Annotated in this window: 60 protein-coding genes, 1 tRNA gene and 1 pseudogene (1 of these 62 only partly in view); 40 read left to right on the top strand and 22 right to left on the bottom strand. The window is 61.1% G+C overall.

The annotated features are described in order from the left end of the window. Positions 1-74, top strand: partial view of an inositol 2-dehydrogenase gene (iolG, locus tag AC1DUP_RS01120; protein WP_477831868.1) — the 3' portion only. It extends 919 nt beyond the left edge of the window; 74 of the gene's 993 nt are visible here — the last part of the coding sequence; the start codon falls outside the window, past its left edge; the stop codon is at positions 72-74. A gap of 251 nt (positions 75-325) precedes the next feature. Here iolG and AC1DUP_RS01115 read toward each other — a convergent pair whose 3' ends face one another. Beyond that, on the bottom strand, positions 326-1,549 hold the full coding sequence (locus AC1DUP_RS01115; RefSeq protein ID WP_113298952.1) for an ROK family transcriptional regulator: 1,224 nt from the start codon (positions 1,547-1,549) through the stop codon (positions 326-328). A gap of 226 nt (positions 1,550-1,775) precedes the next feature. Between AC1DUP_RS01115 and xylF the strand changes: the two genes are divergently transcribed. From xylF to AC1DUP_RS01095, 4 genes are all read left to right on the top strand, one after another. After that, on the top strand, positions 1,776-2,816 hold the full coding sequence (xylF, locus tag AC1DUP_RS01110) for a D-xylose ABC transporter substrate-binding protein (protein ID WP_113298951.1): 1,041 nt from the start codon (positions 1,776-1,778) through the stop codon (positions 2,814-2,816). Positions 2,817-3,072: 256 nt separating this feature from the next. Beyond that, the gene (locus tag AC1DUP_RS01105; RefSeq protein WP_115034260.1) at positions 3,073-4,383 is read left to right on the top strand and encodes a sugar ABC transporter permease; all 1,311 of its coding nucleotides are present in this window, start codon (positions 3,073-3,075) and stop codon (positions 4,381-4,383) included. Between the two features lie 14 nt (positions 4,384-4,397). After that, the gene (locus tag AC1DUP_RS01100; protein ID WP_113298949.1) at positions 4,398-5,180 is read left to right on the top strand and encodes a sugar ABC transporter ATP-binding protein; all 783 of its coding nucleotides are present in this window, start codon (positions 4,398-4,400) and stop codon (positions 5,178-5,180) included. 188 nt (positions 5,181-5,368) lie between these two features. After that, positions 5,369-5,445 (top strand) — tRNA-Arg (locus AC1DUP_RS01095). Positions 5,446-5,459: 14 nt separating this feature from the next. On the opposite strand, the gene AC1DUP_RS01090 is transcribed toward AC1DUP_RS01095, so the two are convergent. Next, entirely contained in the window at positions 5,460-6,332 is an 873-nt protein-coding gene (locus AC1DUP_RS01090) for a LysR family transcriptional regulator (RefSeq protein WP_477831867.1), read from the bottom strand. Positions 6,333-6,434: 102 nt separating this feature from the next. On the opposite strand from AC1DUP_RS01090, the gene AC1DUP_RS01085 reads away from it, so the two are divergent. Beyond that, positions 6,435-7,445 carry a YeiH family protein gene (locus AC1DUP_RS01085; protein ID WP_477831866.1) on the top strand — a complete coding sequence of 337 codons (1,011 nt, stop codon included), beginning with the start codon at positions 6,435-6,437 and terminating at the stop codon, positions 7,443-7,445. 287 nt (positions 7,446-7,732) lie between these two features. Further along, positions 7,733-7,996, top strand: a complete 264-nt coding sequence (locus AC1DUP_RS01080) for a DUF982 domain-containing protein (RefSeq protein ID WP_113298946.1) — start codon at positions 7,733-7,735, stop codon at positions 7,994-7,996. A 445-nt stretch (positions 7,997-8,441) separates the two neighbouring features. Here AC1DUP_RS01080 and AC1DUP_RS01075 read toward each other — a convergent pair whose 3' ends face one another. From AC1DUP_RS01075 to AC1DUP_RS01060, 4 genes are all read right to left on the bottom strand, one after another. Beyond that, positions 8,442-9,764 carry a virulence-associated E family protein gene (locus AC1DUP_RS01075; protein ID WP_477831865.1) on the bottom strand — a complete coding sequence of 441 codons (1,323 nt, stop codon included), beginning with the start codon at positions 9,762-9,764 and terminating at the stop codon, positions 8,442-8,444. Between the two features lie 90 nt (positions 9,765-9,854). After that, positions 9,855-10,187 carry a helix-turn-helix transcriptional regulator gene (locus tag AC1DUP_RS01070; protein ID WP_477831864.1) on the bottom strand — a complete coding sequence of 111 codons (333 nt, stop codon included), beginning with the start codon at positions 10,185-10,187 and terminating at the stop codon, positions 9,855-9,857. Between the two features lie 167 nt (positions 10,188-10,354). Beyond that, a complete protein-coding gene (locus AC1DUP_RS01065; RefSeq protein WP_113298943.1) occupies positions 10,355-11,548 on the bottom strand; it encodes a succinylglutamate desuccinylase/aspartoacylase family protein in 1,194 nt (397 codons plus the stop codon). A gap of 159 nt (positions 11,549-11,707) precedes the next feature. Continuing rightward, a complete protein-coding gene (locus AC1DUP_RS01060) occupies positions 11,708-12,463 on the bottom strand; it encodes a 3-oxoacyl-ACP reductase FabG (protein WP_113298954.1) in 756 nt (251 codons plus the stop codon). Between the two features lie 210 nt (positions 12,464-12,673). Between AC1DUP_RS01060 and AC1DUP_RS01055 the strand changes: the two genes are divergently transcribed. The 12 genes and pseudogenes from AC1DUP_RS01055 to AC1DUP_RS01000 all read left to right on the top strand — a co-directional run. Beyond that, positions 12,674-13,270, top strand: coding sequence for a L,D-transpeptidase (locus AC1DUP_RS01055; RefSeq protein WP_113298942.1), 597 nt, complete (start codon positions 12,674-12,676; stop codon positions 13,268-13,270). A gap of 367 nt (positions 13,271-13,637) precedes the next feature. After that, a complete protein-coding gene (locus AC1DUP_RS01050; RefSeq protein WP_113298940.1) occupies positions 13,638-13,760 on the top strand; it encodes an ABC transporter in 123 nt (40 codons plus the stop codon). A gap of 156 nt (positions 13,761-13,916) precedes the next feature. Further along, a complete protein-coding gene (locus AC1DUP_RS01045) occupies positions 13,917-14,501 on the top strand; it encodes a hypothetical protein (protein WP_113298939.1) in 585 nt (194 codons plus the stop codon). Between the two features lie 60 nt (positions 14,502-14,561). Next, on the top strand, positions 14,562-15,149 hold the full coding sequence (locus AC1DUP_RS01040) for a protein-S-isoprenylcysteine O-methyltransferase (RefSeq protein WP_115036398.1): 588 nt from the start codon (positions 14,562-14,564) through the stop codon (positions 15,147-15,149). Positions 15,150-15,262: 113 nt separating this feature from the next. After that, positions 15,263-16,048 (top strand): hypothetical protein, encoded by a 786-nt coding sequence (locus AC1DUP_RS01035; protein ID WP_113298938.1) that lies wholly within the window; start codon positions 15,263-15,265, stop codon positions 16,046-16,048. Beyond that, positions 16,045-16,908: an SDR family NAD(P)-dependent oxidoreductase gene (locus AC1DUP_RS01030; protein WP_477831863.1), complete on the top strand. Its 864-nt coding sequence runs from the start codon at positions 16,045-16,047 to the stop codon at positions 16,906-16,908. The genes AC1DUP_RS01035 and AC1DUP_RS01030 overlap by 4 nt, the downstream gene beginning before the upstream one ends. Before the next feature lie 574 nt (positions 16,909-17,482). Next, on the top strand, positions 17,483-18,172 hold the full coding sequence (locus AC1DUP_RS01025; protein ID WP_113298935.1) for a CerR family C-terminal domain-containing protein: 690 nt from the start codon (positions 17,483-17,485) through the stop codon (positions 18,170-18,172). After that, positions 18,169-19,176, top strand: a complete 1,008-nt coding sequence (hlyD, locus tag AC1DUP_RS01020) for a secretion protein HlyD (protein WP_477831862.1) — start codon at positions 18,169-18,171, stop codon at positions 19,174-19,176. The genes AC1DUP_RS01025 and hlyD overlap by 4 nt, the downstream gene beginning before the upstream one ends. Then, positions 19,173-20,912: an ATP-binding cassette domain-containing protein gene (locus AC1DUP_RS01015; RefSeq protein ID WP_477831861.1), complete on the top strand. Its 1,740-nt coding sequence runs from the start codon at positions 19,173-19,175 to the stop codon at positions 20,910-20,912. The genes hlyD and AC1DUP_RS01015 overlap by 4 nt, the downstream gene beginning before the upstream one ends. Then, positions 20,909-22,033 (top strand): ABC transporter permease, encoded by a 1,125-nt coding sequence (locus tag AC1DUP_RS01010; RefSeq protein ID WP_477831860.1) that lies wholly within the window; start codon positions 20,909-20,911, stop codon positions 22,031-22,033. The genes AC1DUP_RS01015 and AC1DUP_RS01010 overlap by 4 nt, the downstream gene beginning before the upstream one ends. Before the next feature lies 1 nt (position 22,034). Continuing rightward, positions 22,035-23,147 (top strand): ABC transporter permease, encoded by a 1,113-nt coding sequence (locus AC1DUP_RS01005; protein ID WP_477831859.1) that lies wholly within the window; start codon positions 22,035-22,037, stop codon positions 23,145-23,147. 114 nt (positions 23,148-23,261) lie between these two features. Continuing rightward, positions 23,262-23,489 (top strand): annotated as a pseudogene (locus AC1DUP_RS01000) (DUF1236 domain-containing protein); the annotation flags it as partial. Positions 23,490-23,547: 58 nt separating this feature from the next. On the opposite strand, the gene olsC reads toward AC1DUP_RS01000, so the two are convergent. The 5 genes from olsC to AC1DUP_RS00975 all read right to left on the bottom strand — a co-directional run bounded on the left by olsC (position 23,548) and on the right by AC1DUP_RS00975 (position 27,632). After that, positions 23,548-24,387 carry an ornithine lipid ester-linked acyl 2-hydroxylase OlsC gene (gene olsC, locus AC1DUP_RS00995; RefSeq protein ID WP_477831858.1) on the bottom strand — a complete coding sequence of 280 codons (840 nt, stop codon included), beginning with the start codon at positions 24,385-24,387 and terminating at the stop codon, positions 23,548-23,550. Between the two features lie 298 nt (positions 24,388-24,685). Beyond that, complete coding sequence (locus AC1DUP_RS00990) at positions 24,686-25,729, bottom strand: Gfo/Idh/MocA family protein (RefSeq protein ID WP_113298928.1); 1,044 nt, start codon at positions 25,727-25,729, stop codon at positions 24,686-24,688. Positions 25,730-25,738: 9 nt separating this feature from the next. Beyond that, positions 25,739-26,524 carry a ThuA domain-containing protein gene (locus AC1DUP_RS00985; protein WP_115034249.1) on the bottom strand — a complete coding sequence of 262 codons (786 nt, stop codon included), beginning with the start codon at positions 26,522-26,524 and terminating at the stop codon, positions 25,739-25,741. A gap of 183 nt (positions 26,525-26,707) precedes the next feature. After that, positions 26,708-27,049 (bottom strand): SMR family transporter, encoded by a 342-nt coding sequence (locus tag AC1DUP_RS00980; protein ID WP_113311308.1) that lies wholly within the window; start codon positions 27,047-27,049, stop codon positions 26,708-26,710. A 19-nt stretch (positions 27,050-27,068) separates the two neighbouring features. After that, positions 27,069-27,632 carry a TetR/AcrR family transcriptional regulator gene (locus AC1DUP_RS00975; protein ID WP_113299718.1) on the bottom strand — a complete coding sequence of 188 codons (564 nt, stop codon included), beginning with the start codon at positions 27,630-27,632 and terminating at the stop codon, positions 27,069-27,071. Between the two features lie 247 nt (positions 27,633-27,879). Between AC1DUP_RS00975 and AC1DUP_RS00970 the strand changes: the two genes are divergently transcribed. Further along, positions 27,880-28,275: a group II truncated hemoglobin gene (locus AC1DUP_RS00970; protein ID WP_477831857.1), complete on the top strand. Its 396-nt coding sequence runs from the start codon at positions 27,880-27,882 to the stop codon at positions 28,273-28,275. Beyond that, positions 28,272-28,643 carry a DUF423 domain-containing protein gene (locus AC1DUP_RS00965; protein WP_477831856.1) on the top strand — a complete coding sequence of 124 codons (372 nt, stop codon included), beginning with the start codon at positions 28,272-28,274 and terminating at the stop codon, positions 28,641-28,643. The genes AC1DUP_RS00970 and AC1DUP_RS00965 overlap by 4 nt, the downstream gene beginning before the upstream one ends. Before the next feature lie 234 nt (positions 28,644-28,877). On the opposite strand, the gene AC1DUP_RS00960 is transcribed toward AC1DUP_RS00965, so the two are convergent. The 6 genes from AC1DUP_RS00960 to AC1DUP_RS00935 form a co-directional block, all read right to left on the bottom strand. Continuing rightward, positions 28,878-29,249, bottom strand: coding sequence for a bleomycin resistance protein (locus tag AC1DUP_RS00960; RefSeq protein ID WP_477831855.1), 372 nt, complete (start codon positions 29,247-29,249; stop codon positions 28,878-28,880). Next, positions 29,246-29,560: a heme-degrading protein HmuQ gene (gene hmuQ, locus AC1DUP_RS00955; RefSeq protein WP_115034246.1), complete on the bottom strand. Its 315-nt coding sequence runs from the start codon at positions 29,558-29,560 to the stop codon at positions 29,246-29,248. Before hmuQ ends, AC1DUP_RS00960 begins: the two co-directional genes overlap by 4 nt. A gap of 10 nt (positions 29,561-29,570) precedes the next feature. Beyond that, entirely contained in the window at positions 29,571-29,843 is a 273-nt protein-coding gene (locus AC1DUP_RS00950; protein ID WP_113299723.1) for a hypothetical protein, read from the bottom strand. Beyond that, positions 29,840-30,247 carry a DUF2325 domain-containing protein gene (locus tag AC1DUP_RS00945; RefSeq protein WP_113299724.1) on the bottom strand — a complete coding sequence of 136 codons (408 nt, stop codon included), beginning with the start codon at positions 30,245-30,247 and terminating at the stop codon, positions 29,840-29,842. Before AC1DUP_RS00945 ends, AC1DUP_RS00950 begins: the two co-directional genes overlap by 4 nt. A gap of 108 nt (positions 30,248-30,355) precedes the next feature. Next, positions 30,356-31,768 (bottom strand): energy transducer TonB family protein, encoded by a 1,413-nt coding sequence (locus AC1DUP_RS00940; RefSeq protein ID WP_477831854.1) that lies wholly within the window; start codon positions 31,766-31,768, stop codon positions 30,356-30,358. A 70-nt stretch (positions 31,769-31,838) separates the two neighbouring features. Further along, positions 31,839-32,270 carry a hypothetical protein gene (locus tag AC1DUP_RS00935; protein WP_113299817.1) on the bottom strand — a complete coding sequence of 144 codons (432 nt, stop codon included), beginning with the start codon at positions 32,268-32,270 and terminating at the stop codon, positions 31,839-31,841. A gap of 181 nt (positions 32,271-32,451) precedes the next feature. On the opposite strand from AC1DUP_RS00935, the gene hemP reads away from it, so the two are divergent. The 7 genes from hemP to AC1DUP_RS00900 all read left to right on the top strand — a co-directional run bounded on the left by hemP (position 32,452) and on the right by AC1DUP_RS00900 (position 37,555). Beyond that, positions 32,452-32,637 (top strand): hemin uptake protein HemP, encoded by a 186-nt coding sequence (hemP, locus tag AC1DUP_RS00930; RefSeq protein ID WP_113299726.1) that lies wholly within the window; start codon positions 32,452-32,454, stop codon positions 32,635-32,637. A gap of 21 nt (positions 32,638-32,658) precedes the next feature. Continuing rightward, positions 32,659-33,708: a hemin-degrading factor gene (locus tag AC1DUP_RS00925; protein WP_477831853.1), complete on the top strand. Its 1,050-nt coding sequence runs from the start codon at positions 32,659-32,661 to the stop codon at positions 33,706-33,708. An 11-nt stretch (positions 33,709-33,719) separates the two neighbouring features. Continuing rightward, positions 33,720-34,649, top strand: a complete 930-nt coding sequence (locus AC1DUP_RS00920; protein WP_477831852.1) for a heme/hemin ABC transporter substrate-binding protein — start codon at positions 33,720-33,722, stop codon at positions 34,647-34,649. Between the two features lie 2 nt (positions 34,650-34,651). Next, positions 34,652-35,761, top strand: coding sequence for an iron ABC transporter permease (locus AC1DUP_RS00915; RefSeq protein WP_115034241.1), 1,110 nt, complete (start codon positions 34,652-34,654; stop codon positions 35,759-35,761). A gap of 9 nt (positions 35,762-35,770) precedes the next feature. Beyond that, positions 35,771-36,565: a heme ABC transporter ATP-binding protein gene (locus tag AC1DUP_RS00910; RefSeq protein ID WP_477831851.1), complete on the top strand. Its 795-nt coding sequence runs from the start codon at positions 35,771-35,773 to the stop codon at positions 36,563-36,565. A 134-nt stretch (positions 36,566-36,699) separates the two neighbouring features. Next, positions 36,700-37,044, top strand: coding sequence for an ElaB/YgaM/YqjD family protein (locus AC1DUP_RS00905; RefSeq protein ID WP_477831850.1), 345 nt, complete (start codon positions 36,700-36,702; stop codon positions 37,042-37,044). Positions 37,045-37,153: 109 nt separating this feature from the next. After that, positions 37,154-37,555, top strand: coding sequence for a hypothetical protein (locus AC1DUP_RS00900; RefSeq protein ID WP_477831849.1), 402 nt, complete (start codon positions 37,154-37,156; stop codon positions 37,553-37,555). A gap of 169 nt (positions 37,556-37,724) precedes the next feature. Here the strand turns inward: AC1DUP_RS00900 and AC1DUP_RS00895 are convergent, their stop codons facing one another. Together AC1DUP_RS00895 and AC1DUP_RS00890 are read right to left on the bottom strand one after the other, a co-directional pair. Then, a complete protein-coding gene (locus AC1DUP_RS00895) occupies positions 37,725-38,279 on the bottom strand; it encodes an RNA polymerase sigma factor (RefSeq protein WP_007815244.1) in 555 nt (184 codons plus the stop codon). Positions 38,280-38,289: 10 nt separating this feature from the next. Next, complete coding sequence (locus AC1DUP_RS00890; protein WP_113299733.1) at positions 38,290-38,496, bottom strand: NepR family anti-sigma factor; 207 nt, start codon at positions 38,494-38,496, stop codon at positions 38,290-38,292. 279 nt (positions 38,497-38,775) lie between these two features. On the opposite strand from AC1DUP_RS00890, the gene AC1DUP_RS00885 reads away from it, so the two are divergent. The 4 genes from AC1DUP_RS00885 (at position 38,776) to preA (ending at position 43,929) form a co-directional block, all read left to right on the top strand. Next, the gene (locus AC1DUP_RS00885) at positions 38,776-39,570 is read left to right on the top strand and encodes a response regulator (protein ID WP_113299734.1); all 795 of its coding nucleotides are present in this window, start codon (positions 38,776-38,778) and stop codon (positions 39,568-39,570) included. A 235-nt stretch (positions 39,571-39,805) separates the two neighbouring features. Then, complete coding sequence (locus AC1DUP_RS00880; RefSeq protein ID WP_113299818.1) at positions 39,806-40,759, top strand: sensor histidine kinase; 954 nt, start codon at positions 39,806-39,808, stop codon at positions 40,757-40,759. Between the two features lie 479 nt (positions 40,760-41,238). Further along, entirely contained in the window at positions 41,239-42,600 is a 1,362-nt protein-coding gene (locus AC1DUP_RS00875) for an NAD(P)-dependent oxidoreductase (RefSeq protein ID WP_113510291.1), read from the top strand. 15 nt (positions 42,601-42,615) lie between these two features. Continuing rightward, complete coding sequence (gene preA, locus AC1DUP_RS00870; protein ID WP_477831848.1) at positions 42,616-43,929, top strand: NAD-dependent dihydropyrimidine dehydrogenase subunit PreA; 1,314 nt, start codon at positions 42,616-42,618, stop codon at positions 43,927-43,929. Positions 43,930-43,994: 65 nt separating this feature from the next. Here the strand turns inward: preA and ftrA are convergent, their stop codons facing one another. Further along, positions 43,995-44,996 carry a transcriptional regulator FtrA gene (ftrA, locus tag AC1DUP_RS00865; RefSeq protein WP_113299819.1) on the bottom strand — a complete coding sequence of 334 codons (1,002 nt, stop codon included), beginning with the start codon at positions 44,994-44,996 and terminating at the stop codon, positions 43,995-43,997. A gap of 82 nt (positions 44,997-45,078) precedes the next feature. On the opposite strand from ftrA, the gene AC1DUP_RS00860 reads away from it, so the two are divergent. The 3 genes from AC1DUP_RS00860 (at position 45,079) to AC1DUP_RS00850 (ending at position 48,847) form a co-directional block, all read left to right on the top strand. Continuing rightward, complete coding sequence (locus AC1DUP_RS00860; protein ID WP_477831847.1) at positions 45,079-45,489, top strand: rhodanese-like domain-containing protein; 411 nt, start codon at positions 45,079-45,081, stop codon at positions 45,487-45,489. A 254-nt stretch (positions 45,490-45,743) separates the two neighbouring features. Then, positions 45,744-46,277, top strand: a complete 534-nt coding sequence (locus AC1DUP_RS00855; protein WP_477831846.1) for a biliverdin-producing heme oxygenase — start codon at positions 45,744-45,746, stop codon at positions 46,275-46,277. Further along, complete coding sequence (locus AC1DUP_RS00850) at positions 46,277-48,847, top strand: HWE histidine kinase domain-containing protein (RefSeq protein WP_477831845.1); 2,571 nt, start codon at positions 46,277-46,279, stop codon at positions 48,845-48,847. The genes AC1DUP_RS00855 and AC1DUP_RS00850 overlap by 1 nt, the downstream gene beginning before the upstream one ends. Before the next feature lie 19 nt (positions 48,848-48,866). Here the strand turns inward: AC1DUP_RS00850 and rutR are convergent, their stop codons facing one another. Continuing rightward, complete coding sequence (rutR, locus tag AC1DUP_RS00845; RefSeq protein ID WP_477831844.1) at positions 48,867-49,505, bottom strand: HTH-type transcriptional regulator RutR; 639 nt, start codon at positions 49,503-49,505, stop codon at positions 48,867-48,869. On the opposite strand from rutR, the gene AC1DUP_RS00840 reads away from it, so the two are divergent. From AC1DUP_RS00840 to AC1DUP_RS00820, 5 genes are all read left to right on the top strand, one after another. Then, positions 49,498-49,725, top strand: coding sequence for a hypothetical protein (locus tag AC1DUP_RS00840; protein WP_162748609.1), 228 nt, complete (start codon positions 49,498-49,500; stop codon positions 49,723-49,725). The genes rutR and AC1DUP_RS00840 overlap by 8 nt on opposite strands. A gap of 92 nt (positions 49,726-49,817) precedes the next feature. Further along, positions 49,818-51,071, top strand: coding sequence for a Zn-dependent hydrolase (locus tag AC1DUP_RS00835; protein ID WP_477831843.1), 1,254 nt, complete (start codon positions 49,818-49,820; stop codon positions 51,069-51,071). Next, entirely contained in the window at positions 51,071-51,661 is a 591-nt protein-coding gene (locus AC1DUP_RS00830; protein ID WP_113299742.1) for an endonuclease domain-containing protein, read from the top strand. The genes AC1DUP_RS00835 and AC1DUP_RS00830 overlap by 1 nt, the downstream gene beginning before the upstream one ends. Further along, on the top strand, positions 51,658-53,112 hold the full coding sequence (hydA, locus tag AC1DUP_RS00825; protein WP_477831842.1) for a dihydropyrimidinase: 1,455 nt from the start codon (positions 51,658-51,660) through the stop codon (positions 53,110-53,112). Before AC1DUP_RS00830 ends, hydA begins: the two co-directional genes overlap by 4 nt. Continuing rightward, complete coding sequence (locus tag AC1DUP_RS00820) at positions 53,109-53,495, top strand: hypothetical protein (RefSeq protein ID WP_477831841.1); 387 nt, start codon at positions 53,109-53,111, stop codon at positions 53,493-53,495. Before hydA ends, AC1DUP_RS00820 begins: the two co-directional genes overlap by 4 nt. A 2-nt stretch (positions 53,496-53,497) precedes the next feature. Here the strand turns inward: AC1DUP_RS00820 and AC1DUP_RS00815 are convergent, their stop codons facing one another. Then, positions 53,498-53,911: a cupin domain-containing protein gene (locus AC1DUP_RS00815; RefSeq protein ID WP_113510298.1), complete on the bottom strand. Its 414-nt coding sequence runs from the start codon at positions 53,909-53,911 to the stop codon at positions 53,498-53,500. Positions 53,912-53,928: the final 17 nt, after the last annotated feature.

Here is a 53,928-nt window from a genome sequence, read left to right as displayed (position 1 = left end):
GCCTGGCAGCGCTGGCGCTTGCAGACGCGGCCGTCCAGTCCGTCAAGGAAGGCAAGCTCATCAGGATCGGCTGACCGCCCTCTCCCGACGGTCGCCATTATGAGATGGCCGGGCTCTCGCCCGGCCATTTCTCGTTTGATGACGCGCGGGCGGACCTGAAAAGGCCCCTCCCCAACCCCTCCCCACAGGTGGGAGGGGCTTAAACTGCCGCACCCGTTTTCCACATTCTCAACGCTTCGGGAAGGACAAGGCGGTGCTCTGGGTTAGCCCCTCCCCCTTGTGGGGAGGGGTTGGGGAGGGGTTTCCCCCCGGTACAGCCACATCCTCAATCCCCACCCTGGCCTCCCGCCACCACAATATCCTCATCAATCACAGCAAGCGCCCGGTTCAGATGTCCCTCGAAGACGAGGTTCTGCTCGTCGGCGGCGACCCTCAGCTCCGGCATGCCCTCCATGCGCACCACATGGGATTGGCCGAGCCCCTCCTCGATCCCCTGCCGCAGCAGATCGTAATAGCGGGTGCCGACCCCGGTGATGGCAATCGGCATGCGCTCCGTCAGGCTCAGCATGCGCGACAATCCGTTGCCGAGTGCCAACCCCGCCTGCCGGAAGGCAAAGCCCGAGATGCGGTGGCCCTGCCGCGCCCTGGCCGCGATCTTGTCGAGTTCGGCCAGCGGCACGAACTTTGCCGGGATCGTGTCGAGCGGCACTTCGAAGGCGGTGCGCAGGATGGCATAGAAGCCGGCATAGGCCTCGATGCAGCCGCGCGTGCCGCAGCGGCAAAGCCCGCCATTGGCCATATGCAGCATGTGCCCGAAATTGGGCGCCGAGACGTCATGCCCGCCATGGCTCGTCCGCCGGACTATACCGAGCCCGATGCTGTGCCCGAGCGAAAGGGCAGCCAGCGAGCGGAAATCCGCGCCTTTGACATTCTCCTCATGGGCGCCGAGTGCTGCGGCCACCAGCAGCGTCTCGTTGTCGAGGATGATCTTCGCCTGCCATTCCGGCCGGAGCGCCGATTCGAAATCGATCTGGTCGCTTCCGAAGATCGGCGACCAGACGAGAACCGGCTCGGAGGAATTGACCAGACCCTTGCTGCTGATCGAGATGAGCAGCACCTTCTGCTGTTCGATCCGCGAGCGGGCGAGGATGCGCAAAAGCCCCTCCCGCACCGAATTCGTGAAGCGGGAAGCCCCATCAGGATCATGCGACCTTTGCTCGCTGAAACGGTCGATCAGCTTGCCGGCGTAATCGACCAGCGAATATTGCACCGCATCCGAGGATATGATGACGACGATGAGATAGCCGCAGTCCCGCCGCTGGCGCAAAAGCACGCGCGGCCGCCCGCGTCCGCTGGCGGGCTGCTGCTCGGATTTTTCGATGATCTGCGCCTTTTCGAGATCGGCGGTGATCGCAGAAATCGTTGCGGAGGACAGCCGCGTGAACTCGGATATTTCCGTGTGAGCAAGCGGCCCGTGGCGGCGGAGAGTGGCGAGCACAAGCACGCTGTTTCTCTGCCGTACGAGCTCCGTGCTCGATTTGGTCAGCATCTATCGCCGCCTCTTCCCCGTTCGTTCCGCCCCTTATTGCCACAGCATCTCCAGCCCCCTCCAGTCAAAGGAAATAAGCCGGTAGTGCGGTGTTGACAGTTGAAAAAATCTCTGACACTAAATTTCTCGACTGTCGAGAAAAAAATCCGAACCTTTCTGGACAGGCTTTCGCGGTGGCCGGAGGAGGCTAAGGCTGGGCCGGCTGCAATTCACTCGGGAGGACATTATGAAGTCTCTTTATAAGCTGATGGCCGGGGCGGCCATTCTCGTTTCCGTACACTCGGCTGCCATGGCTGCCGATCTCGTCGTTGGCGTTTCCTGGTCGAATTTCCAGGAAGAACGTTGGAAGACCGACGAAGCTGCCATCAAGAAGGCTCTCGAAGCCAAGGGCGCAAAATACATTTCCGCTGACGCTCAGTCTTCGGCCGCAAAGCAGCTGACCGACGTCGAATCGCTGATCTCCCAGGGCGCAAACGCCCTCATCATTCTCGCTCAGGACTCCGATGCAATCGGCCCGGCTGTCGAAAAGGCCGCCAGCGAAGGTATCCCGGTCGTCGGTTACGACCGCCTGATCGAAAACCCGTCTGCCTTCTACATCACCTTCGACAACAAGGAAGTCGGCCGCCTGCAGGCTCAGGAAGTCTTCAAGGCAAAGCCGGAAGGCAACTACGTCTTCATCAAGGGCTCGTCTTCCGATCCGAACGCAGACTTCCTGTTTGCCGGCCAGATGGAAGTCGTCAAGGCTGCGATCGACGCTGGCAAGATCAAGAACGTCGGCGAAGCCTATACCGACGGCTGGCTGCCGCAGAACGCACAGCGCAACATGGAACAGTTCCTGACTGCCAACAACAACAAGGTTGATGCCGTTGTCGCTTCGAACGACGGTACGGCCGGTGGCGCAGTTGCCGCTCTCGACGCCCAGGGCCTCGCCGGCACCGTTCCGGTTTCCGGTCAGGACGCCGACAAGGCTGCTCTCAACCGCATCGCTTTGGGCACGCAGACGGTTTCCGTCTGGAAGGACAGCCGTGAGCTTGGCAAGCGCGCTGCCGAAATCGCTCTCGATCTCGCCGGCGGCACTGCGCTGGACAAGGTTGCAGGCGTGCAGACCTTCGAAGGTGGCCCGAAGAAGGTGAAGATGCAGTCCATCTTCCTGACCCCGCTCGCCATCACCAAGGACAACCTGAACGTCGTCATCGACGCCGGCTGGATCTCCAAGGCTGAAGCTTGCCAGGGTGTCAAGGCTGGCTCCGTCAAGGCTTGCGAATAATCCTCGCTCGCTGATTTGAATACCGGCGCCGCAGTGGCCTTCCGCTGCGGCGCCGGATGCGGCTGAAGCCCATTCGGTGGTGCTTCTCCGTTCTCGCGCACATCGCGGATGCTTCGATTCCCTGCCAGAATAGTGCCGTTGTGATCGGCTATTTTCGGAAGCGTCCCGGTGGTCATATCCAGAACAGGGCGATCGTCGGCCAGCTATCCCACCAGGAGCAGGCCTGCGCCCAAACAATGGGGGAAACGGCAAACCCATGGCAGACATTACCCAATCGACCTCATCCGGCCCGCGCACGACAGTTGAAGGCCCCTTCACGCGCTTCCTGCGGGCAACGGAAATAGACACCCGGCTTCTCGGCATGATCGGCGCATTGCTGGTCATCTGGGTCGGCTTCCACTTCTATACCGGCGGCCTGTTCCTCACGCCCCGAAACCTCTGGAACCTCTCCGTCCAGACGACCGAAATCGCGGTTCTCGCGACCGGCATGGTGCTGGTCATCGTGACCAGAAACATCGACCTGTCGATCGGCTCGATCCTTGGCTTCGTCGCCATGATCATGGGCGTGGTCCAGGCGAAGTTCCTGCCGCAATATCTGGGCTTCGACAATTCCTTCACCTGGGTGATCACGCTGATCTGCGGCCTGCTCGTCGGCTCGGCCATCGGCATGTTCCAGGGCGTCATCATCGCCTTTATGGGCGTGCCCTCCTTCATCGTCACCCTCGGCGGCTTCCTCGCCTGGCGCGGCCTTGCCTGGTATGTCACGAGCGGCCAGACGGTCGCGCCCCTCGACACCACCTTCCGCATCATGGGCGGCGGTGCCGAAGGCGCGATCGGCGCCACCTGGAGCTGGATCATCGGCGTCGTCGCCTGTCTGCTGATCGTCGTCTCGATCGTCGGCTCGCGTCACCAGCGCCGGCGCTTCAACTTCCCGCGCCGCCCGCTCTGGGCCGAGTATGTCCTCGGCGTCCTCGGCTGTGCCATGGTGCTCGGCGCGATCTGGGTCTCGACGATCTATTACTGGCCGGTCGCCATCGCCAAGCGCTATGCCGAGGCCAACAGCATCGCCTGGCCGGAAACCGGCCTGATGATCCCCTACGGCATTGCCGTGCCGGTGCTGATCGCCATCCTCGTCGGCATCGTCATGACCTTCATCGCCACGCGTCTGCGCTTCGGCCGCTATGTCTTCGCCATCGGCGGCAACCCGGAAGCGGCCGAACTCGCCGGCATCAAGACCCGCTGGGTGACCGTTCGCATCTTCGCGCTGATGGGCTTCCTCGCAGCGGTCGCCGCCGCCATCTCGACGGCCCGCCTCAACGCCGCCGCCAATTCGCAGGGCACGACCTACGAACTCTATACGATCGCCGCAGCCGTCATCGGCGGCACGTCGCTCGCAGGCGGCACCGGCACGATTGCCGGCGCCATGCTCGGCGCGCTCGTCATGCAGTCGCTTCAGTCGGGCATGGGTCTCGCCAACGTCGACACACCCATCCAGAACGTCGTCGTCGGCGCGGTGCTCGTCATTGCCGTCTGGCTCGACACTGTCTATCGCTCCCGTGCGAAGTAAGAGGAGTACGAACCATGGCTGAACAACGCTCTCCCCTTGTCGAACTGAAAAACATTTCGATCTCCTTCGGCGGTATTCACGCGGTCGACAATGCCTCGGTCGATCTCTATCCCGGCGAAGTCGTGGCCCTTCTCGGCCATAACGGCGCCGGCAAATCGACGCTGATCAAGATCCTCTCCGGCGCCTACAAGCGTGATTCGGGTGAGATCCTGATCGACGGCGAGCCGGCCGACATCCGCAATCCGCGCGACGCCAAGAAGTTCGGCATCGAGACGATCTACCAGACGCTCGCCGTCGCCGATAATGTCGATGCCGCCGCCAACCTCTATCTCGGCCGCGAGCTGAAGACCCGCTGGGGTACGCTCGACGACGTCGCGATGGAACATTCCGCCCGTGAGGTGATGGGCCGCCTGAACCCCAACTTCAAGCGCTTCAAGGAGCCGGTCAAGGCACTCTCCGGCGGCCAGCGCCAGTCCGTAGCGATTGCCCGCGCCATCCTGTTCAACGCCCGTATCCTGATCATGGACGAGCCGACGGCAGCCCTTGGTCCGCAGGAAACCGCGCAGGTGGGCGAGCTCATCAAGCAGCTGAAAAAGGAAGGCATCGGCATCTTCCTCATCAGCCACGACATCCACGACGTCTTCGACCTCGCGGACCGCGTCTCCGTCATGAAAAACGGCCAGGTCGTCGGCCACGCCCGTACCGAAGATGTCACCAAGGACGAAGTGCTCGGCATGATCATCCTCGGCAAGGTGCCCCCCAAGGCCATCCCCGGCCCCGGCGCCATGCAGGTCTGATCGATCGATTGCTCCACAAGCCAACTCCGCCGCCCGAAAGGCCCGGCGGAGTTTTCATTTCGGCAACAGCTTGGCCGGAAATCGCTTTAAAACCCAAGTCGCAGATTTTCCGTGAACTTCGCGATTGAAGCAGAGCCAAAGCTAGGCTAAGAACCACCCATCGGACGACGATTCATTTCGTCAGGCATGCACCCGTAGCTCAGCTGGATAGAGTGTTGGATTCCGATTCCAAAGGTCACAGGTTCGAATCCTGTCGGGTGCGCCATTTTTCGTTTCGCTCTATCCATCAGCCCGGCAAAACGCCTCAAACTCACGCGCCGGTGCCGTGCGGTGGCGCTCCTTGTGCCGCAGGAGCGTGAAGCGCCGAGGCGGAAGTTCGACCTCGACAGCGCGCAACTGGCCGTTCTGGATGAACGGCGTGACAATCGCCTCGGATAGGGCAGTCACACATGCGCCACTGCGCACAGCGGAAAGCACTGCCTCGTTGGATGGAAGGACGAGGGCGACGTCGAGAGACGAAGGCGAGACGCCTATCGCTCGCAGCGCTTCCTCGAGGACGGATCGCGTGCCCGAACCGGATTCCCGCAAGATCCAGCGCTGAGATCCGAGATTCTCCCGATCGATCTCGTTGGCGTTCTCCAATCCGGCGACCAGAACCAGGCGGTCGTCGGCGATTGCGGTTGCCGCCAGAGCGGGCTCGTCCCGGGTACCCTCAATGAATCCCAGTTCGGCATCGCCCGCAATGACGGCGGCTGCCACCTTCGCCGTGTTCTCGATCGTCAGATTGACGCTTATGCCCGGATAGGCCTGCGAGAACTTCAGGAGAAGCGGCGGCAGCCAATAGTTCGCGATTGTCTGGCTGGCGTGGATATCCAGGTCGCCGGTCTTCAGGCCGCCGAGTTCGGAGAGGACGGCCGCCGTCATCTTCACGCGGGCGAGCGTCTCCTTCGCATCCTGCAGAAGCACCCTTCCCTCCCGCGTCAGCTGAATGCCCCTTCCGACCCGGTCGAACAGCGTCACGCTGTAGAAATTCTCCAGCGCCTTGATCGAAGCGCTGACGGCGGAGGGCGTGAGGCGAAGGGCTGAGGCGGCCTGGGTCAGGTGCTCGCGCTCGGCCACGGCGACAAAGATTGATAGCTGCTCAAGGGTCATGCGGAATCATTCTGTCCAGACGAATGAAATGTCAAATATTATTCGATAGAACAAAACAGAGTGGAAGCTTAACCTTCAAATGCCCATCGCATTGGAGGAAACATGTCGTCCGTGCCAAGATTTGTAGAAATTATTCCCGGGACGCTGCTTGCAGTGGCAATCACAGCGACGTCTCAAGGCTTAGTGGCAGGAGAAAAGGCTGCAACGGGTGCCGAGCTTCTGGACGGGCTCGTGATCGCGATCATTCTGGGCACCGTCTTCCACACGGTCTTCGGGCTGGCTCCCATCCTGAAAGCGGGCGTCTCCTTCTCCAGCAAGATCCTGCTGGAGCTTGCGATCGTACTGCTCGGAGCATCGGCAAGCCTGGCGACCGTCGTCAGTGCCGGATCGACCATGATCCTCGTCGTCGTTGCAACCGTGCTGGCGTCCCTCATGATCAGCTACAGCATCTGCAGGCTGCTCGGCCTCCACGACGGTCTGGCGACCCTGGTAGCCTGCGGCAATTCGATCTGCGGCAACTCGGCGATCGTGGCGGCCGCCCCCGTGATCGGAGCGCGGTCAGATGACGTTGCCGCATCGATCGCCTTCACGGCCGCGCTCGGCATCGTTGTCGTTCTCGTCCTCCCGCCCCTGTTCTCCGCGACCCATCTTACCGAATGGCAATATGGTGTGGTTGCCGGCATGACGGTCTATGCTGTCCCGCAGGTGCTTGCCGCCACAGCTCCCATCGGCGCTGTCAGCGTACAGATCGGAACTCTGGTCAAGCTCATGCGGGTTCTGATGCTCGGCCCCGTCGTCCTGCTTTTGCGGTTGAAGAAGGGAGCAGGCGACGCAGCGCCCCTCTCGCTCACCCACCTCGTCCCGTGGTTCATCCTCGGTTTCTTCGCAATGATGATCCTCCGCTCTCTTGACCTGATCCCGGACCACCTGGTCGGGGCGGCGAAGACGGTTTCGACCTATCTCACCATCGTTTCAATGGCCGCACTCGGCCTTTCGGTGAACATGCGGACGGTTTTCTCCTCAGGGGGCCGGGTTCTTCTTGCAGGCGTGCTTTCGATGCTCGCGCTCGGCTTGATGAGCCTCGCCGGACTTCTCCTCCTTCACGCAAACTGACGGCTCCCGGTCGTTCTCAGCGGCGATCACGTTTGAGCGGCATTTTCGCTTGAGACAAACCAAAGCGATGATCCCACTGCCGACTTTACTGCCCTGCTTATCAGGACGCTGCTGATACGCGACCCGCTAGCCGATTGAGGGCAGCGCAAGCGGTGCGATGCGGCGGTCACCTCCTCTGGCAGGCAAACCGGTTTCATCGAACGCATGCCCCGTTCCGGATTCCCCACCTCCCCTGGCACACCCCTTGCTTCGTTAACAATACGCCATCCCATCGGGAGTATTGTGTCATGGAATGGGACACCCCAATCGAATTCGATCCCGTGATCCTGATACTTCACAATCCGGACAGGCTCCTGTCCGTCCGAACGGCGATTGGAGCCGCCAACGCGCTCATGAAGGAATTCCCCTGCGATGACGGGGAGGAATTCCTTGCGGCGATCAGGATCTGTATCGATGTCGTCAATGGCAACGCTGACCCTTGGGAATTGAGAGCGGCGATTATTCGCGCTGCAGAGGAGGCTGGGATTACCGCCATCGCCGTATTGCACTGAGCCGGCCGTTTCTTGACCTGGCAGGATGCGGCCTGTGGAAGCCACGGAGCGGAAAACCGCCCCTCGCCGGCCCTCGCTTTCGCGGCAATGGCGGCCTCATACCGGGCCCGTGTAATCACCGCAATTCCGCTGCACATTTCGTAAGAGTATTTCCTTAATAAAATCAGCGGCTTAAAATGGACGATTACAGAATTACGAGATTACGGCGTGTTTCTGTTTCTGATGGAAATATGCGAACGGCAGCTCCTAACATCAGTCTTCTTCTCCGCCTGTGTTTCGCATTGTCTTCGTAATTGCGTAATAACAGCCATAAATAATTGAAATAATTACTGAAATAAGATTACGACATCTGCGTGGGAATGCGTAACCGCTGTCAGCAATTCCGCGAACTGGCCCGCAAAAAGGCCGCCCCGAAGGGCGGCTTCCTGCACTCACGGAGCACATTCTAGAAAATCGCGTCTCGCCTTCGCAGGCCATGCTCGAACTCGATGCGACCATCAACCCATCTTGCCCAGGGCAGGCCGTCCTCATCGCCACGAACATAAACACGCACGGTGCGCCCGCCGCGATTGACCGGCTTCGAGTCCGGTTTGAACCCCAGTCCGACAAGCGCCCTCTGCAGGTTCTTGTGCCAGCCGGCCGGCAAGCGGCTTGCATCCTCGCTTCCGCCGGTCAAGAGCTTGCGCATGTCCGCGCAGGTCAGCCTCATGTCGCCGGGAGGGATCAGGTCGCGGATGATCTCATAGGTGGGGCCGAAATCCATCACGCCCTGGTGCAGGGTTTCAAGGTCGGCCCGCAATGCCGGGTCATCCAGCCACAGCGGCTCGCGCTCGTAGATCGTCATGACTTCGGCCCAGACCTGCGCGCGGTCGGCCCGGATGGCCGCGATATCGATCGCGGTGGGCCTGACCGGCCACCACCGGCGATTGCCCGTCGTGTCCGTCAGGAACTCGTCGGCATTCGTCGTGGCGTAGAACACGAACTGGCGCGGCACGTCGTCGACCCTCTGCTTATACGCCCCGCGCGCGCTATCTATGCGAACCGTGATGAACTTCCTGATCGTATCGATCTCCCGGTTCGACCGGCCGGCAAGCTCCGCAAGCTCGACAAGCCAGCGCCCGCGCGTGTTCTCGATCACTTCGCGCGCCCCGTCGCCCACCGTCACGCCGTCGGTCACCCATTCCTCGACCGGAACGAGCGCCCGGCCGAACGACGATTTTCCGAGGCCCTGCCTGCCCTGCAGGGTCAGCACGTGATCGAACTGGCACCCTGGCTGAAAGACGCGTCTGGCGAGCGCTGAGAGCCATTTGCGCGAAAAGGCACGGTTCAGGGGCGTGTCATCAGCGCCGAGATGAGAGGTCAGGAAAGTGTCGACGCGCCTCCTTCCATCCCATGCCGGCAGCGATGACAGCCAGCCTTTCACAGGGTGATAGGGATGCCGCCCGGCGACCTTGTCGATAACGGGATTGATATTGGAAACCCTCGGCGTCAGGCCGAACCCTTCCAGCCATTCGACCGCTTCTGCAAGGTCATTGTTTCCGACGGCACGAGGCTTCCAGTCGCCCTGTCGCAAATCCCATGGCGGGCGGGCAAGCAACATCGTTTGGCCGCTGAATTCATCAAGGGCGAGCATTCCGCATGCGTCGGGGTGGTGCTCCAGCATCACGGTCCAATTGAGCGTGAGGCCCGGATGGGGATTGCCCTTGTCATTCGTCTTGAGCATGGCGAGCCAGTCGCGCGGCGATGCATGTGCAGTCACAGGTGGCATGAGATTTTCCGCGTGGGATGTGGGGTTTCCCCTTCTCCCCAGCGGGGAGAAGGGCCCCGAAGGGCGGATGAGGGGGCTCCGGGCAAGAGGCTAACCACAGGAGAATCTCTTCCCTCTCAGCCCATCCGGAAACGAAACGTCAGTAATGTTCGACTGCATCATCCGTCGGCATCCGTGGCCCCCTTCATCCGACCCTTCGGGCCACCTTCTCCCCGCTGGGGAGAAGGGGACGTCGCGCCTTGCGCAACCTGCCACACATTCACCAATCCACCCCTCGACCTGCCCTTCCACCCAGCCGACGGCCCGCTTGCCGATCCTGACCGGCTGTGGAAACCGGCCGTCGGCAATCATCGCATAGAGGGTGGAGGTGGGAAGGCCCGTCCTGTTCTGAACCTCCGGGCGGCGGAGAATCCTTGATGTCATCGACCGTTTCCTTCTGGAATGCTTCGGACCTCCCCAGAGCTATTTGGAAACGGTTGGGATGTTGACATGAGCATCGCCGATGCATTGCGCCGGCGCAGTTTCTGCGACCTCACGGGAAAATTGATCTTTTGTCGCGCCCGGATTCCAGACGATGCAGAAACGGCAGATTATTCGGGATAGGCCTCCGCGCCCTCCAGCGCCGCCTTGTGGAAGAGGATGAAGACCAGGGGGTTGCCGGGCTCGGACATTGCATCGCTGCGCTGGCCCGTTATCTCCCCGGCCACGCCGCTTGTATATTCCGCCACCACTTCGCCGAAGCTGTTGCGCTGGATGGCGACCTTCTGTCCGGGTTCGACCTTGTCGTTGAGCTTGACCAGATGCTCGACGATCCCGCCCTGGGTTGCCAGGATCGGGAAGGCGCTGTTGCCGACGAAGACATTCACGTCCTTGCCTGTCCGGCCCATCGGCCCGGCAACGATGCCGTGATGCTTGAGGACGTTCATCGTGCCTTCCACGAACAGCGAGATCATCTCGATGTCCAGAACGCGGGCAGCGCCGATCTCTGGCGTGAAGGAGGGGATGCCCACGTCCATGAACGCGTTGTGCAGGACACCCGGATAGACATGGTTGTCGAAGATCTGGCCGACGGGATAGAGCTCCACCATCGCCTTGACCTCGGGCACATCCATGCCGCCAATATTGAATGCGGTGACTTCGAACCCGGTTGTTCCGGTGTGGAAGTCGATCGCGAAATCGGCGTTCGGCCGCAGCAGCCGGTTGAACAGAAGCCCGGCATGTCGGCTGGGCGCGGAGGCACCGTTCTCGTTCCCCGGCCATTCCCGGTTCATATCGATCAGATCGACGCCCCTGCCCTGATTGGGCCACCTGCGCTGCATGCTTTCAAGGGCCGGGCGGGATATGTCGGTGACCGCCATGACCGTGCCCGACATCTGCGCCGGATCGAGCTGGTTCATCACGGTCTGGACCGTGTGAATGTTGCTCATTTCGTCGCCATGCACACCGCTGGTCAGGATACCGCGCTTGCCAGGCTTTGCCCCCTTGGCGACCGTCACGGACACGTACCAGTACTGCCCCGTGGGCATCTGCGCACCCTGAAAATACAGGAAGTGCTTCTGCCCGGGCTCCAGGTCGTCGACGTCGAGCGCGCTGACGACCTTTTTGCCCTGGATGACATCGCCGGTATAGACCGTTCCCGATGCCGGTCGGGCAGCGGGTGTCGCCGCCTCCTGGGCTTTTGCGGCACCGGCGCTGACCGCGAGGGCAGCCGATGCGCCGACCGTGGCGATCGATGCGATCAAGAGATCGCGGCGATCGATGCCATTCTTCGATTTGTCCGACATGATGGAGGCCCTTTGTGATTTGAAAATCTATTCACAACAACGGCATGTACATCGACCGCGAGAATCCCGCGCAACTTCAATCTAGGGTATGCTGCGGACCTGGCAAGGTCGCGCAATCTCCGCAAACCTGTGCCGGGCTCCGGATGGAACGCCGGCGCTCTAATGCGCAGTATAGGCCCCATCCACCAGGTAGTGAGCTCCTGTAATGAAGCTTGCTTGTTCAGACAGGAGGAAGCAAACGAGATTTGCAACTTCGTCCGGCGTGCCACGCCTTCCCATTGGCTGGAGCGCTGCCATCCGGCGCGTGCTCGCTGCCTCCAGATGCTCCGACAGGAGGGGCGTATCGATCCAGCCGGGACCGACAGCATTGACCCGAATCCCGAATCTCGCATATTCGATCGCGGCAACTTTCGTCAGCCCGACCAGCCCGTGCTTGGCGGCGGTATAGGCTGCCGCGGTCGGCAGCCCGACAGACCCGAGGGCGGAAGACATGTTGACGATTGCCCCCCCGCCCAGTTTCAACATCGCGCCGATCTCGCATTTCGTGCAGTAGAAGACGCTGTTCAGATTGACGTTCATCAACCTGTGCCAGTCATCAAGCGGGTAATCTGCGACCGCTGCACGAACGCCGTCCACCCCGGCATTGTTGACGGCGAGATCCAGACCACCGCATTCCTCGACGGCAAATTGGACAAGCTTCTGCACGCCTTCGAAGTCGGTCACATCGACGACAAAGGGACGAGCCTGTCCGCCGTCCGATCGAATTGCCGCTGCAACCGCGTGAGCGCCATCGGCATTGCAATCGGCAACGATGACCTCGGCACCCTCGTGAGCGAGCTGCCGGGAAACCGCCGCTCCAATTCCGGAGCCTGCGCCCGTCACGATCGCGACTTTTCCTTCAAGGCAAAGTTTCATCGTTCTGTCCATTCCGATATGCTAATACTCCTGCAAAACGAATACCTGATGCAAGGAGTTTCATGGATGACTAAAATGCATGCTATTGCAAGTTGCGCAGCTTGTCCGCCTGGCAAGCACATAGTTCCACAGAAACGAATGTCCCGGCCAAAATCGGCACGCCGTTAATCGCGAATCATCGAATCTGACTGAACTCTTTGGCAGGTGGAAATGGACGAACGGGCAGATGTCACACGCCGAGGCCTCGTTTTGGGTGGCCTGGCTCTGATGCTTTATGGATGCAGTACGACATCGGATGGCCCGCCGCTGGGCTACCGGGTTTTGGGAAGGGACCCCGATGCCGATCCCCGCTATCGCCGGCAGGAAGTGGCCTATGACGGAAACGAGCCGCCCGGCACCATCGTCGTCGATACGGGTGCACGCTATCTCTATTTCGTGGAGGACGGCGGCGTTGCCACGCGCTATGGCGTCGCCGTGGGGGAGGAAGGCTTAAGCTTCAAGGGCGAAGCCTCGATCGGCCGCAAGGCGGAGTGGCCCTCGTGGAAGCCCACCGACGACATGATCGAGCGCAAGCCGCGGCTCGCCCAATATGCCGATGGCGTGCCGGGAGGACCGGACAACCCGCTCGGGGCTGCGGCCCTTTACCTCTACCAGGGCGGCCAGGACACGCTCTTCCGGCTGCACGGAACCAACGCGCCCTGGTCGATCGGTCAAGCGGTGTCGAACGGCTGCATTCGCCTGACCAATGCAAACATCGTCGATCTCTACTCCCGCACCCGGGTGGGAACGCGTGTGGTCGTCATTTAGAGCATGCCGCGCAAAAGTGCGCCGCGGTTTTGCGATAACGACATGCGAAAACGAAAGCCTGAAGCTTGGCGAGCGGACCTGACGGATCACGACATGCTTCAGAGCGCCGTGCGTCCATTCGGACGCACAAAGGACGCTCTGAGTTTCTTGCTTGCGCATCAGGCTTTCCGAAAATCGATTCCGATTTTCGGGCCGATGCTTGAGTGCCGTTTACCATGTGAAATTGCGGGGTTGGCCACACCGGTAAGTATCTGCTAATGTAGATTCGTTGCACATTGCATCACTCCCGCACTGTCCAAGGTGCCGATTATCGTCAAACTTTGAGGTGCAGTCTTTCAGGCCTGCACCAGGATGAGGAGAGGACTTAATGAGCAGAATTTTATTCGTGATCCTCGCAGTGCTTGCGGTGGCCAATCTGAGTGCCTGCGGGTCGATTGGCAAAGGCAAGGGGAAAGCTCCACCGCCTGCAGCAACGGCCGTCTACAAGTAAAATTCGCATAACACTTAGGAAGGGCTCGACAGGCCCTTCCTCTCTCTGACATCCTCAAACGGCCAGGATTGATCCCGCCTGCCATTCTGGCGCAGGAACGGCGCATCAACCGGCATCAGGCCCGCATTCGCAGGAGCCTGCACATGGAGCGTGTTGATGGCGCTTGGAAGAAGCCGCTTGTGCTTGGTCGCTATTTTGGCGGTTGTGGTATCATCGTGTCAGTCAGAAGACAAAGCCCCCCAGCCACGTTATACATCCGATGCCCGTGACCTGAAAAAACCGGCCACGACTCAAGAACAAGCGGGACGGCGTTTTATCGAGTTCCGCTCGCGTTATGCGCTGACCTACGGCCACACCTATGTCGTCTTCGGCAGCGCCGACAAGAACGGCAGAATGAACAGTCCCGAGGTTGCGGGACTTGCCCCGGCTTCGGAAGATGCCGCTCCCTATGTGATCGGCCACTTCATTCCCGTCCCCGCCACGACAGGCGCGACGGATGGCGACCTCGAGGAGCAATACCGCTCGGCAAGCTGGCGCGTGATGCTGACGGACGCCGAATATGACGACACGGTCGCCTATATTCGCAAGCTCCAGGCGCGCAGCCGTCTATGGGAGGCGACCGTTTACAATTGCAACGCCTTCGTGGCCGATATCGCCAAACATATGGGTTATAAGACGCCTGGCATCTGGCTTCGTCCGCAGCAATTCATTACAAATCTGCGGGAGATGAATACGGGTTGATAGAAAAGCAGGGCGATCCCGGAAAACGGATCGTGGAAAGGTTCTGGTGCCGATTTGAACTTGTCAGTTCACACCATTGGCGAGATCGTCTGGGTCCTCGGAATTGTCGCATGGTACATCATTCGGTACCCGTTTGAGCGCCGCGGCAAACGCGTGCCCGTCGTCAGCAGCCGGCGGAGCGTTTCGGAGAAGATAGCCCTTGCGGCGGCTCTCGCGGGGCTGGCGATCGTGCCGGGATTTTACGTCGCGACAGGCATCCCGAAAGCTGCCGACTACCCTGCCCACCTGTGGGCGGTCGTGCTGGGAGCGGCCATCTTCTGCCTCGCAATGTGGGTCTTTCGCAGAACCCACAAGCAGCTGGGGAAAAACTGGTCCATCACGCTTGAAATCCGCCAGAAGCACGAATTGATCTGCGCCGGGCCCTACGCGCTCGTGCGCCACCCCATGTACACCTCCTTCATGCTGATGGGGCTTGCGCAGGCTTTCCTGCTGTCGAACTGGGTGGCGGGTCTTGCGGGCCTTGTCGGTTTCGCGGTGCTGTTCTTCCTGCGGGTGGACAAGGAAGAGCGTATGATGCTGGACGTTTTCGGCCCTCAGTACCGCACCTATATGGACAAAACCAAGCGGATCATCCCTTATCTCTACTAAAGCAATTCCAGCAAAAGTGTGTAACGGTTTTGCGTCCGGAATTGCGTGAAAACAGGGAGATAGAGCGTCCTTTGTGCGTCCGAATGGACGCACGGCGCTCTAGGGGAGGCACGATGAAGGGACGAACAATAAGGCTTTCGCCGGCAAGGCGGCTTGTCGGAGATCTCATGCGATTTTCGATCGGCATCCCGCGCGTCACCGTGCAGCGGCAGATGAATATCCGCCCGCTGCTGGATGCCCGAAGCGCCTGCGATCCGCGCCCGTCATGGACCGTGCTGTTCCTGAAAGGCTATGCGCTGCTCTCGAAGGAGACCCCGGATCTCCGGCGCGCCTATATCAAATTCCCGTTTCATCAGCTCTACGAATATCCTGAAAGCGTGGCCTCCATCGCCCATGAGCGCGAGCATGAGGGCGAGCGGATCGTTCTCCTGAGCAAGATAAAGGGGCCGGAACAGCGCCCCATTCCCGAGCTGGAAAAGCTGATCCGCGAAGCCCGCTCGCTGCCGATCGGCGATATCAAGGACTTCCGGCGTTCGCTCAAACTTGCCCGCGCGCCTGCCCTGCTCCGCTGGTCCATGATGTGGCTCGGGCTCAACCTGGCAAAACGGCGCGGGCATTATTTCGGCACGTTCCAGCTCTCGGTCTATTCCGGCCTCGGCGCCGAATCCTTGAATCCGCTGACGCCGCTCACCACGCTGCTGAATTACGGCCCGATCGATGCGGACGGCACGGTCACCGTGCGCATCCACTATGACCACCGCGTCATGGATGGCGCCAGCATCGCTCGGGCATTGGAGCGGTTCGAAAACATCCTGAACGGCGAGGTCACCGACGAGGTCAGGGCGCTGCCGCAGGCGGGAAAGCCCGCCGGCATATCGATTGCGGGACTTGCCCCATGAGCGAAAGCGCCGAGCTGCGCCTGGCTGTCGTCGTTCTCGGTGCGTCCCGCGGCATCGGGCGGGCCATTGCCAGGGTCGCTGCGCGCGAGGGCAATATCGTGGTTCTCGTGGCACGCTCCCCCCAAGACCTTGCGGCTGCCGCGACGGAGATTACGCAGGCCGGCGGAGAAACCTTCACGATCGAACTCGACCTCGCCTCTGCGGATGCATCGTCGCGCCTGGAAGCCTATCTTGCCGAGAATGGACTGACCTGCAGCGTTCTGGTCAACAGCGCCGGCTACGGGCTGCGCGGCGCGGCAACCACCCTGCCCGCCGATGAGCAGCTCGGGATCATCGACGTCAACATCCGCGCACTCGCCGACATGACCCTGCGCTTCCTGCCGGGCATGGTGGCGCGCCGCAGCGGCGGCGTCATCAACCTCGGCTCCGTCGCCGGTTTCGCACCCGGCCCCTACATGGCCTTCTATTACGCCAGCAAGAATTTCGTGCGCGCCTTCTCGACCGCCCTTCATGAGGAGGTGCGCCGCTTCGGTGTGACGGTAACCTGCGTCGCCCCCGGCCCTGTCTCGACCGACTTCCTTGAAAAATCCGGCGCCAACCGGGCCGCCCTCTTCAAGGTGCTGCCAAAGCTCGATGCCGATTATGTGGCCGAGCAGGCATGGCAGGGTTTCAAGTCCGGCCGCCGCCTCGTCATTCCCGGCATCTCCTCGAAGCTCGCCGCCTTCATTGCGAGAATCTTGCCCTCAGCGGTGGCCCTGCGCCTGATCGGCCGGGCTCAGCGCCGCAAAAGGGATCCGAGCCCCCATCGGCCAGAGACGAGCGCTACGGCAAGAGACGAGCACTACGGCACCGGCCCGTAAACCGGAATCGGCTTTCGGAAAGCCCGATGCGTAGGCTCTGGGAGTTAAGGCGTCCTTCGTGCCTGCAGCTGGATGTGCAGCGCTTCAGCTGAGGCTGCAATGCCCTGGATCATTGCTGGTCGGTGCGGTGCGCGAAAACCTGCTTTGAACCATCCGGCTGATCGGCCTGCGATGCCTCGAGCCTGATCCGCAGCCACCAGTTCGCACTCAGGCGCGGCGCCGTCAGCTGTCCATCATGAGGAGCTGGTTTCACCACCTCGTTCTGAATGCGATTGCCTTTTCCGGGCGCAATATCGTCAGCGCAAGCCATGGTCAAAGGAACAGCAAGAGCCGCGCTCGCGAGGAGCGCTCTCCAGGCATGTCTTGCAGCGCTTGGCATGACGGGCCGGTTTCTCATCAGCCCATTCAGCCAGAATATTAGACTTTACGGAAGTACGAAACGGTAAATGCGCCGGCAGTAAACGTAAATATACTGACGGTTCGCGCCCGAAACCGTCATACACATCAGGGTGGGCTCGGCAAGATAAACATTCATTCGATTGACTGAAAGTTTCGTTTGGGTTATAAATGAGACATGACTGATGAACAAACCCAACCGAACCGCGCCGAAATCACCCGGGAAAAGCTGCTGTCGGCGGCGCTCGATGTCTTCGGCCGTTATGGCTTCGACGGCACCTCGACGCGCCAGCTCAGCGAAGCCGCAGGCGTCAACCTGCAGGCCATTCCCTATTATTTCGGCGGCAAGGAAGGCCTCTATGTCGCAACCGCGGAATATCTGGTCTCGCGCATCGAGCACCATGTCGGCGGAATGCGGCAGCGGATCGGTGCCAGGCTTATGGAACTGGCTGCTGCCGGAGAGGCACTGAGCGAAGAGGAAGCGCGGCTTTTCCTGACGGATATGGGCACCACCATGGTCAGCCTTTTCGTCAGCAAGGAATCCGAGCCCTGGGCGCGTTTCATCATCCGCGAACAGATGGAGCCGACCGAGGCCTTCGCCCGTGTCTATCAGGGCCTCATGCGCCCGATGATCGAGATGGCGAGCCGGATGATCGGCACCATCCTGCAGGAAGACCCGGCCAGCGAGCATGTGCGGCTGCGCACCCTCGCCTTCGTCGGCAACATCATGGTCTTCCGCGTCGCCCACGCGGCCGTTCTCGCCCAGATGGAGTGGCAGTCGGTCGGGTCAGAACAACTCCAGACCCTGCGCAACCTCGTTGCAGAGCTTGTCGGCCAATTGCATCAGCCGAAAGGAAATACCCGATGAGACGGATCCTCCCCCTTGCCATCCTCATTCTCGTTGCGGCGGGCGCTGCCGCCTGGTGGTACGGCCTGCCCCAGAAGCTCGGCTGGCTGCCGGAACGATCAGGAGAGTTCACGCTCTATGGCAATGTCGATATCCGGCAGGTTTCCCTCGGCTTCCGTGTCAATGGCCGGCTTGCCTCGCTCGCCGTCGATGAGGGCGACATGATCAGGAGCGGCGATGTGCTCGGCAAACTCGACACCGCGCCTTACGAGGCTGCCGTTGCCTCCGCCGAGGCCGACGTCGCTGCCCTGCAGGCGATGCTCGACAAGCTCAGAGCCGGCCCGCGGCCGACGGAAATTGCCCAGGCCAGCGCCTCCTATGACGAGAGCCTCGCAGCGCTCAGAAACGCCAATATTGCCTATGACCGCGCTCGCCAGCTGCGCCCGCAGGGCACGATCTCCGAAGCCAATCTCGACACGGCGACGGCCAATCGCTCGATGGCGGCCGCGCGTGCAGACTCCGCCAATCAGGCCCTGAAACTGCTGCAGGAAGGCACTCGCGTGGAAGATATTTCCGCTGCCGAGGCGCAGTTGAAGGCCGCCCAATCGGCGCTGGTCTCCGCCCGCATCTCGCTTGCCGATGCCGAACTGCTTGCGCCGAATGACGGTATCATCCTTTCCCGTGTGCGGGAACCCGGCGCCATCGTCTCGCCGGCCGATACCGTCTATGTGCTTTCGCTGACGCAGCCGGTCTGGGTGCGCAGCTATGTGGCCGAAGGCGATCTCGGCCGCCTGCAGCCCGGCATGAAGGTTCAGGTAACCTCGGATACGCATCCGGACAAGCCCTATGAAGGCACTGTCGGATTCATCTCGCCGGTCGCCGAATTCACGCCGAAATCGGTCGAGACGCCCGAGCTTCGCACCGATCTCGTCTATCGCCTGCGCATCGTCATCGACAAGCCCGGCCCGGATCTGCGCCAGGGCATGCCTGTTACCGTGCACTTTCCCGCGCCGGCCGCGCAATGACCTCCTCCCCGCAAACGGATGAGGCGCTGGTCCGGCTTGCCGATGTCACCAAGCGCTTCGGCGATGGCCCGCCGGCGCTGGATGCAATCTCCGGCGAGGTCAAGGGCGGCGCCATCACCGGCCTCGTCGGCCCCGATGGCGCCGGCAAGACCACGCTGATCCGGCTGATGACCGGCCTCATGCTGCCGGAGAGCGGCACGGTCGAGGTGCTGGGCTTCGATACCGCCAGGAACCCGGCCGCCATCCAGGCCTCGATCGGCTACATGCCCCAGCGCTTCGGCCTCTATGAGGACCTCTCGGTCCAGGAAAATCTCGATCTCTATGCCGATCTGCGCGGCCTGCCCAAGGCCGAACGCGCCGCCTCCTTCGAGGAACTTCTGACCTTCACCGACCTGAAGCGCTTCACGACACGGCTCGCCGGCAAGCTGTCGGGCGGCATGAAGCAGAAACTCGGCCTTGCCTGCGCGCTACTGAAAAAGCCACGCCTGCTGCTGCTCGACGAGCCCGGCGTCGGCGTCGATCCGATCTCGCGGCGCGATCTCTGGAAGATGGTCGAGAACCTGACGCAGGAAGGCATCGGCGTGCTCTGGTCGACGGCCTATCTTGATGAGGCCGAAGCCTGCGACCATGTGCTGCTGCTCAACCAGGGCAAGCTGCTCTTTTCCGGCAAGCCGCATGATCTGACCGGCCGCGTCGAAGACCGCGTCTTCAAGGTTTCGGGTGTCACCGGCCGCAGGCGGCAGGTGCTGGCCGAACTCTTGCAGACGAAAGGCGTCATCGACGGTGTCATCCAGGGCGATGCCATCCGCCTCGTGACCGGCAAGGACGAGACGCCCGACATCGGCGGCGCCGGCAACGGGGCGAAGCTGACGCCCACCCCTGCCCGCTTCGAGGACGCCTTTGTCGACATGCTGGGCGGCGGCCCCGGCGGGCGCTCGAAACTCGCAGAAGCGCAGAAATCACCCAGCGAAACCGGCGACCGCCCCGTCATCGAGGCCCGCGGCCTGACCAAGCGTTTCGGGGATTTCACCGCCGCCGACAAGATCACCTTCGATATAAGCCGCGGCGAGATCTTCGGCCTGCTCGGGCCGAACGGCGCCGGCAAATCCACCACCTTCAAGATGCTCTGCGGCCTCTTGAAACCAACAGAGGGAGAAGGCCGCGTCGCCGGCTTCGACCTGCGCAAGGATGCCGCCGAAGCCCGCAACCAGCTCGGCTACATGGCGCAGAAATTCTCGCTCTATGGTGATCTCACCGTCATGCAGAACCTCGAATTCTTCGCCGGCGTCTATGGCCTCTCAGGCAGCCGCCGGCGCGAGCGCATCGAGCTGATGACCGAGATATTCGATTTCGGCCGCCATGCGCGCCATTCGGCCAAGGACCTGCCGCTCGGCCTGAAACAGCGCCTGGCGCTTGCCTGCGCCGTCATGCACGAGCCGCGCGCCCTGTTCCTCGATGAGCCGACGTCAGGCGTCGATCCGATTACCCGGCGCGAATTCTGGACCCATATCAATGCGCTCGTCGAAAAGGGCGTCACCGTTCTGGTGACGACGCATTTCATGGACGAGGCCGAATATTGCGACCGCATCTCGCTGATCTATCGCGGCCGCTCGATTGCGCTCGGTTCGCCCGACGAGTTGAAGGCACGTGTCGCGACAAAGGAACAGCCTGACCCGACGATGGAGGACGCCTTCATCGCGCTGGTACAGGAATCCGAAACGGAGGAAGCCGCATGAGCACCTCCTCCCGCATCCGCCGCTTCACAGCCCTCGTGCGCAAGGAAAGCTATCAGGCGATCCGCGACCCCAGCACCATTCTCATCGCCTTCGTGCTGCCGCTGATCCTGCTCTTCCTCTTCGGCTATGGTGTGTCGCTGGATACGACGCGCACCCGCATCGGCCTGGTGCTGGAACAGGCGACGCCGCTGACGCAGGATCTTTCGGCAAGCTTCCAGGCCTCCCGCTATTTCTCCGTCACAGTCGGGCGCGACCAGCGCATGTTCCATGACGATCTCGTGCTCGGCAAGGTGCGCGGCATTGTCGTGATCCCGGCGGATTTCGCGACGGACTATGCGGCGGGCAGGCGACCGCAGATCCAGGTTCTCGTCGATGGCTCCGACCCGAACACCGCCAATTTCGTCCAGAACTACGCGCAGGGCGCCGTCGCCAACTGGGAGCGCCAGCGCCAGTCAGAAACGGTGGCATCAGGTCCGCCCATCTCCATCGAGCAGCGCTTCTGGTTCAATCCGGAGCTGACGAGCCGCAATTTCCTCGTCCCCGGCTCCATCGCCATCGTCATGACGCTGGTCGGCACCCTTTTGACCTCGCTCGTCGTCGCCCGCGAATGGGAGCGCGGCACGATGGAAGCGATGATGGCCACACCGGTGACGGCGGCCGAACTGCTGGCCGGCAAGATCCTGCCCTATTTCCTGCTCGGCCTCGCCTCCATGACGCTCTGCGTGCTGCTCGCCGTCTTCCTCTTCGACGTACCCTTCCGCGGCTCGGTTTTCGCCCTTTATGCGCTGTCGGCCGCCTTCCTGATACCGGCGCTCGGCCAGGGCCTGCTGATCTCCACGGCAACCAAGAACCAGTTCCTCGCCTCGCAGATCGCGCTGATCACGGCCTTTCTGCCGGCGTTCCTGCTGTCGGGCTTCCTCTTCGAGATCAACTCCATGCCCCAGATCATCCAGTGGATCACCATCATCGTGCCCGCCCGCTACCTGATCCCCAGCCTGCAGACGGTGTTCCTCGCCGGCGATATCTGGCCGATGTTTGCCCGCTCCATTGCCGTCATGCTCGTCATCGGCGGCATCATGTTTGTGCTGGCGGCCCGCAGCACCAGGAAGAGGATCGGCTGAGATGTGGTGGACCCGCCTGAAGGCTCTCATGACAAAGGAACTGCTCGCCGTGATGCGCGATCCCAAGGGACGCTTCGTGCTGATCGTGCCGCCCCTCATGCAGCTCCTCATCTTCTCCTATGCGGCGACGCTCGAAGTGCGCAATGTCGATGTCATGGTGCTGAACCGCGACAGCGGCCATTGGGGACAGGAACTGATCCAGCGCATCCAGGGCTCCCCGACTTTCCGGCATATCGAGACCGCCGCCAACCAGGCCGATATCCGCGAGGCAATCGACGGCCAGTCCGTCATTGCCGCAATCGAGATCGGCCCGGATTTCTCCCGCAACATCGAGGCCGGCATATCAGCCGATCTGCAGATCATCCTCGACGGCCGCCGCTCCAACGCCTCGCAGATCGTCTCCGGCTATCTCACGCAGATCGGCATGACGCTTTCAGCCGAAACGCCGGCAGGCCGGCGCGCCATGGCAAGCACGGTCGCGACCGTGCCGCGCAACTGGTTCAACGCCAACCTCACCTATCAATGGTTCATGGTGCCGAACCTGATCGCCAGCATCGCCCTCTTGATCGGCCTCATCGTCACCGCCCTTTCGATTGCCCGCGAAAGAGAACTCGGCACTTTCGACCAGCTCATGGTCTCGCCGCTGCGCGTGCATGAAATCCTGATCGGCAAGCTCGTTCCGCCTGTCATGATCGGCCTCTTCCACATGACACTCTATGTGCTGGCGGCGATCTTCATCTTCGGCGTGCCGTTGCGCGGTTCCCTCCTGCTGCTCTACGGCAGCTCGATCTTCTATCTGGGTTCGGTGGCAGGCCTCGGCCTCTTCATCTCGGCCCTGTCGATGACACAGCAGCAGGCCATCCTCGGCGCCTTCCTGTTCATGGTGCCGGCCATGCTGCTCTCGGGTTTCGCAACCCCGATCGAGAACATGCCGGATTGGCTGCAGCCGGTGACTATTATCAATCCGCTGCGCTATTTCCTGGTCATCGTCAAAGGCGTTTTCCTGAAGGATATCCCTGCAGAAGAAGTGTTGAACCAGACGATCCCGCTGGCATTGATCGCCTGCGCAACGCTTGGTGCCGCCGCCTGGTTGTTCCGCCGCAGGCTCGAATAGGCCTCACGCACTGTGACCTCAGTTGCCAAAGCGTGACTCCTGAAACCAGGAACATCGAAACGGCAGGCTCGTTTCCTCAGCGCAAACCAAAACAATTCCCAGCAGATCTACGACGCGGTTTCGCGTCCGCCGCCGCGCGAGGTCGTCACCTACGTCCAGGAACAGCCGGCTCCGCCGTCTACTGTCGTCGTGGAGCAGCCGATCGTCGTCGGCAAGCCGCTTCCTGCCGAAGTCCAGGTGATGCCGGTGCCGGATAATCCGCGCTATGCCTATACGGTCATCAACAATCGCCATGTGATCGTCGAGCCCCGGACCCACCGCGTGGTCCAGGTCATCGAATAAGCGATCAGATCATCGAATGAAAAGATGCAGCCCCGCCTCGACTGGCGGGGCTTTTTTGTCAGGTGCGGTTCCGCAGCGCTTCAGCCTGCGCATAGAACTTCTTTTCCCATTCCTTGTGATTATCCAGCCCTTCGCGAATGAACGGCGTGAAAACCGCAAGATTGAGCAGAAGCCAGTTGACGATCCGTGCCGGGAATTTCAGCGGCTTCACGAAATCGATGAACAGAACGACGCGCGTCTTGTCCGTATGGTTCCAGGCCTCGTGCTCATAGGCATCGTCGAAGATCAGCGCCTTGCCTTCCTGCCAGTGGCAGATCTGGTCCTGGACGCGGATGGCAAGCTTGTCGGTGGCATCAGGCACGATCATGCCGAGATGCAGGCGCAATACGCCATTATACGGGCCGCGATGCGCCGGCAGGTGTTTGCCGGGCTCGAAGATCGAGAACATCGCCGTCTTCAACCCCGGGATCTTCTGCACGGCCTTCCAGGTTTCCGGGCAGGCCCGGATATTCTGCTCCGACTTCAGGCCGAAGCCGGAAAGGAAGAAGGTCTTCCACCTGTTGTCCTTGGAGATGGTTTGCACGTCGGTGGCGATTTCCTGAAAGCTCGGCAGCTCGCTCTGGCGCACGAGCACGCGGTCAAGCTCGGCGCGGATCTGCGGCCAGGCCTTCTCGACCTCCTTCGCCCACGGGAAAACGTTGATGTCATAGACCGGCGGATTGCCGAGCTTTGCATATTTGAAGTTCAGGCGCTCGGCCCAGGCGACGATGTCCATGAAGAAGCGCGTCACGGCACTGGGGCGATCCATGGGGGCGATCCCGGCAGTGACAAAGCCCTGCTCGGCGAAGGTGGATCCTGATTTTTCGGGAAGGGGTGTATTGGCGATACCGTCAGTCATAGGCTTTCCATTGCTGACTAAAGCAACTCCAGCAAAAGTGCACAGCGGTTTTGCGTCCGGAATTGCCTCAAGACGAAAAATAGAGCGCTTCCGTGTTTCGAAGAAAAACGGAAATGTTCGGGGAAATTGCATGGCCTTCCGCGCAGGAGCCGACACGACATCAGCGCGTTTGCCATTTCCTAAATATGGATAATCCCCACCGCGCCTCAAGTATCGCTCTAGCGGTCAAATGCCGCAGGGAACCGCCGCGTCGAAACACGGCAGTTCCCGTTTCCCAAAGACATATCCGGGAAAAATATCAGACTTTCAGCTCGCGGCGTTCGCGCTCGCTGACCATGGCAAGGTCGAGCACCTTTTGCAGGTTTGCCGCATGGCGGAAGTTCGGGTCGAGTTGCACGCCACTTGCCACGGCCTCGGCAAAACGCTGATAATTGGTGGCAACCGGCGCTACCTCGATCGGCTTCCAGTTCGCAGTTTCCACGTCCTCACCAAGGCAGCCATACAGTTCGGAACCGCTTGGACGGTGGATGACCTCAAGGCTGCCCTTCTCGCCGTAAATGCGCAGCCTCAACTCGTTGAGATGTCCGGTTGCCCAGCGGCTCGCGTGGATGACACCGAGCGCGCCATTGGCGAAATCGACCGACATGGTGAAGCTGTCATTGGCGTCAAGCATATACTCGCCGATCTGGCCGCCCGGCGCCTTGTTGAAGGTCTTGAGCCGCGCAAAGACGTGATCGATGTCGGTCGCAGCGCCATAGGCTGCGAAGTCGAGGATATGGATACCGACATCGCCGAGCACGCCGTTCGATCCGTGACCGGTGGACAGGCGCCACAGCCAGGTGGATTCCGTGCGCCAGTCCCCCCAGGCACGCGAAACGAGCCAGCTCTGAAGATAGGAGGCCTCCACATGCTTGATCGTGCCGAGCTCGCCCGAAAGCACCATCTCGCGGGCGCGCTGCAGGGGAGCGACGTTGCGATAGGTGAGGTTCACCATGTTAATGACGCCGGCCTTTTCAGCCGCTTCCGTCATCTCCAGCGCCCTTGGATAATTTTCCGCCAGCGGTTTCTCACAAAGCACATGCTTGCCGGCCGCGATCAGCGCCATGGTGGTCGGGTGGTGAATCCGGTCGGGCGTGATATTTGTCGCCGCATCGAATTCACCCCAGGCGATCGCCTCCTCCAGCGTCAGAAACCGCTTCTCGATATTGAACTTATCGGCAAAGGCGGCCAGACGTTCGGAATCCGTGTCGACGGCGCCGACCACGGTCACACCGTCCATATTCATGAAGTGGGCGAGCTGGTTTTTCGCCATCACGCCCGTACCAAGAACGAGTAGTCGCATGGATGCTCCTCAGCGGTAACCGGCTTCGCCGGCCTGGTGCAGTCTCGGGCCGCGCTCGACGATCGGCTCCAGTGCTTTTTCTACCGGCACATTTGGAGCATCGGTGATGCTCTTCAATGCACCCTCGGCGTTATAGGCCCACTTGACGCCGTTGATCAGCACCTTCTGCACGTTGGCATCGTGGTAGGTCGGGTAGGTTTCGTGGCCGGGGCGGAAATAGAAGATGTTGCCGGCACCACGGCGCCAGGTCAGGCCGGAGCGGAAGACTTCGCCACCCTGGAACCAGGAGATGAACACCGTTTCCAGCGGCTCCGGTACCGAGAACTGCTCGCCGTACATCTCTTCGTTCTCCAGCTCGAAATGCTCGCCGATACCGGCAGCGATCGGATGGCGCTGATTGATCGTCCACAGCCGCTCGCGTTCACCCGCCTCGCGCCATTTCAGCGCACAGGGCGTGCCCATCAGACGCTTGAAGATCTTCGAGAAATGACCGGAATGCAGCACGAGCAGGCCCATGCCTTCCCACACCCGCTTGGCGACACGCTCGACGACTTCGTCGGACACCGCGCCATGATCCTTATGGCCCCACCAGGTCAGGACATCGGTCTCGGCAAGCCGCGCTTCGCTCAACCCATGCTCGGGCTCCTGCAGCGTCGCGGTCGTCGCGGAAATCGCCGGGTCGGTGTTCAGCGCCTTGGCAATGGTCGTGTGCATGCCCTCGGGATAGATGCCGCGGACGATCTCGTTGGTTGTCTCATGGATGTTCTCTCCCCAGACGACGGTGCGAATGGCCATGGCGGTGCTCCTCTAGAACCTTTGGATTTTGGGCAATCAGGAAGGCGGGATTCAAAGCGCTTTGGAGAGATGGCCAGCCAAAGCGGTTTCTCCTCCGCATCAGACGAAGACATAGACCTTTGTCGGCATTTTGACAAAGAGGATTTTTCCAGGCTTCGCGACCCGGAAAAACCCCCTTTCAGATCAATGGGAAATGGACTTGGAGAACAGGTTGACGACGACCACGCCCGAGATGATCAGGCCGAGGCCGATGATGGCGGGCGTATCCAGCCGCTGCTTGAAAAAGATAAGCCCGACGGTGGAAATCAGCACGATTCCCAAAGCGCTCCAAATCGCATAGGCGATGCCGACGGGAATATGCTTCAGTGTCAGCGACAGGCAGTAGAAGGCGGCCCCATAGCAGACGACCACAAGCGCCGTCGGCCCGAGGCGGGTGAACTGCTGGGAAAGCTGAAGTGCTGTCGTGCCGATAACTTCAAGCACGATGGCTGCAACGAGCAGCCCATAGACAGCAGCCGGGTTCATGGCGGTATTCCTTCGTAATCTACTTGTGGGTCAGCTCGATGAGGCGGGCGATCAGGTCTCGCCTCAGAGCATCGCTGATATCATGGCTTTCCAACGTATCTGCGAACCACAGACCGTCGGCGGCAAAACGGACGATCAGGGTGTCGAGCGCGGAGTCGGTACCGATATATTCCTCGGCCCTCGCCGCCACCCATTGGCGCCATCGCAGGCGCAGCCGGGGTTCGGCAAGCAGTGCGATCGTCACCTGCGTCCAGCTTCGGGAATCGTCGGGACGATCCTTCAGCCCGGACACCGCCTGCAGATAGGCGCGCGAGAAACGTCCCTGCGGCAGCGGGTCGCCGCGCATCAGCTCGTCTATATCGGCGTCGAACTTCTCCAGCAGGCTTTCGAACAGGGCATCCAGCAGCGCGTTCTTCGTCGGAAAGTGATGCAGCAGCCCGCCCTTGCTGACACCTGACGCGGCCGAGACCGCATCGAGCGTCACAGCGCTCATGCCACTCTCCCCAGCAAGGCGCGCGGCGACCTCCAGCAACTGCTGGCGTACGAGCACGGGTTGTTTCTTGCGATGATGGGCGTTTGACATGGATTGATAAAGATACCGTCCGGACGGTTTTGTCAAGAAGAATCGGCTGCAGACCCTGCCTCGCAAAGGATTATGCGCGAAGTGACGCGGTGTTTTGATGACAGTTGCGATCCTTTTTGATCGGGTGCATCTAAGTATCGGACCGAAAAGCCTGAAACGGTTTTTGGTGATCCGATGCTGGTATAAAACCCGGAGCGGCGCAGGGGATGCGTGCCACTCTTGGGGCGGGTATCAAAGGGATGGTTTCTTGTCGGAACAGGTGACGACTTTATATGAGGCGATCGGCGGCGATCCGGTCGTCCGGGCTCTGACCCATCGCTTCTACGAGCTGATGGATACGCTGCCGGAGGCGAAACACGTGCGCGCCGTGCATCCGCCAAGCCTCGAAGGCAGCGAAGAAAAATTCTACGAATATATGACCGGTTATCTCGGCGGCCCCCCGCTCTATACCGACAAGCGCGGCCATCCCCGTCTGCGCAGCCGCCATTTCGTCGCCGAGATCGGCCCTGTCGAACGCGACGAATGGCTGCTCTGCTTCCGCCTGGCTATGGACGAAACCATTCCCAGCCAGGCGCTGCGCGACCTCATCTGGACGCCGGTCGAACGGCTCGCCCATCACATGCAGAACAAGGAACAATCATGAGCCTGAACGCGCGTCTGGAGCCGGTGCTCTTCCTCTTCGCCGGCCTGTTCGGCCTTGCGGGCGTGGCTCTTGCCGCCCTTGCCGCCCATGGCGGCGGCGATGCGCATCTGGCCTCCTCGGCCTCCACCATGTGCCTTGCCCACGCCCCTGCCCTTCTGGCACTGGCGCTCGGTGCAGGCAAAATCAAAACCGCCTGGCTCGCCGGTTTGCTGATGATTGCGGGGACACTGCTGTTTGCGGGCGATCTCGTCACCCTGCGCTTCACCGGCTCCGGTCTGTTCCCATACGCAGCCCCGACCGGGGGCTGGGCGATGATGCTGGGCTGGCTGGCGGTTTCGGCGAGTGCGTTCTGGCGGGTTCGGGACTAACCCCCTTCTCCCAACAGGGGAGAAGGTGCCCGGAGGGCGGATGAGGGGGCCACGGGTGCCATCCTCGCATCACGCCACAATCACTGTTCTCGCGACGATGCGATGAAAAAACTTGTCGAGCTTGTCTGACACTATCTCCCGTCGGTATCCGGAGCCCCCTCATCCGACCCTCCGGGCCACCTTCTCCCCCGTGGGGAGAAGGGTAAGTCGGCGAACGCCTTTCCGTATCGAAACCTAACCAACCGTCTTCGGTATCCGCCCAAATCGCAAGAGATTGCCATGCGGATCATGGATATAGAATTCCTCCATATTCCACGCCCGCACTTCCATATCCGTCAGGCGCGGCACACCCTTCGCATGATATTCCTCATGCAGCGCGGCAATGCGCCCGCCGCGCAGATAGACGGAGGTCTTTTCCGGCAGAGAGCGATCATCGGTCAGCCAGAAATGCAACTCCATCTCATCGCGCCGGAGGATCAGATAGTCCGGCGCCAGATGCACGATTTTGGCAAAGCCGAGCTGATCGCGATAAAAGGATAGCGTCTCCCCAATATCGAGTGACGGCAGAACTGGCAGAACCTCGATGCGATCAGGATCGCCACTCATATGCCATTCACGACGTTGAAGCCCTCAAACACCGGCGGGCCCTTGTACATCTCCCTGCGCTCGCCGGCATTACGATGCGCAGCACGGAAATTCTCCGACTTCGTCCAGTTCAGAAAATCCTCTTCGCTGCGCCAGAGCGTGTGGGAGGAAAACAGCGTATAGCCCTCCTCCGCATTGGCCTTGCCGCGCAGCAGGCGGAATTCGACGAAACCCGGAACCTCCGAGAGGCTCGAGTCGCGGTTGCGCCAGACAGCCTCGAAATCACCTTCGGCGCCGGCTGCAACCTTGAAACGGTTCATCGCGATATACATCAAAAACTCCCTACGCCTTTTTCTTGTCCGCCCGCTCCGCATAAAGCGGAAAGGCGACGATATTATTGCCCTTGGCAGCATCCGCGCCAATGGGTTTTGCGGCCTCTTCACCGGGCATGCGCGCTTCCCAGGCGGGAAACAGCACCACGTTCGGATAGCTGCGCTGACGCGCGGCATTCTCAAGGAAAATCTCGTAGAGCTCCGGCACCAGGCCATCGCCGCCGTGAGCGGCAAGCTTGTGCAGGCCGATCATTGTAAACCCGTCAGGGCGTTCTTCAGTCATCGGGAATTGTCTCGTTCGTTCATCGTCTGCAGCGCACGTTCCAGGCTGGACTTGCTGCCGTTGCGCAGCGGGATGAAGGCCTTGCTGAACTTCTTGCAGCCGGTCTTCACGCGCAGGCAGGCATCGTGGCTGATACAGTCGATGGGGCAGAAGACGCAGTCGACCGAGGGAAGCAATGTATCGATGCGGGAAACGGCTTCGCGAAGGCCGCCGTCATGATGGATGAGCTCGGCGCCGAAATTGCTGGCGATCTGGCGAAGATGCGCCACCTGGCAATCACGACCGCCGACATAGAGGAAACTGCGGCCATCCAGCTTGGAGCGTCCGGAGGAAGACTCTTTCGTCTCCTGATCGGCTTGAACACGGATCTCCCGGTTCGCCCCCTTCTTCGCCTTTCGAGCCATTTACCACCCGTTCGCTCGTTGATCGTCACACGATTCCTGCGTGTGCGAACGGACCTTATTAAACTTGATTTTTAGAGTAAAGTATAAAGTTGATTATTTTTATCATATTTACTGGATCTGGATGGGAACCACCATAGTCATGGCCTGCCCACCGGGCGGCGGGCTGAACGGCGCGGCACGGCGCACCGCATCGAGAGCAAGTTGATCGATATCGGGAACGCCGGATCCCTGCGAAACGCGAGCCCCCGCGAGCCCACCATTGCCGCTCACCGAAAAGGTGACGACCACGGTGCCTTCCACCCCACGGGGCTTCCTGATCGCCCGGCGGATACGGCTTCTGACCTTGCCCTTGTAATTGGCAACGGCCGCAGTGCCGACACCGTTATTGTTGCTGGCAACCTGCGAATTGCTGTCCGATTGCGCGGTTGAGGTTCCTTCGGCAACACCCCGCTGGGAATCCTGCTGGCCCTCGCCTCGCGAACCCACCGTCTTCTTCGGCGCTTGCTTCTTCTCAACCGGCTTCGGCTTTTCCTGCGTCGTCACCTTGGGCTTCGGCGTCGGCGTTATCACCTCCGGCGGCTGCTCCGGCTCGGGCTGGACTTCGACGGTTTCGACCGGCTTCACCTCTTCGGGAGCCACTGCGGTCTCAGGCTGCGTCTCTGACGGCTGAAATTCGGTCGGCTGAACGTCTGAAGGCTGCGCTTCGCTGGGCTGCACTTCGGCGGGCTGTACCGCGCTCGGCGGTACCTCGGAGGGCTGCACCTCCGGAGAGACCGTATCGACCGTCACCTGCTGTTCGGGGACGACCGTCGACATCGGCTGCGCAACGGATTCCTCGGCCGGCACCTCCGAAACCAGAATTTCCGGCTCGGCTGCCGTCGCCGTTTCCGGCGAGACACGCGTCACTTCCGGTGCCGGCGCCTGCTGAACGGCGTCCTGCGTCTCGACGGGCGAGACCTCGGTCGGCTGCACGGCCTCCGGCTGAACTTGCCCCGTCTGCGTCGGCTGGATCGTGTCGGGCTGGACGGCCTCAGGAATGATTTCTTGCTGGACGGTCGTTTCGGTCTCGCCCGCGGCCGTCTGGTCGATATCCGAATTGCCGTACATGACGACGCTCATCGCCTCGCCGGCCTCTTCGATCGCCTCGTCCGGCGCCCTAGGGAAGGCAACGATCAGCGCCATCGCCAATGCCGCATGAAAAAGTAGCGAGCAGATGCACGTGACCGTCAGCCGCCGCCGCACCGGCTTCTTCTCGTCTTCCTGCTTCTCTACCGCCGCATCCATCGGCGGCGGAGCGGAGGGAGCGGCCGCTGCAGTTTCGGGATGATCGGGGAAAGACGAGATCTGCGCGGCGCGCGCATAATGAATGACCTGCTCGCCGGCCGGCTGACGCTGCACGTTGCGCAGGTCGGACAGCTCGTGGCCGGGATGCATGCCGGGAGTGTTGTCGTTCAGGCTGGCATCAGCGTCGGGCTCCTCGATGAGCACGTGTCTCGATCTGGATTTCGCTGAAATTGCCATTTTACGCCTCGGACAGCCTGAAACATGCGCGCCGGGTTCATCCCGGCCCGGTCTTAGCCTTGAACTCGTCTTAGCCTTCGAAAGGAACCGAAATCTGCGAACGGGTCACGAGACCCTTCATGCATTCGCCGGCAGCCGGTCCGTCACAGACAGGCGTGTCGTTGATGAGGACGCGCGTGACCGTCTCGCACTTGACACCAGGCATATCGAACTGGCGCACGCGCTTCTTGCCCTGCGGCAGATCGCGGAAATCGAGCACGGTGATGCGGTCGACGGCATTCTTGTCGTTGAAGAAGGCGAGTTCGAAGGAGACCTTGTTGATCGGCGTCGCCAGATTGTTTTCGGCAACGAAGGTCATCATGCAGCCCTTCTGCGAGGGCGCCAGCGCATTTAGCTCGACATCCAGCTTGGAGACGGCAGTCGCATCCTGCGCATAGGCCTGCGCCACCCCCGAAATCGAAAACAGCACACCAGTCGCAAACGCAGCAAACCGACCCGTCATTATCGCCTCTCCATAGAGCAAATCGACCGCCGTCAAACGGCTCCAAAACAGCAGCATCAAAAACTTGACTGCTTTTGTCTTCAATTATTGCGTCTTTAAAAAACTATGAGTATGAGAGTCAAGATAAATGTCACCGGACCCGGGGTCTTGACCCCCGCAATCACGGAATAAGCCGACCGAAATGATGGTTGAAAAGCCAGATACCTTTAAGCTCGCACAGCTGCGCAACGAACCGGCAGTGGCCGAAATCCGTGTTCTCGAAAGCGGCGATCTTTTTGCCGGCACCAACGAGATCATGATTCGGCACGATGGCGTGATCTACCGCCTGAAGATCACCCGTCAGGGCAAACTCATTCTCAACAAGTAGCCTCAATAAGCAGGGTAGAACATGACCGAGCAGACCAGACCGGCACCATCAGAAATCCGCGCATTCCGCGCTGAAAATCCGAAGATGCGCGAGCGCGACATTGCCGCGCAGCTCAAGATTTCGGAGGCGGCCCTCGTTGCCGCCGAAGTCGGCATCAGTGCTGTCAGGATCGATGCCAGCGCCCCAAAGCTCCTGGAGCGTGTCGCCGATCTCGGCGAAGTCATGGCGCTGTCGCGCAACGAAAGCGCCGTGCACGAGAAGATCGGCGTCTACGAAAACATCAAGGTCGGCGAGCACAACGCCATCGTGCTCGGCGAAAACATCGATCTGCGCGTCTTCCCGAGCCGCTGGGTCCACGCCTTTGCCGTCACCAAGAAGGATGGCGACGCCGAGCGCCTCAGCCTTCAGTATTTCGACAAGACCGGCAACGCCGTCCACAAGATCCATCTGCGCCCGGCATCAAACGTCGAAGCCTACCATCGCATCGTCGCCGAGTTGAAGCTCGAGGACCAGGGCCAGGAACTCGTCGAGGCGGAAGCATCTTCCGCTTCTGACGAGGACGGCAATGTCAGCCGCGAAGAGCTGCGCGATAACTGGAGCAAGATGACCGATACGCATGAGTTCTTCGGCATGCTGAAGCGCCTGAAGATCGGCCGCCAGGCCGCCGTGCGCACCGTCGGCGACGACTATGCCTGGAAGCTCGACAATACGGCGACGGCCGACATGATGCATGCTTCCGTCAAATCAGGCCTGCCGATCATGTGCTTCGTTGCCAATAACGGCATCGTGCAGATCCATGCCGGCCCGATCTTCAACGTCCAGCCGATGGGTCCGTGGATCAACATCCTCGACGAGACCTTCCACCTGCATCTGCGCCAGGACCACATTGCGGAGACCTGGGCCGTGCGCAAGCCGACCAAGGACGGTCATGTCACTTCACTCGAAGCCTATGACGCCGAAGGCAACATGATCATCCAGTTCTTCGGCAAGCGGAAGGAAGGCTCCGACGAGAGTGGCGAATGGCGTGAGATCATGGAAAACCTGCCGCGGGCAACGAGCGTCGCCGCATAAGGATCGCAACGATGAAGATGCGTAACAACCTGCGCCGGATCCGTCTCTGGGAACTGGCCTTGACGGCGGCCGTCATGGCCCTGCCGCTGATCCCGGCGGCACCCGCTGGCGAGAGCTATGCTTTCGTTCGCGCCGCGCATGCCGAGGACAAGAAGCTCGACACCTCGCGGCTGGTTTCGGTCGGCGGCGACGTCACCGAGGTTATCTACGCGCTCGGCGAGGAAAGCAGGCTGATCGCCCGCGATACGACGAGCACGTATCCGGAAGCCGCCTTGAAGCTGCCCGACGTCGGCTACATGCGCGCGCTTTCGCCGGAAGGCATTCTCGCCATGAACCCGACGGCGATCATCGCCGTCGAGGGCTCAGGCCCGCAGGAAGCGCTGAACGTTCTGAAGAACGCCAGCGTGCCCTTCGAGACCGTTCCGAACGCCTATACGCGCGACGGCATCATCGCCAAGATCGATCGCGTCGGCACGCTCCTGAACGTTCAGGATAAGGCTAAGGCGCTTGAAGAAAAGGTCGGCGCCGATCTCGACGCCGCCGTCACTGATGCCGGAAAGCGCCCCGAGGCGGAGCGCAAGCGCGTTCTTTTCGTCCTCAGCGCCCAGAACGGCCGCATCATGGCTTCGGGCACCGGCACCGCTGCTGACGGCATCATCAAGCTTGCCGGCGCCATCAACGCTGTCGGCGAATTCCCCGGCTACAAGCCGCTCACCGATGAGGCGATCATCAGCGCCAAGCCCGACGTGATCCTGATGATGAACCGCGGCGACGGTGCCGGCACCAGGAACGAGGATCTGCTCGCCCAGCCATCGATCGCGCTGACGCCGGCCGGCGAAAAAAAGGCGATCATCCGCATGGACGGCATGCACCTGCTGGGCTTTGGCCCGCGCACCGCAAGCGCCGTTCGCGAGCTCAACACGGCGATCTACGGGGGCTGACGATGGCCGTTCCGGAAGCCATGATGGAAAACAGGCGATCCTTCCCTGTGACATTCCGCAGAAGCAGGCAGGCGGGCGACAGAACCAACCTCGCCCTGCTGGGTATCGCCTTTCTCATCTTGGCTTCCGTCTTCGCCCTGCTCTTTTCCATCACGACAGGGGCATCGGACGCTTCCATTCTCGATGTCATGAGAAACATGACGGGCTCCGAAACGGCACTCAGCGCCCGTGACCGGATCATCATCTTCGATATCCGCCTGCCCCGCGCCATCCTCGGCTTCCTGATCGGCGGATCGCTCGCCGTCTCCGGCGCGGTCATGCAGGGCCTGTTCCGCAATCCGCTGGCCGATCCCGGTCTTGTCGGTGTCTCCTCCGGCGCGGCTCTCGGCGCTGTCGTCATGATCGTGCTCGGCGGTACGATCGCGGCACCGTTTTACCTTGCGCTCGGCATTTACGCCCTTCCGCTCGCAGCCTTCGGCGGCGGCCTCGCCACCACCCTGCTGCTCTACCGGGTCGCCACCAGCAACGGCCAGACCTCTGTCGCCACCATGCTGCTCGCCGGCATCGCGCTCGGGGCCTTGGCCGGCGCGCTGACGGGCGTGCTGATCTACATGGCCAACGACCAGCAGCTGCGCGATCTCACCTTCTGGGGCATGGGCTCGCTTGCCGGCGCCACCTGGGTCAAGATCGCTGCCGCCGGCCCCATCATCCTCCTGTCCTTCATCGCGCTCCCCTTCATGGCACGCGGCCTGAACGCCATCACGCTCGGCGAGGCCGCAGCCTTTCACATGGGCGTACCCGTCCAGCGGCTGAAGAATATCGCCATCGTCACCGTTGCCGCCGCAACCGGTGCTTCGGTTGCCGTCAGCGGCGGCATCGGCTTCGTCGGCATCGTCGTGCCGCATATCCTGCGCATGGTGATCGGCCCCGACCACCGCTTCCTGCTGCCGGCCTCCGCCCTGCTCGGAGGCTCGTTGCTGATTTTCGCGGATGTGCTCGCCCGCACCATCGTCGCACCGGCCGAACTGCCGATCGGTATCATCACGGCAGCCGTCGGCGGCCCGTTTTTCCTCTGGATCCTGTTGCGGCAGCGCTCGCGCCTTGCCCTTTGAGTTATGTCGATGATCGAAGTTTCCGACGTCAGCGTATCCCTTTCCGGCAAGACCATCGTGCGCGACGTCGCCTTCGCGGCAAACGCCGGTGAACTGACCGCGATTGCCGGCCCCAACGGCTCCGGCAAGACGACGACGATGAAAGCTGTTTCCGGCGAACTGATCTATAACGGCTCGGTTCGTCTGAACGGCGAAGAAGTGCGCACCCTCAAGCCATGGCAGCTCGCCATTGTTCGCGGAGTCCTGCCGCAGGCAAGCGCCATTTCGTTCCCGTTCACGGTTCGCGAGATCGTCCGTATGGGCCTGACCTCGGGCCTCAACCTTCGCCCGGATCAGGCCGACGAGACCGCCGCCAAAGCCCTTGCCGCTGTCGATCTGACAGGCTTCGAAGCCCGTTTCTATCAGGAACTTTCAGGCGGCGAGCAGCAGCGCGTGCAGCTCGCTCGCGTTCACTGCCAGATCGCTGAACCTGTTGTCGACGGCAGGCCCTGCTGGCTGCTGCTCGACGAGCCCGTCTCCAGCCTCGACATCAGCCATCAGCTGACGATCATGAGGCTGGCGCGCAGTTTCTGCGAACGCGGCGGCGGCGTAATCGCCGTGATGCACGATTTGAACCTCACGGCGCTCTTCGCCGACAGGATCGTGCTGATGAAATCCGGCCGGCTGGCGGCCGCCGGCAATGTGCGTGAGGTACTGACGGACGAAACCATGCAGTCCGTCTTCGGCTGCCCATTGCGCGTCAATCAGGTGCCGGTCGATGGCACGCCTTTTGTGCTTGCGCATAGCGCGCTTCCCGCCAGTTGAGGAACCTTTCCGGCCCAACTGCGTTGTCCGCAATGATTTGGGTCAAAGCCGGGCGCTCTCTTCCGTGCCACTGATGGTGCTGACCCCGTATGAAACCGGGCGGCGCTTAGCCGCGCCCAGCTATGGAGACAATCATGGCCTATTCCTTCTTCCAGTCCAGCCGCAGCCGCCGTAACGGCGCTCTCCACAATCTCGAAGCCACTGTCGAGGACCAGATCGAAGCCCTGCGCGAAGAGCTCGCCGAACTGACGCATGTTCTGGGCAAGACCTCCCGCCATCAGGGTGAAAAACTCCGCTCGCAGGCATCCGCAAGCTACGAAGACATCCTCGGCCGCAGCGAGGACCTGCTGAAAGAGCTCCAGGAAAGTTACCTGCGCGGCGCCGGCGAAGTACGAAACACCGTGCGTCGTCACCCGCTGGCAACGGTCGGTGCCGCTGCCGCCTTCGGCCTGCTCGTCGCCATGCTCGCCCGCCGCTAGAGTATTTCCGCTTTTCTCTGAAAACGGAACTATTCTATCTGTTTGTTTTAGCGCAATTCCGGACGCAAAACCGCTACGCACTTTTGCTGGAATTGCTTTAGGAGGCTCGATGCTCTTCCCAATCCTGAGCCTGCTCGTCGGCACGAGCGTTCACCGCACGGTGGAACGCACCAAGCGCAACGGCATCTTCATCGCCGTTGCGTTGCTTTTACTGCTGACCGCCTATGCGCTTGGCGTGACAGCAGGCGCCATCTGGCTGGCAGGCATTTACGGGCCGGTCGGCGCCTCGCTTTTCCTGGCGGCCTGCGCGCTGCTGATCGCGATCATCGTCTTCGTCATCATGGCGATCATGAATCGCCAGGAAGCCCGCCGCGCCCGCGAACGTCGCGCAGCGATGGAATCCCTGGCAACCGTCGGCATCGGCCTTATCCGCTCCCAGCCGCTACTGACGGCGGGTATCGTCGCCGCTCTTGTCGCGTCCAATCTGATCGGCCCGAAGCGGCACGACTAATCCATCATTTCTTTCACGGTGATTGCCGCGAAAATATAGCGCGTCCAGGTTTTTGGGCGCGCTATCTATTTTGAAGCATCGTGTTGAAATCGGCCAGCCATCCTACCGCATAAAAAAGCCGGCGCCCGATAGGGCAGCCGGCCATCCTTCCTCCCAGGAAACATTTTGATCAGAAGGCAAAAGCCTTCGACGTCAACGGCGCCGATGTGGCATCGGGGCCGAAATCCGCCTCGCCTGATATCTGCAGGAGATCCTGTAGACGTTGGCGCGCACGGTTCACGCGGCTCTTGATGGTGCCAACGGCGCAGCCGCAGATTTCCGCCGCTTCCTCATAAGAGAAGCCCGACGCGCCAACGAGAATGATCGCTTCGCGCTGGTCCGGTGGCAGCTGGTCCAGCGCCTTCTTGAAGTCCTGCAGGTCGAGCGCGCCGTATTGGGACGGGTGCGTCGCCATGGATTCGGTAAACAAACCATCACTGTCCTGCACCTCACGGCCGCTCTTGCGCATCTGGCTGTAAAGCTCGTTGCGCAGGATCGTGAAGAGCCAGGCCTTCATGTTGGTGCCCATCTCGAAATGGTCCTGCTTGGCCCAGGCTTTCATGATGGTGTCCTGGACCAGATCGTCGGCGCGGTCGTGTCGGCCGATCAGGGATATTGCAAAGGCGCGAAGACTTGGCAGGGCCGCCAGGAGTTCGCGCTTGAAGCTCGGTTGCGCTTTTTCCATGCGGGTATTCCTATTCGGCCATCTTTGCGGCAGCCATGAGTTCGGCTCGGTCGAGTTTTTCCAGCAGGTCCAGGAAGCGATCGGGAATAGCTTCCTCATGAGCGGCAGCATAGAGCGATCGCAGCCTGACGCCGATCTGATTGTTCGGGTCCAGTATATCGCTCGCCCGCACTTCCAGCTGGCGCTCGTCCGGTGCTTCTGTCTTTTGTGTTGTCATCAAATGATCACTTCTTGCCTGTTGTCTCGGGATGAAAGGCAATGTCTTCTGCAAAAGCTAAATGGAACGGACATCAGATCGATCAAGCCGGTTCTTTCAAACCGTTGATGCTGCAAATCCATTCCGTTCACATGGTTCAAAACGTGACGCCCTTCGTTTGTCGGCTAGGATAATGCGACGCTGTAAAAAAAGTTCCTCACCTTGCGGAACTTTTTTATGAAGATCGCGTTTTCAGGTCATTGCAGCAGCCATTTACCGGCCTGTAGACGGGAGTTTTTAATGACACTTTCCACTCGAATTGCGCCGCACCTTCCTTATCTGCGTCGTTATTCCCGCGCGCTTACCGGCACCCAGACATCGGGCGATGCTTATGTCGCTGCCGTCCTGGAAGCGATCATCGCCGACCTGTCCATATTCCCGGATACCGCGAATGACCGCGTCGCACTCTACAAACTGTTCACGCAATTGTTTGGTTCCACTGCAGTCGAGATTCCTGAACCGTCCTCTCCCTATGCCTGGGAGCAGCGCGCGACGCTGAACCTTTCAAAGGTTTCGCCGCTCGCCAGGCAGGCTTTCCTGCTTGCCTCGGTCGAGAATTTCCGCGTCTCGGAAATCGGCGAGATTCTCGAGATCACCGAACAGGAAACCATGCAGCTGCTCGACAAGGCGTCACATGAGATTTCGCGCCAGGTGGCCACAGATATCATGATCATCGAAGACGAACCGCTGATCGCCATGGATATCGAGCAGATGGTCGAAAGCCTCGGCCACCGGGTCACCGGTATCGCCCGCACCCATACGGAAGCCGTCGCGCTCTACAACAAGACGAAGCCGAGCATGGTGCTGGCCGATATCCAGCTTGCCGACGGCAGCTCGGGCATCGACGCCGTCAACGACATCCTGAAGACATCGAGCGTTCCCGTCATCTTCATCACCGCCTTCCCGGAGAGATTGCTGACCGGAGAACGGCCGGAGCCCACCTTCCTCGTGACCAAGCCCTTCAACCCCGACATGGTCAAGGCCCTCATCAGCCAGGCGCTTTTCTTCAACGAAACGACCCGTGTGGCGGCCTGAAACGTGAAATTCAGCCGCGCCGGAACCATTCCGGTAGCAATGCGTTCCGGCTCTGCCGGAGCGTATTCGCGGTTTTAACGGTTTTTGCAGCGCTTGCTTCTAGAATGAACGGCAGTTTTGTCGGGAGGGGTAGCATCCCTTCCTGTGTTCTGATGGACTGAGGAAAGGCGGCCGAGTGAATACGACTGGACCACAGTCCGGAACGCCTTTCACCACTGAAGGCAAAGCGGCCATGATGGAGCGCGCGCTCGCCAGCGCCGCTATCTCGGTCCTGTATCAGGATGCGGGCCTTGCCATGATCTATGCCGAGAATCTTCTTCCCTATTTCAAGAAGCGTTTTGTCACCGGTGGTGATGACGGTTCGCTGTTTGGCGAAGCACATGGCAAATCCCTTGCCGCCATGAAGCACAGGGTGCTTGAAACCGGCGCCTCCAGCAGTGCCGAGGTCGATGTTGCAATCGATGGCGAAGTCAGGACATTCGAACTGAAAGTTCAACGTACCGGCGCGCGCAACAACTACGGCCTGCTCTCCGTCATCTCGGAGATTACCGAAAGTCGGCATCGCGAAAAGGTGCTGAAATCGCTGCTGCGCGAGCTTTCCCACCGCTCCAAGAACCTGCTTGCCATCATCCAGGGCATCGCCACCCAGACGGCCCGCAACACGATTTCGCTTGATAGCTTTCTTGTAAAGTTCCGCGGCCGTCTGCAATCGCTCTCCAATTCGCAGGATCTGATCACCGATTCCAGCTGGCGCGGTGCCTTCCTGTTCGAGCTCGCCGGAAAGCAGTTCGCCCCCTACTGGCCGGAAACATCAGGTTCCATGCCGATCTTTGGCATCAACGCCCATCTGACGCCGAACGCCGCCGTGCATGTCGGCCTGGCGCTACATGAACTGATCGTCAATTCCGCCTCTTATGGCGCAATCGCCAGCGGGGCGACGTCCGTCACGCTGAACTGCCGGGATGCTGACATCGCCGGTCGCCGGGCGATCGAGCTCACCTGGGTGGAAGTGCTTCCAAACAGCGCGGATGTGCACGAATTCAGCGAAAACAGCTTCGGCCGCACGGTGCTGGAGCGTGTCGTGCCCTCCTCCGTCAATGGCAAGGCCGAACTGACGTTGGTGCCCGGCCGCATTGAATATCACCTGACTGTTCCGGAGACGGAATTCGAAATCCTCAAAAGCACCTGAGACGTTTTATCTTCACGCAATTCCGGGCGCAAAACCGCTGCGCACCTTGCTCAATTGCCTGCCTGCTAAATTGTTGGAGCCTAAACGGAGAACAGCCGGTGCGAGGGCGGCGCACCGGCTGTCTCCACTCACCGGGAGGGGACCGTGAGTTCGTCCGAATGATGGGTTGGGGGCGCGCATGTTGGGTCGATGCGGTCATCATCCGGATATCGCATTAACTACGCGCGTTAACTTTGGTTCCGCACGATTGGAAATAAATTGGACTTTTATCAATTTTTTTTCGCGAGCCGAAATCCGAGTGCCGCTTCGGTCCGTCCAATTGGAAGGCAGAGATTGCCCAAAGAATTACCACAGCAAATAAAATCAATCAGTTAGGAGGAGGAAACGAGTAGAAATTGCCAAAATTTTACCGTTTGATAAATTTTTGAACCTGAGTTACGATTCCCTCACTGGCCGTTACCAATAAAGAGGGAACTTCAATGGAACGTCTGGAAACTGGGATTCGTGCCGGCCGGCTTGCTTCCGCCGAGTACGAGGCTAATTTTTCCGATCTTCACCCGCGCCTCGACAATCACGAAGCGCTGGTCGCCTCCGACCGCTGTTATTTCTGTTACGACGCGCCGTGCATGACGGCCTGTCCCACCTCCATCGATATTCCGCTCTTCATCCGCCAGATTTCGACCGGTAATCCGATCGGCTCGGCCAAGACGATCTTCGATCAGAATATCCTCGGCGGCATGTGCGCCCGCGTCTGTCCCACCGAAGAACTCTGCGAGCAGGCCTGTGTGCGCAACACGGCCGAAGAGCGCCCTGTCGAGATCGGCCGCCTGCAGCGCTACGCGACGGATGCGGCAATGAGTGCCGGCAAGCAATTCTACCGACGGGCAGAGCCGACAGGCAAGAAGATCGCCGTCGTCGGCGCAGGCCCCGCCGGTCTCGCGGCTGCCCACCGCCTCGCCGTCAAGGGCAACGAAGTCGTGATTTACGATGCCAAGCCGAAGTCGGGCGGCCTCAACGAGTACGGCATTGCCACCTACAAGACGGTCGACGACTTCGCGCAGAAAGAGGTCGACTATGTCCTCTCCATCGGCGGCATCGAGGTAAAGCACGGTGAGCAGCTCGGCCGCGATTTCTCGCTTTCCGATCTTCAGGGTCAGTATGACGCCGTCTTCCTCGGCCTCGGCCTTGCCGGCGTCAATGCACTGCGCGTCGACAACGAAAACCTTCCTGGTGTCGATGACGCCGTCGATTTCATCGCGGCCCTGCGTCAAGCAGACAACAAGGGCGAGATCGCCATCGGCCGCCGCGTCGTCGTTCTCGGTGGCGGCATGACGGCAATCGACGCTGCCGTGCAGGCAAAGCTGCTTGGCGCGGAAGAGGTGACGATCTGTTACCGCCGCGGCAAGGAGCACATGAACGCCTCGGAATTCGAGCAGGATCTTGCCACCTCGAAAGGTGTCATCATCCGCCATTGGCTGGCGCCGAAATCCATCCTTTCTCAGGATGGCAAGGTCGCGGCGATCGAGGTGGAATATACCAGCCTCGTCGACGGCCGCCTCGCCGGCACCGGCGAGACCGGCGTGATCGCCGCCGACCAGATCTTCAAGGCGATCGGCCAGACCTTCGAAGCTTCAGGCATTGGCGCCTTGCGCACGGAAACCGGCCGCATCTCCGTCGACGCTGAAGGACGCACATCGATTGATGGCGTCTGGGCCGGCGGTGACTGCGTCTTCGGCGGTGACGACCTTACGGTTTCTGCCGTCGCCCACGGCCGCGATGCGGCCGAATCCATTCACCGCACCCTGTCTGCCGCAGCCGCTCCGGCTGTCGCGGTCGCTTGAAGGGGAGAATGAACAATGGCTGATCTCCGCAATGATTTCGTCGGCATCAAGTCCCCGAACCCTTTCTGGCTCGCCTCCGCGCCGCCGACCGACAAGGCCTACAATGTCGAGCGTGCCTTCAAGGCCGGCTGGGGTGGCGTCGTCTGGAAAACGCTCGGCGAGGAAGGCCCGCCTGTCGTCAACGTCAACGGCCCGCGTTATGGCGCAATCTGGGGCGCAGACCGCCGCCTGCTCGGCCTGAACAATATCGAGCTCATCACCGACCGCGACCTGCAGACCAATCTGCGGGAAATGAAGCAGGTCAAGATGAACTGGCCTGACCGGGCGCTCATCGCCTCGATCATGGTGCCCTGCGAGGAGCAGGCCTGGAAGGCCATCCTGCCGCTGGTGGAAGAGACCGAGGCAGACGGCATCGAACTGAACTTCGGCTGTCCGCACGGCATGTCCGAGCGCGGCATGGGCTCGGCGGTCGGCCAGGTGCCGGAATATATCGAAATGGTCGTGCGTTGGTGCAAGCAGTACACCCGCATGCCCGTCATCACCAAGCTGACGCCCAATATCACCGATGTCCGCCGCCCCGCCCGCGCAGCAAAAGCCGGCGGCACGGATGCTGTCTCGCTGATCAATACGATCAACTCCATCGTGTCCGTCGATCTCGACAATTTCGCGCCGAACCCCACCGTCGGCGGCAAGGGCAGCCACGGAGGCTATTGCGGCCCAGCGGTCAAGCCGATCGCGCTGAACATGGTCGCCGAAATCGCCCGCGATCCGGAAACCTACGGCTTGCCGATCTCAGGCATCGGCGGCATCACCACCTGGCGCGATGCGGCTGAATTCCTGGTGCTCGGCGCCGGCAACGTGCAGGTCTGCACCGCAGCCATGACCTACGGTTTCAAGATCGTCCAGGAGATGATCACCGGCCTCTCCGACTGGATGGACGAAAAGGGCCACAAGACCCTCGACGACATTACCGGCCGCGCCGTGCCCAACGTCACCGACTGGCAGTACCTCAACCTCAACTACATCGCCAAGGCGAAGATCGATCAGGACGCCTGCATCAAATGCGGCCGCTGCTACATCGCCTGCGAGGACACTTCGCACCAGGCGATCACCAACTTCGTGGATGGCGTTCGGCATTTCGAAGTGATGGACGAGGAATGCGTCGGCTGCAATCTCTGCGTCAGCGTTTGCCCGGTCGAAAACTGCATCACCATGGAGCAGCTTCCCGCCGGCTCTCTGGATAAGCGCACCGGCAAGGTGGTCGAGCCCGCCTATGCCAACTGGACGACGCATCCGAACAACCCGATGGCGCGCCAGGCTGCGGAGTAGGACCTCCGAAAAGCCTGATGAAAAAGCCGCCCGTCCACGGCGGCTTTTTCTTTATCCGTCGATCCTCAAAGCCCGAAAGACTTCCTGTAGGCGCTGGGGCTGGTGCCGAGCCGCCGGCGGAAATGGTGGCGCATCGTCGCCAACGTGCCGAAGCCGCTTGCGACAGCGATATCGTCGAGTGAGACGGCAAGCTTCTTCTCCAGAAGATCGCGCGCATGCCGCAGCCGCTCCTTCAGCAGCCACTCGCCTACGCTGTCACCCGTCGTCGCCTCGAAGCGGCGCTGGAAGGTACGCATGCTCATGCCTGCCTTGCCGGCGAGCAGGCTGATCGGCTGCTCCTCGGAAAGCCGACCACGCATCCATTCGATCAATGGCCCGAGACGAATGCCTTCGCGCGCTTCCGGCACGGGGGCCGCGATAAATTGCGCCTGCCCGCCCTCGCGATGCGGCGGAACGACGAGACGTCGCGCCACGCTGTTGGCGGCGTCGGGGCCGAAATCGCCGCGCACCACATGCAGGCAAAGGTCGATGCCGGCCGCACTGCCTGCCGCCGTCAAAATGCTGCCCTCGTCCATGTAGAGCACGTCGGCATCGAGCGCGATGTCGGGGTAACGCGCAGCGATCGAGGCGACATAGCGCCAGTGTGTCGTTGCCCGCCGCCCGGCAAGCAGACCGGCGGCGGCAAGCACGGCCACACCCGAGCAGAGCGACATGATCCGCGCGCCTCGTTGGTGCGCAGCCTGCAAGGCGGCGATTAGGGGCTCCGGCACCGGCGCATCGATCGCCCGCCATCCCGGCGCGATGATGAGATCGGCCTCGTCGAGCAGTTCAAGCCCGTTGTCGACGGCGACCGTGAGCCCGCCGGCCGCACGCAGCGGACCCGGCTCGATGCCGGCGACCGAGAACCGATACCAGCCCTCGCCCATCTCCGGCCGGGACAGGCCGAAGACCTCATAGGCGATACCGAATTCAAAGGTGCAGAGCCCGTCATAGGCAAGCGCCACGACATGCGGCCCCTGCGTTTTATGCATATCCGCTTTTGGCATGATCTTTACGCTATCGGTCATGATGGCCAATTTCGCCAATCACTATCATCAGCAATGATCGGCTGCAACCAAGCCAAGACCAGAACCAACAAAGGACCAGATTATGCCGAGCCCCGTTTCTGAAATCCCCGCCGCAGCGCCTGAGGCTGTCGCCGAACACTTCGCCCGCAAGCTCGCCTTCGAAACCGACTGCTCGGATGTGAACGGCGCGTTCGCCTCCGGCAAGGTCGATTTCGTGCTGCTCGACGTGCGCTCGCCGACGCTCTTCAACCTCTCGCATATACCAGGCGCCCTCAACCTGCCGCACGGCAAGATGACCGCGCACCGCATGTCCGAATGGCCTGCCGATACGCTGTTCGTTGTCTATTGCGCCGGCCCGCATTGCAACGGCGCGGACAAGGCGGCATTGCGCCTCTCCCGCCTCGGACTGACCGTCAAGCTGATGATCGGCGGCCTGACCGGCTGGGCGGATGAAGGTTTTGCTTTTGAAGGCGTCGCAAGCGCTGCCGCCTGATCTCAACTCCCTTCTCCCCGGCGAAGAGAAAGGCTTCATCCTCTTCCGGCCAAGCTTTTCAGGGCGTCGGTCGATGTGAGGCCATACACACCAGTCGTGGTCGACTGCCCCAGAGAAACTGGATTGCCAATATCGCGGAAATCCATGTTTTTCTGAGGGTTTCTCTGGAAAAAAAGCGATGCTGCCGTATATCGCTATACTCGTCGTCGTTGTGGACGGCGCTGGAAGCTATTTCGTTTTGGAACACGGTCAGCATGTCACTTCGCAGTGCCCTTCGCGTACAAACAGCAGACTGCCATGCCGAGGTGGACGCCCTCTTCGGCAAGTTCAACCTCTCCGACACCCGCGACTATAAAACCTTCCTGCGTGCCCATGCCCGTGCTGTTCCTTCGGTCGAAGCTGCCCTTGAGCAGGCCGGCATCACGACGCTCTTGCCGGACTGGCCGGTGCGCCGTCGCGCATCGCTTCTTCTCGCCGATATGGCCGCCCTGAACGAGCCACCACCGCCACTCCTGCCGCAGCCCGCGCTTGCCGACGAAGCCTCGCTCTGGGGTGCAGTCTATGTGCTTGAAGGATCCAAGCTTGGCGGCGCCCTGCTCGCAAAAGCCGTGCCCAATCACCTGCCGGGCAGCTATCTCGCTCCGCAAGGTCCGAAGGGCTCGATGCGCGCCTTCATGGAACGTCTTGATACCAGCGGCATTGACGATATTGCAGGCGCCGTTGCGGCTGCGCGCAATGTCTTCGGCCTGTTCCTGAAGGCGGCGCAGCTTGAACTGGAAGCCGTCTGATGAGCGATGCCGACGCCCCCATTGATCTGACCAATTGCGACCGGGAGCCGATCCATCAGCTTGGTTCCGTCCAGCCTTTCGGTTTCCTGCTTGCCGTCTCCTCGGACTGGATCGTTACCCGCGCCTCGGCCAATCTTTCGGAATTCCTTGATATCGCCCATACTGATGCCGTCGGCCGGCCCATTTCGTCGCTGATTACGCCGGAAGCGCTGCATACGCTCCGCAACAAGCTCGCCACCTTGCGCGGTCCGGACATTGTCGAACGCATTTTCGATATCGCGCTGACGGCGGCGCAGGCACGCTTCGACGTGGCGGTGCATGTCTGCAACGGTCAGATCATCATCGAGGGCGAACGTGCCGACGGAGGCAGATCCAGCGCGCCTTCGCTCTCCACGCGCAGCATGATGTCGCGTCTGGACCACACGGAAACCCTGGAAGCCTTCTTCCGGGAAGGCGCGAGACAGGCCCGCGCCTTGACCGGTTTCGACCGTGTGATGGTCTATCGCTTCGACGACAGCGGCTCCGGCGAGGTCGTGGCCGAAGCTGCCCGGCCGGGCATCGGCTCCTTCCTCGGCCTGCATTATCCCGCATCCGACATTCCAGTTCAGGCCCGAGCGCTCTATTTGCGCAACCTCTTCCGCATCATCGCCGATATTGATGCGACACCTGTGCCGATCCTGCCGCAAGTCGACGAGCACGGCCGCCCGCTCGATCTTTCCATGTCCGTGCTGCGTTCGGTTTCGCCGATACATATCGAATATCTGAAGAACATGGGCGTCGGCGCCTCGCTCTCGATCTCCATCGTCGTCGATGGCAGGCTCTGGGGCCTCTTTGCCTGCCACCATTACAGCGCCCGCCTGCCCTCGGCCGAAAGCCGCTCCACGGCAGAACTTTTCGGGCAGATGTTTGCTTCCCGCCTCGAAAGCCGCGAACGGCGCCTGGCGCTCGATTACGAAACCAAGGCGCGCCGCATCGCCGACCGCCTGCTGACCTCCGTTGCCGACAATGCGAGCCTGCTTGATGATCCGACATGGCTGATCGACGCGCTGGCAGATGCCATCCCCGCCGATGGTATCGGCGTCTGGATCAACGGGCGTCGGGCGATTGCAGGTCTCGGCCCGGATGAGAAGAGCTTTGCCGCCCTCATCCGTCACCTTAATCGTAATGCCGCCGGCCGGGTTTTTGCGGTCGATCGCCTTGCAGAAACCTATCCCGACATCGAAATCGATGATGCCGTGGCCGGCATGCTCGCCATTCCGATCTCCCGTTCGCCGCGCGACTATGTCGTGCTGTTCCGCCAGGAAATCGTGCGCACCGTGCGCTGGGCCGGCGATCCGCAGAAGCCCGTGGATTATGGCCCGAACGGCCCGCGGCTCACCCCGCGCAAGAGTTTCGAAGCCTGGTCCGAGCTGGTGCGCGGCCGCTCCCTGCCCTTCACCGAAGCGGAGCGTCGCGTTGCAGAAACCATCCGTGTCACGCTGATCGAAGTGGTGCTGCGCCTGACGGATGAGGCCAGCATGGCGCGCCAGCTCGCCAACGAACGGCAGGAACTGCTGATCGCCGAGTTGAACCATCGCGTTCGCAACATCCTCGGCCTGATCGGCGGGCTCATCCGCCAATCGCAATCGACCTCGATCGGCCTCCCGGATTATGTCCGCCAGCTCGAAGGCCGCGTCCAGTCGCTCTCCCGAGCGCACGATCAGATCACCCGCGATCACTGGGCACCCGCTTCGTTGCGGCAATTGCTTATGGCCGAAGCCGCCGCCTATCTCGGCAAAAATGCCCAGCGCATCCGAATGACCGGCGAGGATGTGCTGTTGGAGCCACAGGCCTTTTCAACCACGGCCCTGGTCTTCCATGAGCTGGTGACGAACAGCGCCAAATATGGGAGCCTTTCTGGATCCGGTTTTGTCGAACTCGGCTGGATGAGGGACGAAGAAGGCAATCTCCACATCGGCTGGCGCGAAAAGGACGGCCCCCCGGTATCGGAACCCACCCGGCATGGCTTCGGCTCGACGATCATTCGCCGCTCCATCCCCTACGATCTTGGTGGCAAGGCCGAAGTCCGCTACATCAACGAAGGGCTGGAAGCCGATTTCTGGATTCCGGCCAAGAACGTGAATGCGGCAAACCCGGGGAGCGAACGCCTCGCTCCGACATCGGTCACAGCGACAGAACGCAACGTCATCGGCTCAAACGACGAACCCCTTGCCGGCCTCAATGTACTTCTGGTGGAAAACAACCTGATCATCGCCATGGATGGCGAAGACATCCTGCGCCGTTTGGGCGCGGAGGTCGCAACGGCGCCAAGTGTTGCCGAAGCGATGGAATTCCTGGCCGACCAGTCCTTCGATCTCGCCCTTCTCGATGTGAATCTCGGTGACGAAACCAGCTTTGCCATCGCCGACCGGCTGGCCGCCGGCAACGTGCCCTTCGTCTTCGCCACCGGCTATGGCGAGGGGATAGCCCAGGCTCACAGCCATTCGGATGCACCGGTCCTGCAGAAGCCCTACACGATCGAAGGCGTGACGGACATTCTTGTCCGCGTGGCGCTTCCAGGCAAGCCTTAGGCGATGATCCGGCTCCGGATCAATCCGGCCGCAATCCGCCGATGAAGAGCCGTTCCAGGAAGCGAGCCGCATCTTCGAAGCGCCCGTCACCTGAATGTTCTTCACCCAGCACGGCCCGGACCTGCACATCGAAATCGGCATAGTGCTGCGTCGTCGACCAGATCGAGAAGATCAGATGATAAGGATCGCAGGGGGCGATCTTGCCGCTTTTCGTCCAGGAGCGGATGACAGCCGCCTTTTCGTCGACCAGCTCTTTCAGCGGTCCCTTCAGCATATCGAGAACGTGTGGCGCGCCCTGCAACATCTCGTTGGCAAACAGCCGGCTCTCGCGGGGAAAATCGCGCGCCATCTCGAGCTTGCGGCGGATATAGCTGCGGATCTCCGATTCCGGATTTCCCTCCGCATCGAAGGCCCGCAGCGGCTCGAGCCAGTTATAGAGCACGCGGTCGATCAGCGCGCGATGCATGGCTTCCTTGGTGCGGAAATAATAGAGCAGGTTCGGCTTCGACATGCCGGCGACCTCGGCGATCTGGTCGATGGTCGAGCCGCGGAAGCCGCTGACCGAAAACACATCCAGCGCCGCTTCCAGGATCAGCTCTTCCTTCTCTTCCTGGATTCGGGTCCGGCGAAGTGTCTTCGCCGCTCTCGGAATGGCCATTCGCTCTTTTCCCCTTGAAATTCAACTCCTTCGCTCAAGATTGGAAGAGCAGCCTCTCCTGCCGCTTAAATGGGCAACTGCCTGCCTTTTTGCCCATATTTTGTCTGTATTTTTCGTGATTTTCGTCTTGAGCGCCGCGATGGAAGTTGTAATGTTTACCAATCGGTCAAATTATCTGCCAGATAAAAAACAAAGGCAACTGGCGATTTTCCGGCGCTGACGAAACAAGCGGCAGCAGTGGGAATTTGACCACGGGAACAAGGCGGGCGTGCACCTTGCATGACTGCCGCAAAACAGGTGAGGATTTTCAGTATGGTGGCAGCGCCAGGCGAGAACATGCGCGTCAACGGGGACCGTCTCTGGGATAGTCTCATGGACATGGCGAAGATCGGCCCGGGAATTGCCGGCGGCAACAACCGCCAGACACTGACGGACTCGGATGCCGAAGGCCGCAGCCTCTTCAGGACATGGTGCGAAGACGCCGGCATGACACTCGGCGTCGACAAGATGGGCACGATGTTCGCGACCCGCCCCGGCACCGATCCGAACGCTCTCCCCGTCTATGTCGGCTCGCATCTCGACACCCAGCCGACCGGCGGCAAATATGATGGCGTGCTTGGCGTGCTCGGCGCCCTCGAAATCGTCAGAACCATGAACGACCTCGGCATCAGGACGAAGCATCCTGTTGTCGTAACCAACTGGACCAATGAGGAAGGCGCGCGTTTCGCTCCGGCAATGCTGGCATCAGGCGTCTTCGCCGGCGCGCATAGCCTGGACTTCGCCTATAACCGCAAAGATCCCGAAGGCAATCTCTTCGGCGACGAGCTGAAGCGCATCGGCTGGGTCGGCGACGAAGAGGTCGGCGCCCGCAAGATGCACGCCTATTTCGAATATCACATCGAGCAAGGCCCGATCCTCGAAGCTGAGAACAAGCAGATCGGCGTCGTCACTCACTGTCAGGGCCTCTGGTGGTTGGAATTCACGCTGAACGGCAAGGAAGCCCATACCGGCTCGACACCGATGAACATGCGCGTCAATGCCGGCCTTGCGATGTCGCGCATCCTGGAAATGGTCCAGGGTGTGGCCATGGGCGAACAGCCGGGCGCCGTCGGCGGCGTTGGCCAGGTCTTCTTCTCGCCGAACTCCCGCAACGTGCTGCCGGGTAAGGTGGTCTTCACCGTCGACATCCGCTCGCCCGACAAGGCCAAGCTCGACCGCATGCGGGCAAAGATCGAGGCCGAAGCGCCCAAGATCTGCGACGCACTCGGCGTCGGCTGCTCCATCGAGGCGATCGGCCATTTCGAGCCCGTCACCTTCGACGAAAAGCTCGTCACCTCGGTTCGCTCTGCCGCGGAGCGTCTCGGCTATAGCCACATGAACGTCATCTCCGGCGCCGGGCACGACGCCTGCTGGGCTGCCAAGGTCGCGCCCGCGACGATGGTCATGTGTCCCTGTGTGGGTGGTCTTTCGCACAACGAGGCTGAGGAGATTTCCAAGGAATGGGCGACGGCTGGAGCCGACGTGCTGTTCCATGCGGTGGTCGAGACGGCGGAGATTGTCTCCTGATGTCTAACGTAGCGCCCGGAGCCCCCTCATCCGACCCTTCGGGCCACCTTCTCCCCGCTGGGGAGAAGGGAACGGTGGACGTCGCCGCTCCCCCCTTCTCCCCTCGGGGAGAAGGTGCCCGAAGGGCGGATGAGGGGGCTCCGGGCACAACCAAAATTATCAAACAAGATATTCGCAAACATCGCCCTGCCAAAACCGAACAAGCACGACACCTGCGCCACAATGAAACCGAAGAGGAATACCGCCTTTGGAGCGACCTGCGCGCACGGCGCTTGAACGGCTACAAATTCGCAAGGCAGGTGCCACTCGGCCCATTCATTGTCGATTTCCTCTGTCGGGAAGAGCAGCTCGTTGTCGAGATCGATGGCTTCCAGCACGCAGAAAGCATCTCCGATCAACGCCGAACGGAATGGCTCAATGCAAACGGCTATTCGGTCCTGCGTTTCTGGAATCAGGAAATCTCGCGCGAACGACGCTCGGTTCTTGAAACGATCCTGGCTGCATTGGAAGGCCGGCTTGAGGTCAGCTCCGAATTGCCCAGCTTTTATTCGCCAGCCCAATTTACAAACAAGAATGGGGAACGATCATGACCACAGTCATCAAGAACGGCACCATCGTCACGGCCGACCTCACCTACAAGGCGGACGTGAAGATTGACGGCGGCAAGATCGTCGAGATCGGCCCGAACCTCTCCGGCAACGAGGTATTGGACGCCTCCGGCTGCTACATCATGCCCGGCGGCATCGATCCGCACACCCATCTCGAAATGCCCTTCATGGGCACATATTCCTCCGACGATTTCGAAAGCGGCACGCGCGCGGCCCTTTCCGGCGGCACGACCATGGTCGTCGATTTCGCCCTTCCCGCGCCTGGCCAGTCGCTGCTCGAAGCGCTGACCATGTGGGACAACAAGTCCACCCGCGCCAATTGCGACTACTCCTTCCACATGGCGGTCACCTGGTGGGGCGAGCAGGTCTTCAACGAGATGAAGACGATCGTTGAGGACAAGGGCATCAACACCTTCAAGCACTTCATGGCCTATAAGGGCGCGCTGATGGTGAACGACGACGAGATGTTCGCCTCCTTCCAGCGCTGCGCCGAGCTTGGCGCCCTGCCGCTCGTCCATGCCGAAAACGGGGATGTCGTCGCCTCCCTTTCCGCCAAGCTGCTTTCGGAAGGCAATAACGGCCCCGAAGCGCACGCCTATTCACGCCCGGCCGAAGTCGAGGGTGAAGCCACCAACCGCGCAATCATGATCGCAGACATGGCCGGCTGCCCCGTCTATATCGTCCATACCTCCTGCGAACAGGCCCATGAAGCGATCCGCCGTGCTCGCCAGAAGGGCATTCGCGCCTATGGCGAGCCGCTAATCCAGCACCTGACCCTCGACGAGTCAGAATATTTCGACAAGGACTGGGATCATGCCGCCCGTCGCGTCATGTCTCCGCCCTTCCGCAACAAGCAGCATCAGGACAGCCTTTGGGCGGGCCTCGCCTCCGGCTCGCTGCAGGTGGTGGCAACCGACCATTGCGCCTTTACCACGGCACAGAAGCGCTTCGGCGTCGGCGACTTCACCAAGATCCCGAACGGCACCGGCGGCCTCGAAGACCGGATGCCGATGCTCTGGACTTACGGCGTCAATACCGGCCGCCTGACGATGAACGAGTTCGTCGCCGTCACCTCCACCAACATTGCCAAGATCCTCAACATCTACCCGAAGAAGGGCGCGATCCTCGTCGGCGCCGATGCCGATCTCGTCGTCTGGGATCCGAAGCGCTCCAAGACCATTACATCGAAGAGCCAGCAGTCTGCGATCGATTACAACGTCTTCGAGGGCAAGGAAGTCACCGGCCTGCCACGCTACACGCTGACGCGTGGCGTCGTGGCGATCGAGGAAGGGACCGTCAAGACCCGCTCGGGCCATGGCGAATTCGTCAGGCGCGAGCCGGTTACCGCCGTCAGCAAGGCACTGTCGACCTGGAAGGAGATCACCGCTCCCCGCAAGGTCGAACGCACGGGCATCCCGGCGAGTGGGGTGTGACACATTTGCGCGGTCATCTGCTTCTGACGATCGTTTCCCTGGCCGCGCTTTCCACCGCGGCGAATGCTGACACGCTGCCCATCAAGGGCAGCTACGGCAACAAGGATGGCTGCGCCTACGCCAAGAGCGGCGAAAGCACAGGTTCCGACAACTTCTTTCTGCTGACTTCCGAGGGCATCACCACGGCGGCCTCTTACTGCGAAATCAAGAAAATCCTGAAGACCGAAGGCAAGGACTTCACCGCCACGGTCGCTTGCCAGGCGGAGGGCGAAGAAAGCAGTAACGACGACACCGTCAAGATCACATCAGGGCCTAAAGGCTATACGATCGGGTTCGTGGCCGATGCTGCAATCAAGTGGGGGCCGCTGCCGCTATGCAAATAACCTCACGCCGGCACCAGCGCATCGAGCTCCGGCAGCAGGATCACGCTTTCCTGCTCGTTCGGATCGGTGCGGGCAATGATCGCCGTGCAGGGCGTACCGCTGAGGTTTGCCGGAAGATGCGGCACACCGGCCGGAATATAGAAGAGTTCGCCGGCGCGCACGATCACATGGTTCTCAAGTCTGTCGCCATACCAGGTATGCGCCTCGCCGGAGAGCATGTAGATCGCCGTCTCATGCGCTTCATGCAGATGCGCCTTGGCGCGCACGCCGGGCGGGATCGTCAGAAGATGCATGCAGATGCCCTTCGCGCCGACTGTCTCGGCCGCGATGCCCTCGAAATAGCTCAGCCCCTGCTTGCCGTCATAGGTATGGTCAGGGCGAACAATGTGGCAGGTGGGCTTTGATTTTGCGTCCATCCTCATCCTCCAGGGAC

The organism is Rhizobium sp. 01L419, from assembly GCF_056400025.1.
The sequence above is the reverse complement of the archived record's forward strand: the minus strand, read 5'-3'. Positions and strand labels throughout refer to the sequence as shown.

Excerpts from the sequence above, each read along its gene's own strand:
- AC1DUP_RS01055 (WP_113298942.1), top strand. The coding sequence starts at position 12,674 with ATGGACGAACGGGCAGATGTCACACGCCGAGGCCTCGTTTTGGGTGGC.
- AC1DUP_RS00895 (WP_007815244.1), bottom strand. The coding sequence starts at position 38,279 with ATGGAAAAAGCGCAACCGAGCTTCAAGCGCGAACTCCTGGCGGCCCTG.
- AC1DUP_RS01100 (WP_113298949.1), top strand. The coding sequence starts at position 4,398 with ATGGCTGAACAACGCTCTCCCCTTGTCGAACTGAAAAACATTTCGATC.
- AC1DUP_RS01075 (WP_477831865.1), bottom strand. The coding sequence starts at position 9,764 with ATGCCACCTGTGACTGCACATGCATCGCCGCGCGACTGGCTCGCCATG.
- AC1DUP_RS01025 (WP_113298935.1), top strand. The coding sequence starts at position 17,483 with ATGACTGATGAACAAACCCAACCGAACCGCGCCGAAATCACCCGGGAA.
- AC1DUP_RS00915 (WP_115034241.1), top strand. The coding sequence starts at position 34,652 with ATGGCCGTTCCGGAAGCCATGATGGAAAACAGGCGATCCTTCCCTGTG.
- AC1DUP_RS01105 (WP_115034260.1), top strand. The coding sequence starts at position 3,073 with ATGGCAGACATTACCCAATCGACCTCATCCGGCCCGCGCACGACAGTT.
- AC1DUP_RS00925 (WP_477831853.1), top strand. The coding sequence starts at position 32,659 with ATGACCGAGCAGACCAGACCGGCACCATCAGAAATCCGCGCATTCCGC.
- AC1DUP_RS00960 (WP_477831855.1), bottom strand. The coding sequence starts at position 29,249 with ATGAGTGGCGATCCTGATCGCATCGAGGTTCTGCCAGTTCTGCCGTCA.
- AC1DUP_RS00945 (WP_113299724.1), bottom strand. The coding sequence starts at position 30,247 with ATGGCTCGAAAGGCGAAGAAGGGGGCGAACCGGGAGATCCGTGTTCAA.
- AC1DUP_RS00910 (WP_477831851.1), top strand. The coding sequence starts at position 35,771 with ATGATCGAAGTTTCCGACGTCAGCGTATCCCTTTCCGGCAAGACCATC.
- hemP (WP_113299726.1), top strand. The coding sequence starts at position 32,452 with ATGATGGTTGAAAAGCCAGATACCTTTAAGCTCGCACAGCTGCGCAAC.
- rutR (WP_477831844.1), bottom strand. The coding sequence starts at position 49,505 with ATGGCCATTCCGAGAGCGGCGAAGACACTTCGCCGGACCCGAATCCAG.
- AC1DUP_RS00950 (WP_113299723.1), bottom strand. The coding sequence starts at position 29,843 with ATGACTGAAGAACGCCCTGACGGGTTTACAATGATCGGCCTGCACAAG.
- AC1DUP_RS00900 (WP_477831849.1), top strand. The coding sequence starts at position 37,154 with ATGCTCTTCCCAATCCTGAGCCTGCTCGTCGGCACGAGCGTTCACCGC.
- AC1DUP_RS00855 (WP_477831846.1), top strand. The coding sequence starts at position 45,744 with ATGTCACTTCGCAGTGCCCTTCGCGTACAAACAGCAGACTGCCATGCC.
- AC1DUP_RS00875 (WP_113510291.1), top strand. The coding sequence starts at position 41,239 with ATGGAACGTCTGGAAACTGGGATTCGTGCCGGCCGGCTTGCTTCCGCC.
- AC1DUP_RS00905 (WP_477831850.1), top strand. The coding sequence starts at position 36,700 with ATGGCCTATTCCTTCTTCCAGTCCAGCCGCAGCCGCCGTAACGGCGCT.
- AC1DUP_RS01015 (WP_477831861.1), top strand. The coding sequence starts at position 19,173 with ATGACCTCCTCCCCGCAAACGGATGAGGCGCTGGTCCGGCTTGCCGAT.
- AC1DUP_RS01030 (WP_477831863.1), top strand. The coding sequence starts at position 16,045 with ATGAGCGAAAGCGCCGAGCTGCGCCTGGCTGTCGTCGTTCTCGGTGCG.
- hlyD (WP_477831862.1), top strand. The coding sequence starts at position 18,169 with ATGAGACGGATCCTCCCCCTTGCCATCCTCATTCTCGTTGCGGCGGGC.
- AC1DUP_RS00935 (WP_113299817.1), bottom strand. The coding sequence starts at position 32,270 with ATGACGGGTCGGTTTGCTGCGTTTGCGACTGGTGTGCTGTTTTCGATT.
- AC1DUP_RS00835 (WP_477831843.1), top strand. The coding sequence starts at position 49,818 with ATGGTGGCAGCGCCAGGCGAGAACATGCGCGTCAACGGGGACCGTCTC.
- AC1DUP_RS00975 (WP_113299718.1), bottom strand. The coding sequence starts at position 27,632 with ATGTCAAACGCCCATCATCGCAAGAAACAACCCGTGCTCGTACGCCAG.
- AC1DUP_RS01115 (WP_113298952.1), bottom strand. The coding sequence starts at position 1,549 with ATGCTGACCAAATCGAGCACGGAGCTCGTACGGCAGAGAAACAGCGTG.
- hydA (WP_477831842.1), top strand. The coding sequence starts at position 51,658 with ATGACCACAGTCATCAAGAACGGCACCATCGTCACGGCCGACCTCACC.
- AC1DUP_RS01060 (WP_113298954.1), bottom strand. The coding sequence starts at position 12,463 with ATGAAACTTTGCCTTGAAGGAAAAGTCGCGATCGTGACGGGCGCAGGC.
- hmuQ (WP_115034246.1), bottom strand. The coding sequence starts at position 29,560 with ATGTATATCGCGATGAACCGTTTCAAGGTTGCAGCCGGCGCCGAAGGT.
- AC1DUP_RS01050 (WP_113298940.1), top strand. The coding sequence starts at position 13,638 with ATGAGCAGAATTTTATTCGTGATCCTCGCAGTGCTTGCGGTGGCCAAT.
- AC1DUP_RS00850 (WP_477831845.1), top strand. The coding sequence starts at position 46,277 with ATGAGCGATGCCGACGCCCCCATTGATCTGACCAATTGCGACCGGGAG.
- AC1DUP_RS00890 (WP_113299733.1), bottom strand. The coding sequence starts at position 38,496 with ATGACAACACAAAAGACAGAAGCACCGGACGAGCGCCAGCTGGAAGTG.
- ftrA (WP_113299819.1), bottom strand. The coding sequence starts at position 44,996 with ATGACCGATAGCGTAAAGATCATGCCAAAAGCGGATATGCATAAAACG.
- AC1DUP_RS00860 (WP_477831847.1), top strand. The coding sequence starts at position 45,079 with ATGCCGAGCCCCGTTTCTGAAATCCCCGCCGCAGCGCCTGAGGCTGTC.
- AC1DUP_RS01090 (WP_477831867.1), bottom strand. The coding sequence starts at position 6,332 with ATGACCCTTGAGCAGCTATCAATCTTTGTCGCCGTGGCCGAGCGCGAG.
- AC1DUP_RS00920 (WP_477831852.1), top strand. The coding sequence starts at position 33,720 with ATGAAGATGCGTAACAACCTGCGCCGGATCCGTCTCTGGGAACTGGCC.
- olsC (WP_477831858.1), bottom strand. The coding sequence starts at position 24,387 with ATGACTGACGGTATCGCCAATACACCCCTTCCCGAAAAATCAGGATCC.
- AC1DUP_RS01035 (WP_113298938.1), top strand. The coding sequence starts at position 15,263 with ATGAAGGGACGAACAATAAGGCTTTCGCCGGCAAGGCGGCTTGTCGGA.
- AC1DUP_RS01070 (WP_477831864.1), bottom strand. The coding sequence starts at position 10,187 with ATGACATCAAGGATTCTCCGCCGCCCGGAGGTTCAGAACAGGACGGGC.
- xylF (WP_113298951.1), top strand. The coding sequence starts at position 1,776 with ATGAAGTCTCTTTATAAGCTGATGGCCGGGGCGGCCATTCTCGTTTCC.
- AC1DUP_RS01085 (WP_477831866.1), top strand. The coding sequence starts at position 6,435 with ATGTCGTCCGTGCCAAGATTTGTAGAAATTATTCCCGGGACGCTGCTT.
- AC1DUP_RS00940 (WP_477831854.1), bottom strand. The coding sequence starts at position 31,768 with ATGGCAATTTCAGCGAAATCCAGATCGAGACACGTGCTCATCGAGGAG.
- AC1DUP_RS01080 (WP_113298946.1), top strand. The coding sequence starts at position 7,733 with ATGGAATGGGACACCCCAATCGAATTCGATCCCGTGATCCTGATACTT.
- AC1DUP_RS00990 (WP_113298928.1), bottom strand. The coding sequence starts at position 25,729 with ATGCGACTACTCGTTCTTGGTACGGGCGTGATGGCGAAAAACCAGCTC.
- AC1DUP_RS00815 (WP_113510298.1), bottom strand. The coding sequence starts at position 53,911 with ATGGACGCAAAATCAAAGCCCACCTGCCACATTGTTCGCCCTGACCAT.
- AC1DUP_RS01010 (WP_477831860.1), top strand. The coding sequence starts at position 20,909 with ATGAGCACCTCCTCCCGCATCCGCCGCTTCACAGCCCTCGTGCGCAAG.
- AC1DUP_RS00985 (WP_115034249.1), bottom strand. The coding sequence starts at position 26,524 with ATGGCCATTCGCACCGTCGTCTGGGGAGAGAACATCCATGAGACAACC.
- AC1DUP_RS00980 (WP_113311308.1), bottom strand. The coding sequence starts at position 27,049 with ATGAACCCGGCTGCTGTCTATGGGCTGCTCGTTGCAGCCATCGTGCTT.
- AC1DUP_RS00830 (WP_113299742.1), top strand. The coding sequence starts at position 51,071 with ATGTCTAACGTAGCGCCCGGAGCCCCCTCATCCGACCCTTCGGGCCAC.
- AC1DUP_RS00885 (WP_113299734.1), top strand. The coding sequence starts at position 38,776 with ATGACACTTTCCACTCGAATTGCGCCGCACCTTCCTTATCTGCGTCGT.
- preA (WP_477831848.1), top strand. The coding sequence starts at position 42,616 with ATGGCTGATCTCCGCAATGATTTCGTCGGCATCAAGTCCCCGAACCCT.
- AC1DUP_RS00965 (WP_477831856.1), top strand. The coding sequence starts at position 28,272 with ATGAGCCTGAACGCGCGTCTGGAGCCGGTGCTCTTCCTCTTCGCCGGC.
- AC1DUP_RS00880 (WP_113299818.1), top strand. The coding sequence starts at position 39,806 with ATGGAGCGCGCGCTCGCCAGCGCCGCTATCTCGGTCCTGTATCAGGAT.
- AC1DUP_RS01065 (WP_113298943.1), bottom strand. The coding sequence starts at position 11,548 with ATGTCGGACAAATCGAAGAATGGCATCGATCGCCGCGATCTCTTGATC.
- AC1DUP_RS01005 (WP_477831859.1), top strand. The coding sequence starts at position 22,035 with ATGTGGTGGACCCGCCTGAAGGCTCTCATGACAAAGGAACTGCTCGCC.
- AC1DUP_RS01045 (WP_113298939.1), top strand. The coding sequence starts at position 13,917 with ATGGCGCTTGGAAGAAGCCGCTTGTGCTTGGTCGCTATTTTGGCGGTT.
- AC1DUP_RS00840 (WP_162748609.1), top strand. The coding sequence starts at position 49,498 with ATGGCCATTCGCTCTTTTCCCCTTGAAATTCAACTCCTTCGCTCAAGA.